Source organism: Pseudomonas sp. P4_D7 (assembly GCF_056401755.1).
Genome location: NZ_JBFUIR010000028.1, coordinates 1 through 56,313 on the forward strand (window position 1 = coordinate 1; position 56,313 = coordinate 56,313).

The 56,313-nt window shown below is 58.8% G+C and carries 53 protein-coding genes and 1 pseudogene (1 of these 54 only partly in view); 29 read left to right on the forward strand and 25 right to left on the reverse strand.

All coding sequences use genetic code 11. The annotated features are described in order from the left end of the window. Positions 1–1,782: phosphate acetyltransferase (pta, locus tag AC1DVF_RS17970; RefSeq protein ID WP_477782901.1), on the reverse strand; the 1,782-nt coding region annotated here is incomplete at its 3' end. 60 nt (positions 1,783–1,842) lie between these two features. Next, positions 1,843–2,169, reverse strand: coding sequence for a DUF3565 domain-containing protein (locus AC1DVF_RS17975; protein WP_093436299.1), 327 nt, complete (start codon positions 2,167–2,169; stop codon positions 1,843–1,845). Here AC1DVF_RS17975 and AC1DVF_RS17980 point away from each other — a divergent pair. The 3 genes from AC1DVF_RS17980 to AC1DVF_RS17990 all read left to right on the forward strand — a co-directional run bounded on the left by AC1DVF_RS17980 (position 2,138) and on the right by AC1DVF_RS17990 (position 4,499). Then, complete coding sequence (locus tag AC1DVF_RS17980; protein WP_008085027.1) at positions 2,138–2,623, forward strand: FKBP-type peptidyl-prolyl cis-trans isomerase; 486 nt, start codon at positions 2,138–2,140, stop codon at positions 2,621–2,623. The genes AC1DVF_RS17975 and AC1DVF_RS17980 overlap by 32 nt on opposite strands. 123 nt (positions 2,624–2,746) lie before the next feature. Further along, on the forward strand, positions 2,747–3,229 hold the full coding sequence (locus AC1DVF_RS17985) for a glutathione peroxidase (protein WP_093436016.1): 483 nt from the start codon (positions 2,747–2,749) through the stop codon (positions 3,227–3,229). Positions 3,230–3,395: 166 nt separating this feature from the next. Further along, complete coding sequence (locus tag AC1DVF_RS17990) at positions 3,396–4,499, forward strand: NADH:flavin oxidoreductase (RefSeq protein WP_093436019.1); 1,104 nt, start codon at positions 3,396–3,398, stop codon at positions 4,497–4,499. 136 nt (positions 4,500–4,635) lie between these two features. On the opposite strand, the gene AC1DVF_RS17995 is transcribed toward AC1DVF_RS17990, so the two are convergent. Both AC1DVF_RS17995 and cysZ read right to left on the reverse strand, forming a co-directional pair. After that, complete coding sequence (locus tag AC1DVF_RS17995; RefSeq protein ID WP_320335776.1) at positions 4,636–5,835, reverse strand: glycosyltransferase family 4 protein; 1,200 nt, start codon at positions 5,833–5,835, stop codon at positions 4,636–4,638. A 54-nt stretch (positions 5,836–5,889) separates the two neighbouring features. Further along, positions 5,890–6,642, reverse strand: coding sequence for a sulfate transporter CysZ (cysZ, locus tag AC1DVF_RS18000; RefSeq protein WP_194933391.1), 753 nt, complete (start codon positions 6,640–6,642; stop codon positions 5,890–5,892). Between the two features lie 311 nt (positions 6,643–6,953). Here cysZ and trxB point away from each other — a divergent pair, with 311 nt between their 5' ends. Continuing rightward, positions 6,954–7,916: a thioredoxin-disulfide reductase gene (gene trxB / locus AC1DVF_RS18005; protein ID WP_007912350.1), complete on the forward strand. Its 963-nt coding sequence runs from the start codon at positions 6,954–6,956 to the stop codon at positions 7,914–7,916. Positions 7,917–8,102: 186 nt separating this feature from the next. On the opposite strand, the gene AC1DVF_RS18010 is transcribed toward trxB, so the two are convergent. The 6 genes from AC1DVF_RS18010 to AC1DVF_RS18035 all read right to left on the reverse strand — a co-directional run bounded on the left by AC1DVF_RS18010 (position 8,103) and on the right by AC1DVF_RS18035 (position 11,194). Continuing rightward, complete coding sequence (locus tag AC1DVF_RS18010) at positions 8,103–8,441, reverse strand: HopJ type III effector protein (protein ID WP_477782902.1); 339 nt, start codon at positions 8,439–8,441, stop codon at positions 8,103–8,105. Continuing rightward, entirely contained in the window at positions 8,434–8,730 is a 297-nt protein-coding gene (locus AC1DVF_RS18015; protein ID WP_034154503.1) for a DUF1244 domain-containing protein, read from the reverse strand. The genes AC1DVF_RS18010 and AC1DVF_RS18015 overlap by 8 nt, the downstream gene beginning before the upstream one ends. A gap of 99 nt (positions 8,731–8,829) precedes the next feature. Beyond that, positions 8,830–9,201 (reverse strand): dihydroneopterin triphosphate 2'-epimerase, encoded by a 372-nt coding sequence (gene folX, locus AC1DVF_RS18020; RefSeq protein ID WP_007914273.1) that lies wholly within the window; start codon positions 9,199–9,201, stop codon positions 8,830–8,832. Then, complete coding sequence (gene folE, locus AC1DVF_RS18025) at positions 9,202–9,762, reverse strand: GTP cyclohydrolase I FolE (RefSeq protein ID WP_093436038.1); 561 nt, start codon at positions 9,760–9,762, stop codon at positions 9,202–9,204. 21 nt (positions 9,763–9,783) lie between these two features. Continuing rightward, a complete protein-coding gene (gene folM / locus AC1DVF_RS18030; protein WP_477782903.1) occupies positions 9,784–10,494 on the reverse strand; it encodes a dihydromonapterin reductase in 711 nt (236 codons plus the stop codon). Between the two features lie 133 nt (positions 10,495–10,627). Next, a complete protein-coding gene (locus tag AC1DVF_RS18035) occupies positions 10,628–11,194 on the reverse strand; it encodes a putative antibiotic biosynthesis monooxygenase (RefSeq protein WP_093436046.1) in 567 nt (188 codons plus the stop codon). A 214-nt stretch (positions 11,195–11,408) separates the two neighbouring features. Between AC1DVF_RS18035 and AC1DVF_RS18040 the strand changes: the two genes are divergently transcribed. Next, entirely contained in the window at positions 11,409–12,368 is a 960-nt protein-coding gene (locus tag AC1DVF_RS18040) for a MerR family transcriptional regulator (protein WP_320335772.1), read from the forward strand. A 3-nt stretch (positions 12,369–12,371) separates the two neighbouring features. Here AC1DVF_RS18040 and AC1DVF_RS18045 read toward each other — a convergent pair whose 3' ends face one another. Together AC1DVF_RS18045 and AC1DVF_RS18050 are read right to left on the reverse strand one after the other, a co-directional pair. Then, positions 12,372–12,977: a hypothetical protein gene (locus AC1DVF_RS18045; RefSeq protein ID WP_016987019.1), complete on the reverse strand. Its 606-nt coding sequence runs from the start codon at positions 12,975–12,977 to the stop codon at positions 12,372–12,374. Between the two features lie 54 nt (positions 12,978–13,031). Next, on the reverse strand, positions 13,032–13,508 hold the full coding sequence (locus tag AC1DVF_RS18050) for a PAS domain-containing protein (RefSeq protein WP_095049774.1): 477 nt from the start codon (positions 13,506–13,508) through the stop codon (positions 13,032–13,034). Positions 13,509–13,661: 153 nt separating this feature from the next. Here AC1DVF_RS18050 and AC1DVF_RS18055 point away from each other — a divergent pair, with 153 nt between their 5' ends. Continuing rightward, positions 13,662–14,117 carry a flavodoxin gene (locus AC1DVF_RS18055; protein ID WP_477782904.1) on the forward strand — a complete coding sequence of 152 codons (456 nt, stop codon included), beginning with the start codon at positions 13,662–13,664 and terminating at the stop codon, positions 14,115–14,117. Here AC1DVF_RS18055 and AC1DVF_RS18060 read toward each other — a convergent pair. After that, positions 14,107–14,994 (reverse strand): LysR family transcriptional regulator, encoded by an 888-nt coding sequence (locus tag AC1DVF_RS18060; protein WP_093436058.1) that lies wholly within the window; start codon positions 14,992–14,994, stop codon positions 14,107–14,109. The genes AC1DVF_RS18055 and AC1DVF_RS18060 overlap by 11 nt on opposite strands. Positions 14,995–15,089: 95 nt before the next feature. Here AC1DVF_RS18060 and AC1DVF_RS18065 point away from each other — a divergent pair, with 95 nt between their 5' ends. The 5 genes from AC1DVF_RS18065 to AC1DVF_RS18085 all read left to right on the forward strand — a co-directional run bounded on the left by AC1DVF_RS18065 (position 15,090) and on the right by AC1DVF_RS18085 (position 19,081). After that, positions 15,090–15,476, forward strand: a complete 387-nt coding sequence (locus AC1DVF_RS18065; protein WP_477782905.1) for a CidA/LrgA family protein — start codon at positions 15,090–15,092, stop codon at positions 15,474–15,476. Next, a complete protein-coding gene (locus AC1DVF_RS18070; RefSeq protein ID WP_093436067.1) occupies positions 15,466–16,152 on the forward strand; it encodes an LrgB family protein in 687 nt (228 codons plus the stop codon). Before AC1DVF_RS18065 ends, AC1DVF_RS18070 begins: the two co-directional genes overlap by 11 nt. 131 nt (positions 16,153–16,283) lie before the next feature. Further along, entirely contained in the window at positions 16,284–17,066 is a 783-nt protein-coding gene (locus AC1DVF_RS18075) for a class II aldolase/adducin family protein (RefSeq protein ID WP_093436071.1), read from the forward strand. Further along, positions 17,066–17,968, forward strand: a complete 903-nt coding sequence (locus tag AC1DVF_RS18080) for an alpha/beta fold hydrolase (protein ID WP_257357021.1) — start codon at positions 17,066–17,068, stop codon at positions 17,966–17,968. Before AC1DVF_RS18075 ends, AC1DVF_RS18080 begins: the two co-directional genes overlap by 1 nt. Positions 17,969–18,169: 201 nt before the next feature. After that, on the forward strand, positions 18,170–19,081 hold the full coding sequence (locus AC1DVF_RS18085; protein WP_099758023.1) for an SDR family oxidoreductase: 912 nt from the start codon (positions 18,170–18,172) through the stop codon (positions 19,079–19,081). Between the two features lie 41 nt (positions 19,082–19,122). Here AC1DVF_RS18085 and AC1DVF_RS18090 read toward each other — a convergent pair whose 3' ends face one another. After that, on the reverse strand, positions 19,123–19,383 hold the full coding sequence (locus AC1DVF_RS18090) for a hypothetical protein (protein WP_007914225.1): 261 nt from the start codon (positions 19,381–19,383) through the stop codon (positions 19,123–19,125). Next, positions 19,383–21,533 carry an S-type pyocin domain-containing protein gene (locus AC1DVF_RS18095; RefSeq protein ID WP_477782906.1) on the reverse strand — a complete coding sequence of 717 codons (2,151 nt, stop codon included), beginning with the start codon at positions 21,531–21,533 and terminating at the stop codon, positions 19,383–19,385. Before AC1DVF_RS18095 ends, AC1DVF_RS18090 begins: the two co-directional genes overlap by 1 nt. 722 nt (positions 21,534–22,255) lie before the next feature. Between AC1DVF_RS18095 and AC1DVF_RS18100 the strand changes: the two genes are divergently transcribed. The 4 genes from AC1DVF_RS18100 to AC1DVF_RS18115 all read left to right on the forward strand — a co-directional run bounded on the left by AC1DVF_RS18100 (position 22,256) and on the right by AC1DVF_RS18115 (position 31,823). Beyond that, on the forward strand, positions 22,256–24,049 hold the full coding sequence (locus AC1DVF_RS18100) for a DUF1302 family protein (protein WP_476336660.1): 1,794 nt from the start codon (positions 22,256–22,258) through the stop codon (positions 24,047–24,049). 23 nt (positions 24,050–24,072) lie between these two features. After that, entirely contained in the window at positions 24,073–25,440 is a 1,368-nt protein-coding gene (locus AC1DVF_RS18105; RefSeq protein WP_477782907.1) for a DUF1329 domain-containing protein, read from the forward strand. A 139-nt stretch (positions 25,441–25,579) separates the two neighbouring features. Then, positions 25,580–28,132 carry a LuxR C-terminal-related transcriptional regulator gene (locus tag AC1DVF_RS18110; protein WP_460089901.1) on the forward strand — a complete coding sequence of 851 codons (2,553 nt, stop codon included), beginning with the start codon at positions 25,580–25,582 and terminating at the stop codon, positions 28,130–28,132. Between the two features lie 175 nt (positions 28,133–28,307). Beyond that, entirely contained in the window at positions 28,308–31,823 is a 3,516-nt protein-coding gene (locus AC1DVF_RS18115) for a dermonecrotic toxin domain-containing protein (protein ID WP_477782908.1), read from the forward strand. Positions 31,824–31,875: 52 nt separating this feature from the next. On the opposite strand, the gene AC1DVF_RS18120 is transcribed toward AC1DVF_RS18115, so the two are convergent. Next, positions 31,876–32,664: an IclR family transcriptional regulator gene (locus AC1DVF_RS18120; protein WP_095125413.1), complete on the reverse strand. Its 789-nt coding sequence runs from the start codon at positions 32,662–32,664 to the stop codon at positions 31,876–31,878. Between the two features lie 164 nt (positions 32,665–32,828). Here AC1DVF_RS18120 and hmgA point away from each other — a divergent pair, with 164 nt between their 5' ends. The 4 genes from hmgA (at position 32,829) to AC1DVF_RS18140 (ending at position 37,608) form a co-directional block, all read left to right on the forward strand. After that, complete coding sequence (hmgA, locus tag AC1DVF_RS18125; RefSeq protein WP_477782909.1) at positions 32,829–34,133, forward strand: homogentisate 1,2-dioxygenase; 1,305 nt, start codon at positions 32,829–32,831, stop codon at positions 34,131–34,133. Between the two features lie 3 nt (positions 34,134–34,136). After that, positions 34,137–35,441, forward strand: coding sequence for a fumarylacetoacetase (gene fahA, locus AC1DVF_RS18130; RefSeq protein ID WP_186625426.1), 1,305 nt, complete (start codon positions 34,137–34,139; stop codon positions 35,439–35,441). Between the two features lie 12 nt (positions 35,442–35,453). Then, positions 35,454–36,089 carry a maleylacetoacetate isomerase gene (gene maiA / locus AC1DVF_RS18135; protein ID WP_093436118.1) on the forward strand — a complete coding sequence of 212 codons (636 nt, stop codon included), beginning with the start codon at positions 35,454–35,456 and terminating at the stop codon, positions 36,087–36,089. A gap of 148 nt (positions 36,090–36,237) precedes the next feature. Beyond that, positions 36,238–37,608, forward strand: coding sequence for an MFS transporter (locus tag AC1DVF_RS18140; protein ID WP_093436123.1), 1,371 nt, complete (start codon positions 36,238–36,240; stop codon positions 37,606–37,608). Positions 37,609–37,773: 165 nt separating this feature from the next. Here the strand turns inward: AC1DVF_RS18140 and AC1DVF_RS18145 are convergent, their stop codons facing one another. Further along, positions 37,774–38,577 (reverse strand): SirB1 family protein, encoded by an 804-nt coding sequence (locus tag AC1DVF_RS18145; protein WP_460089905.1) that lies wholly within the window; start codon positions 38,575–38,577, stop codon positions 37,774–37,776. A gap of 185 nt (positions 38,578–38,762) precedes the next feature. Here AC1DVF_RS18145 and AC1DVF_RS18150 point away from each other — a divergent pair, with 185 nt between their 5' ends. Beyond that, entirely contained in the window at positions 38,763–39,782 is a 1,020-nt protein-coding gene (locus AC1DVF_RS18150) for a Leu/Phe/Val dehydrogenase (RefSeq protein ID WP_093436130.1), read from the forward strand. Positions 39,783–39,927: 145 nt separating this feature from the next. Here the strand turns inward: AC1DVF_RS18150 and AC1DVF_RS18155 are convergent. Next, positions 39,928–40,182 (reverse strand): annotated as a pseudogene (locus AC1DVF_RS18155) (YebG family protein); the annotation flags it as partial. Between the two features lie 337 nt (positions 40,183–40,519). Between AC1DVF_RS18155 and AC1DVF_RS18160 the strand changes: the two are divergent. Further along, a complete protein-coding gene (locus tag AC1DVF_RS18160; RefSeq protein ID WP_026000737.1) occupies positions 40,520–41,020 on the forward strand; it encodes a phosphate-starvation-inducible protein PsiE in 501 nt (166 codons plus the stop codon). Here AC1DVF_RS18160 and AC1DVF_RS18165 read toward each other — a convergent pair. The 3 genes from AC1DVF_RS18165 to AC1DVF_RS18175 all read right to left on the reverse strand — a co-directional run bounded on the left by AC1DVF_RS18165 (position 41,017) and on the right by AC1DVF_RS18175 (position 44,402). Beyond that, positions 41,017–41,334, reverse strand: coding sequence for a DUF3509 domain-containing protein (locus AC1DVF_RS18165; RefSeq protein WP_093436161.1), 318 nt, complete (start codon positions 41,332–41,334; stop codon positions 41,017–41,019). The two genes, AC1DVF_RS18160 and AC1DVF_RS18165, sit on opposite strands and share 4 nt — an antisense overlap. A gap of 303 nt (positions 41,335–41,637) precedes the next feature. After that, positions 41,638–42,939 carry a serine/threonine transporter gene (locus AC1DVF_RS18170; RefSeq protein ID WP_414926656.1) on the reverse strand — a complete coding sequence of 434 codons (1,302 nt, stop codon included), beginning with the start codon at positions 42,937–42,939 and terminating at the stop codon, positions 41,638–41,640. 86 nt (positions 42,940–43,025) lie between these two features. Then, entirely contained in the window at positions 43,026–44,402 is a 1,377-nt protein-coding gene (locus tag AC1DVF_RS18175; RefSeq protein WP_460089907.1) for an L-serine ammonia-lyase, read from the reverse strand. Between the two features lie 135 nt (positions 44,403–44,537). Between AC1DVF_RS18175 and AC1DVF_RS18180 the strand changes: the two genes are divergently transcribed. Both AC1DVF_RS18180 and AC1DVF_RS18185 read left to right on the forward strand, forming a co-directional pair. Further along, the gene (locus AC1DVF_RS18180) at positions 44,538–45,485 is read left to right on the forward strand and encodes a LysR substrate-binding domain-containing protein (protein ID WP_093436172.1); all 948 of its coding nucleotides are present in this window, start codon (positions 44,538–44,540) and stop codon (positions 45,483–45,485) included. 200 nt (positions 45,486–45,685) lie between these two features. Next, the gene (locus AC1DVF_RS18185) at positions 45,686–46,090 is read left to right on the forward strand and encodes an HPF/RaiA family ribosome-associated protein (RefSeq protein ID WP_034154535.1); all 405 of its coding nucleotides are present in this window, start codon (positions 45,686–45,688) and stop codon (positions 46,088–46,090) included. A 388-nt stretch (positions 46,091–46,478) separates the two neighbouring features. Here AC1DVF_RS18185 and AC1DVF_RS18190 read toward each other — a convergent pair whose 3' ends face one another. The 4 genes from AC1DVF_RS18190 to AC1DVF_RS18205 all read right to left on the reverse strand — a co-directional run bounded on the left by AC1DVF_RS18190 (position 46,479) and on the right by AC1DVF_RS18205 (position 50,939). Next, complete coding sequence (locus AC1DVF_RS18190; RefSeq protein ID WP_477782910.1) at positions 46,479–46,847, reverse strand: endonuclease domain-containing protein; 369 nt, start codon at positions 46,845–46,847, stop codon at positions 46,479–46,481. A 250-nt stretch (positions 46,848–47,097) separates the two neighbouring features. Then, positions 47,098–49,431: a TonB-dependent Fe(3+) dicitrate receptor FecA gene (gene fecA, locus AC1DVF_RS18195; RefSeq protein ID WP_477782911.1), complete on the reverse strand. Its 2,334-nt coding sequence runs from the start codon at positions 49,429–49,431 to the stop codon at positions 47,098–47,100. 90 nt (positions 49,432–49,521) lie between these two features. After that, on the reverse strand, positions 49,522–50,454 hold the full coding sequence (locus AC1DVF_RS18200) for a DUF4880 domain-containing protein (RefSeq protein WP_460089910.1): 933 nt from the start codon (positions 50,452–50,454) through the stop codon (positions 49,522–49,524). Continuing rightward, complete coding sequence (locus tag AC1DVF_RS18205; protein ID WP_093436181.1) at positions 50,451–50,939, reverse strand: sigma-70 family RNA polymerase sigma factor; 489 nt, start codon at positions 50,937–50,939, stop codon at positions 50,451–50,453. Before AC1DVF_RS18205 ends, AC1DVF_RS18200 begins: the two co-directional genes overlap by 4 nt. 190 nt (positions 50,940–51,129) lie before the next feature. Here AC1DVF_RS18205 and AC1DVF_RS18210 point away from each other — a divergent pair, with 190 nt between their 5' ends. The 6 genes from AC1DVF_RS18210 to AC1DVF_RS18235 form a co-directional block, all read left to right on the forward strand. Further along, complete coding sequence (locus tag AC1DVF_RS18210; RefSeq protein WP_016986986.1) at positions 51,130–51,435, forward strand: DUF3649 domain-containing protein; 306 nt, start codon at positions 51,130–51,132, stop codon at positions 51,433–51,435. Further along, positions 51,432–53,018, forward strand: a complete 1,587-nt coding sequence (locus AC1DVF_RS18215) for a PepSY-associated TM helix domain-containing protein (RefSeq protein WP_477782912.1) — start codon at positions 51,432–51,434, stop codon at positions 53,016–53,018. The genes AC1DVF_RS18210 and AC1DVF_RS18215 overlap by 4 nt, the downstream gene beginning before the upstream one ends. After that, the gene (locus AC1DVF_RS18220) at positions 53,018–53,344 is read left to right on the forward strand and encodes a DUF3325 domain-containing protein (protein WP_093436188.1); all 327 of its coding nucleotides are present in this window, start codon (positions 53,018–53,020) and stop codon (positions 53,342–53,344) included. Before AC1DVF_RS18215 ends, AC1DVF_RS18220 begins: the two co-directional genes overlap by 1 nt. 1 nt (position 53,345) lies before the next feature. After that, complete coding sequence (locus AC1DVF_RS18225; protein WP_477782913.1) at positions 53,346–53,912, forward strand: RNA polymerase sigma factor; 567 nt, start codon at positions 53,346–53,348, stop codon at positions 53,910–53,912. Further along, the gene (locus AC1DVF_RS18230) at positions 53,909–54,898 is read left to right on the forward strand and encodes a FecR family protein (RefSeq protein WP_477782914.1); all 990 of its coding nucleotides are present in this window, start codon (positions 53,909–53,911) and stop codon (positions 54,896–54,898) included. The genes AC1DVF_RS18225 and AC1DVF_RS18230 overlap by 4 nt, the downstream gene beginning before the upstream one ends. 206 nt (positions 54,899–55,104) lie before the next feature. Then, positions 55,105–56,313, forward strand: partial view of a TonB-dependent siderophore receptor gene (locus tag AC1DVF_RS18235; RefSeq protein ID WP_477782915.1) — the beginning only. 1,221 nt of this gene lie beyond the right edge of the window; the window shows 1,209 of its 2,430 coding nt (coding positions 1–1,209); it begins with the start codon at positions 55,105–55,107; its stop codon lies beyond the right edge, outside the window.

Consider the following 56,313-nt stretch of genomic DNA (forward strand, 5'->3'; position numbering starts at 1 on the left):
GGCGAGGAGGGTGGCCTCGCGGACTTTCTCGACCTCTTCGCCAGTGGCCGATTCGCCGCTGGAGTAACTGATCATCGCCACGCGCGGAATGATGCCGAATGCAGCCGCCGAGTCGGCGCTTTGCAGGGCAATCTCGGCCAGTTCGCTGGCGCTCGGGTGTGGGTTCATCACGCAGTCGCCGTAAACCAGCACTTCCTCTGGGAAGAGCATGAAGAACACCGACGACACCAGCGTGCAGCCCGGCGCAGTCTTGATCAACTGAAGGGCCGGGCGAATGGTGTTGGCAGTGGTGTTGATCACGCCCGAGACCAGGCCGTCGACCTCGTCCAGCGCCAGCATCATGGTGCCGATCACTACGGTGTCTTCCAGTTGCTGTTCGGCCATCGGCGCGTTGAGGCTTTTAGTCTTGCGCAAGGCAACCATCGGCTCGATGTAGCGCTCGCGAATCAGGTCTGGATCAAGAATCTCCAGCCCTGGCGGCAAGGCGATGCCTTGGGCGCGGGCCACTGCTTCGACATCTTCCGGTTTGGCGAGTAACACGCAACGGGCGATCCCGCGTTCCTGGCAGATCGCCGCCGCTTGCACGGTGAACGGCTCGCTGCCTTCAGGCAGGACGATGCGTTTGTTCGCCGCTTGCGCACGCTGGATCAACTGATAGCGGAACACCGCCGGCGACAGGCGCATTTCCCGTGGCGTGCCACAGCGCTGGTGCAGCCATTTGGCGTCGAGATGGCTGGCGACGAAATCGGTGATGATCTCCGCACGCTCGCGGTCATCAATGGGGATTTCTTTGTTCAAACCGTTGAGCAGGTTGGCGGTGTCGTAGGAGCCAGTACTCACCGATAGCACCGGCAAACCGGCCTGCAACGCACCACGGCACAGATCCATGATGCGCGGATCGGGCAGGGTGTCGCTGGTCAGCAACAGGCCCGCCAGCGGCACACCGTTGATCGCGGCGAGGCTGACGGCGAGGATGATGTCGTCGCGATCGCCCGGCGTCACCACCAGCACGCCGGGCTTGAGCAGCTCGACGGTGTTGCGCATGGTTCGCGCGCAGATGATGATTTTGGTCATTCGGCGGGTTTCGTAATCACCGGCATTAAGCACTTGTGCACCCATCAGGTCGGCAACGTCACGGGTACGTGGTGCGTTGAGTTCCGGCTGATAGGGAATGCAGCCGAGCAGGCGGAAATCACCGCTGCGCAGCAACGGCGAATGCTCCTTCAGGCGCGCAGCGAAGGCGTCCATGCTCTCTTCGGTCTTGACCTTGTTGAGGATCACCCCGAGGACTTTCGGGTCTTTCGGGCCGCCGAACAATTGCGCCTGCAATTCGACACGGCCGGAGAGTTCGGCGAGTACTTCGTTTTCTGGCGCCGAGACCAGAATCACCTCGGCATCCAGGCTTTTGGCCAGGTGCAAGTTGACCCGCGCGGCATAACTGGCGCTGCGGGTCGGCACCATGCCTTCGACGACCAGCACGTCTTTGCCGATGGCGGCTTGCTGATATAGCGTGATGATTTCTTCGAGCAGCTCATCGAGCTGACCGTCGCCGAGCATCCGCTCGACGTGCGCCAGGCCCAACGGTTGTGGCGGTTTCAAACCGTGGGTGCGCGCCACCAGTTCGGTGGAACGCTCGGGGCCGGTGTCACCCGGATGCGGCTGGGCAATCGGTTTGAAGAAACCGACTTTCAGCCCGGCTCGCTCAAGCGTGCGCACCAGCCCGAGGCTGATGGAGGTCAGACCCACACCAAAATCGGTGGGCGCGATAAAAAAAGTTTGCATGCGAATTCTCTAAAGTTGCATGGCAATGGCGATCGCCTATAGCTGACGACCTACCGAAATTCAGTCGCCAAGGTTATCGCTAACCGAGCCTTGTGCGCACCAACCGCAGGCAAAGGGTTGGCCTATTTTTTCAATACGTTGCGCCGGGTCCAGCACCCAGGCGCGCGATTGCCAGGGCGGCTGATGGCGCAGGTGCTGGGTGTGGCCACAGGAAAGCTCGACGACCCAGTGACCGTCCTCGTCTTGATGAAAGCCTGCGATCGTCGAAACCCGTTTGTCCGGGTTGTGTTCGCTTTCGCGCGATTGCTTCGCTAAACTTGGCCTTTCTATATTCTTATGCAAAAGGTCTCGCCCCATGCTGATCGCCGCCAATAAGGCTGTCTCCATCGACTATACCCTGACCAACGACGCTGGTGAGGTCATCGACAGCTCCGCCGGCGGCGCTCCGCTGGTCTACCTGCAAGGCGCAGGCAACATCATCCCTGGCCTGGAAAAAGCTCTGGATGGCAAAGCTGTTGGTGACGAGCTGGAGGTTTCCGTTGAGCCGGAAGACGCTTACGGCGAATACGCCGCTGAGCTGGTCAGCACCCTGAGCCGCAGCATGTTCGAAGGCGTTGACGAGCTGGAAGTCGGCATGCAGTTCCACGCTTCGGCGCCGGACGGCCAGATGCAAATCGTCACCATCCGTGACCTCGACGGCGATGACGTGACCGTTGATGGCAACCACCCACTGGCCGGTCAGCGCCTGAACTTCAAAGTGAAGATCGTTGACATCCGTGATGCCAGCCAGGAAGAAATCGCTCATGGCCACGTCCATGGCGAAGGTGGCCATCACCACTGATTTTCTGCGCTAAGCTTCGAGTACTGGAGAGGCGCCTGCGGGCGCCTTTTTAGTCCGCGGCTGTCCTTGGTGACCTCGCCAAGTGGCTGTTTCGAGTAGAACACGGGAATCTTGGAGTTCGTCATGAGTGCTTTTCACGACCTTAAGTTGACAGCCCTGGATGGTCAGGAGCTACCGCTGGCGCCGTTCAAGGGCCAAGTCGTGCTGGTGGTCAACGTCGCCTCCAAATGCGGCTTGACCCCACAGTACGCGGCGCTGGAAAACCTCTATCAGCAATACAAAGGCAAAGGTTTCAGCGTGCTGGGCCTGCCGTGCAACCAGTTTGCCGGCCAGGAACCAGGCAGCGAAAAGGAAATTCAGGATTTCTGCAGCCTCAACTATGGCGTGACATTCCCGTTGTCGAGCAAGCTCGAAGTCAACGGTCATGATCGTCACCAGCTCTACCGTCTGCTGGCGGGCGAGGGGGCGGAGTTTCCTGGGGACATCACCTGGAATTTCGAGAAGTTTCTGCTCGGCAAGGACGGCCGGGTGCTGGCCCGGTTCTCGCCGCGCACGGCGCCGGATGATCCGACCATTGTGCATGCGATTGAAAAAGCGCTGAGCTGAAACAGCAAGATCAAAAGATCGCAGCCTTCGGCAGCTCTTAAAGGGCCTGCCGGTGCTGCGATCTTTTCGTTTCTGATCCTTGATCATTCAAATCAATAGTGCTGTTCAAAGCCTTTGACTGTCCATATTATCGCCGTCATAAAGTCATTCCCTGTGGAGCCTTCCAATGCCGGTTCAAGCCCTGTTCAAACCGTTCCAACTCGGTGCCCTCGAACTGCCGACCCGCGTGGTCATGGCGCCGATGACTCGCTCCTTTTCCCCGGGCGGCGTGCCTAATTCGAAAGTCATTGAGTATTACCGTCGTCGCGCGGCCGCCGGCGTTGGCCTGATCATCACCGAAGGCACTACCGTCGGCCACATTGCCTCCAATGGTTATCCGAACGTGCCGCAGTTCTTTGGCGACGCGCCATTGGCCGGCTGGAAGAAGGTCGTCGATGCGGTTCACGCCGAAGGGGGCAAGATCGTTCCGCAACTGTGGCATGTGGGCAGCGTGCGTCGCATCGGCACCGAGCCGGACGCCAGCGTGCCGGGTTACGGTCCGTCGGAAAAAATCAAGGACGGTCAGGTCGTGGTGCACGGCATGACTAAACAAGACATTCAGGATGTGATCGCAGCCTTCGCCCAAGCGGCCAAAGATGCACAGAGCATCGGCATGGACGGCGTGGAAATCCACGGCGCCCACGGTTACCTGATCGACCAGTTTTTCTGGGAGGGCAGCAACCAGCGCACCGACGAATACGGTGGCAGCCTGGCCAACCGTTCACGTTTCGCCATTGAATTGATTCAAGCCGTGCGTGCGGCGGTCGGTGAAGGCTTCCCGATCATCTTCCGTTTCTCGCAATGGAAACAGCAGGACTACACGGCGCGTCTGGTGCAAACCCCGCAAGCGCTGGGTGAATTCCTCAAGCCGCTGTCTGACGCTGGCGTGGATATTTTCCACTGCTCGACGCGCCGCTTCTGGGAGCCGGAATTTGACGGTTCCGAGCTGAACCTGGCCGGCTGGACCCGCAAACTCACCGGCAAGCCGACCATCACCGTTGGCAGTGTTGGCCTTGATGGCGAGTTCCTGCAATTCATGGTCAACACCGACAAGGTCGCGCAACCGGCCAGTCTGGAGAATCTGCTGGAGCGTCTGAATAAAGAGGAGTTCGATCTGGTGGCGGTGGGGCGTGCGTTGCTGGTCGATCCGGATTGGGCGCAGAAAGTCCGCGAAGGGCGTGAACAGGATATTTTGCCGTTCAGCCGTGAGGCGTTGATGACGCTGGTTTAAGCGGCGCTCTCACTGACCCCTTCGCGAGCAAGCTCGCTCCCACAGGTTTCTCTGCTGTTCACAAAATTTGTGTTCACTGGAGATCCCCTGTGGGAGCGAGCTTGCTCGCGAAGGCGGTTCTAACGTCAGCAGAGAATCAGGGCAATGTCTGCGCATTCGGCACCACTTGCTCCCCTACACAAGCCCCGCGCAAATGCTTTTCAAACTGCTCGATAACCGCCGGCCAGCCCTGGCGACTCGCATGCTGCCGCGCATTCAGGCGCACGCAGCGCAACCTCTCATCCTCTTCCAGCAACCATGCCGCCGCCTCGCAAAAGGCTGGCTCATCACCAGGCATCGCCAGCACGCCGTTGTAGCCATGGCGAATATGCTGCGCCGCCGCAGCCTGATCGTAAGCCACCACACCCAGCCCGGATGCCAGCGCCTCCAGCACCACATTACCGAAGGTTTCGGTCAGACTCGGAAATAGAAACAAATCACCAGACGCATAGTGCGCCGCCAACGCTTCACCGCGCTGCGCGCCGCAGAAAATCGCCTCGGGCACATCCTTTTCCAGCGCTAGCCGCTGCGGCCCGTCGCCGACGACGATCAGTTTCAGATTGCGCTGTGGATAAGTGTCGCGCAGTTTTTCGAAGCAGCGTTTGAGCAGGCCAAGGTTCTTCTCCGGCGCGAGTCGTCCTACGTGAATCACCGCAATGTCCTGCTCGGACAGGCCCCATTGCTCACGCAAGGCGTTCAGCCGTTTGCTCGGATGAAACAACTGGCTGTCGACCCCGCGCGACAACAGCGCCAAGCGCTCGAAATGCCGCCGCTCCAGTTCCAGGCGCTGGCTGACGCTCGGCACCAGCGTCATGGCCGAGCGATTGTGAAACCAGCGCAGATAATGCGTGAGCATCCGCGTCAGCAGACCGAGCCCGTATTGGTTGGTGTATTGCTGAAAATTGGTGTGAAAACCGCTGACCACCGATATCCCCAAACGGCGCGCCGCACGCAGCGCCGACAACCCGAGCGGTCCTTCCGTGGCGATATACAGCACATCGGGACGCTGGCGCTTCCAGCGCCGCAGCAGTTTGTGCATCGACGACTGACCCCATTGCAGCCCCGGATATCCCGGCAACGGCCAACCCCGACACAGTAACAGCGCGTCATCTTCACTGCGCTGCGGATCACCGGCCTGACGCGGGCGCACCAGTTCAACCTGATGCCCACGCGCGCGCAGTCCATCGCACAAGCGGCCAAGGGTATTGGCCACCCCGTTGATTTCCGGTGGGAAGGTTTCGCTGATCAGAGTGATATGTAGAGCTGTCGTCATGACCCCAGTGTCGACTGAGGCCATGTCGTGCTTGTGACGTTCGGATGATGGATTTGTGACGGGCTGTTTGTTGCCGGCCTAGCGTTGAGTCACAAGATTCTCGGCACCGCGCTCACGCACCCAGAACAACGTCGCCCCGGCCACCGCCGCCGGCATCATCAGGATGTTGACCACCGGGATCAGCAGCACCAGATAGACGATCCCGCCAAAGCTCATGCTCTGCCAGCGCTTCTGCCGCAACCAGGCAAGCATTTCGTTCCAGCCCAGTTTGTGGTTATCCGCCGGGTAGTCGATGTACTGGATCGCCATCATCCACACGCCGAATAACAGCCACAGCGGTGCAGCAACGATATTCACCACCGGGATGAACGAGAGAATGAACAGTCCGATCGCCCGTGGCAGGAAGTAGCCGAGTTTGCGCATTTCCCGGGCCAAGGTGCGCGGGACCATCGCGATCAGTTCGCCCCAGCTGAACGCCGGGAAGTCATCAGTGCCGCGTACCACCACTTCGACTTTTTCCGCGAGGAAGCCGTTGAACGGTGCGGCGATTACGTTGGCCAGCATAGTGAAAGTAAAGAACACCATCAGCGCCACTAGCACTACAAACAGTGGCCAGAGGATGTAACTGAGGAAGCTCAGCCATTCGGGCAGCGATGGCATCAGCGTATCGACCCATAGACTGAACTGGTGGCCGGCCAGATAAATCAATCCGACGAACAGCACGAGGTTGATCGCCAGCGGCAACAACACGAACAGGCGCAGGCCGGGGCTGAGAACCAGTTTGAGGCCTTCGCGCAGGTATTGCGGGCCGGACAGAACAGGGGCGGGCATAAGGTGCTCCGAGCAAGGGAAAACGCGCCGACCTTACCGACTTTGCAACGACGGCGAAAGCGCGGTAGAGCAATCGACATTCACTGTAACAAAGACGTCCATCTCGTCAGTGTGTCGGCATAGAGACCACCTATGAGCTGGATTGTTAAACCGTATTTCCTTAATCTTGCCCCCCTCGATACGCTGCACCCAACTTTTTACAGGACTGTCGAGCTCAAGCCTTCCCCAAGGTTTTCCACGGTCCTTTTTTATTCCCGCCGGCAGTCCGGCGATCCGTGCCAGTTTTTCGGCCCGGTCAACAGGAGCAGGTCATGTCTGAAGTCCGTCATTCGCGAGTGATTATTCTCGGTTCCGGCCCAGCCGGTTACAGCGCTGCGGTATACGCGGCCCGCGCCAACCTCAAGCCACTGCTGATCACCGGCATGCAGGCTGGCGGTCAACTGACCACCACTACTGAAGTCGACAACTGGCCGGGCGATGTGCACGGTCTGACCGGTCCAGCCCTGATGGAGCGGATGCGCGAGCACGCCGAGCGTTTTGAAACCGAGATCGTTTTCGATCACATCAACGCCGTGGACTTTGCTGCCAAGCCGTACACCCTGACCGGCGACAGCGCGACCTACACCTGCGACGCCCTGATCATCGCCACCGGCGCCAGCGCGCGCTATCTGGGCCTGCCGTCGGAAGAAGCGTTCATGGGCAAAGGCGTTTCGGCCTGCGCGACCTGCGACGGTTTCTTCTACCGCAACAAGCCTGTTGCAGTGGTCGGCGGCGGCAACACCGCTGTTGAAGAAGCACTGTACCTGGCCAACATCGCCAGCACCGTGACCCTGATCCACCGTCGCGAAACCTTCCGCGCCGAGAAGATCCTGATCGACAAGCTCAACGCTCGCGTGGCTGAAGGCAAGATCATCCTCAAGTTGAACGCCAACCTCGACGAAGTGCTGGGCGACAACATGGGCGTGACCGGTGCGCGTCTGAAGAACAACGATGGCAGCTTCGACGAAATCACCGTCGACGGCGTGTTCATCGCCATCGGCCACACCCCGAACACCTCGCTGTTCGAAGGCCAGTTGACCCTCAAAGACGGTTATCTGGTGGTGCACGGCGGCCGTGAAGGCAATGCTACGGCGACCAGCGTCGAAGGCATCTTCGCCGCCGGTGACGTGGCTGACCACGTTTACCGCCAGGCGATCACCTCGGCCGGCGCCGGCTGCATGGCCGCACTGGACACCGAGCGTTACCTGGACGGTCTGCAGAACGCTTCGTTCTAAATCGCAGACATAAAAAACCGGCCAGATTGGCCGGTTTTTTTGTGCCCGAGAATCACAGTCACCACACATCGAATGTGGGAGCGAGCCTGCTCGCGAATGCGGTGTATCCGTCGACATCAATGTTGAATGTCAGTCCGTATTCGCGAGCAGGCTCGCTCCCACAGGGATTTTGTGTGGATAGAGGAATCAGCGGCGGGTCAGGGGTTGAGCGGTGAATTTGACGCCGGCCAGACCGTGCTGGATCAACGCACGGATATTGCTGTGATCACTGCCCTCAGGCGTCGCCACTACCGAGCGGTAATGCTCGCCGAACGCCAGCAGCGCTTCTTCATCGCTCAGGCCTTCCAGCAGTGCCAGACCCAGGGTCTTGCAAGAACCTTCGTTCTGCCCGGCGGCGTTTTCCACGCCACCGTTGTTGAACGCCTGCGGCTGATAGTCGTAACTGGCGGCGATGAAGGCCAGCGTGTCGGCGAAAGCGTGTTCGCCGCTCTTGAGGCTGGCGCGCAGGGTGTTCAGATCACTCATGGGTTTTTCCTTTGGCGAACGCGGCTTGTTGCTCGGCGTTGGCTTCTTGCTGAAATTGGGCTTTCCACTCGGCGTACGGCATGCCGTAAACCACTTCGCGGGCGTCGTCGAGGCTGACCTCGATCTGGCGCTCGTCGGCTTCGGCCTTGTACCACTTCGACAGGCAGTTGCGGCAGAACCCGGCAAGGTTCATCAGGTCGATGTTCTGCACGTCCTTACGGCTGTCCAGGTGGGCGACCAGCCGGCGGAAGGCGGCGGCTTCGAGTTCGAGGCGTTGTTGCTCGTTCATGGGAGTCTCTGCGAGACAGCTTCAAGCGGCAGGCTTCAAGCTGCAAGGTTGGATCGGGGTCGGCCGTTAGCTTACCGCTTGCAGCTCGAAGCTTGAAGCTCAGCGGCTAGCCGCGAGCGTGATCGATACCGACTCGGCAAAACGCAGCGCGTGCGGCTTGTCGACTTCGACTTCGGCATACAGCACTGAACCGTTGCTCATCACCAGATCGAGCAATTCCTGCGTCAGGCGTTCGAGCAGCGCAAAGCGGTTGCCCTCGACGTGGGCGATGATCGCTTTGGTGATCGTGCGGTAATTCAGCGCGTGGTCGATATCATTGTCACGCACCGCTTCCTGCGCGGCATACAGAATGGTCAGGTTGATCAGCACATCCTGCTTGTTGAGGATTTCGTCCTCGTTGATCCCGATAAAGGTGCGCAAGCGCAGATCCTTGACCCGGATGCGCGCCATTCCCGGCTGAAGTTGTGGCATTTACTTGCTCCGTCCAATCAATTGCAGGAACTCCTGGCGAGTGTTGCTCGACTCGCGGAACGCGCCGAGCATGACCGAGGTGTTCATGGTCGAATTCTGTTTCTCGACACCGCGCATCATCATGCACATGTGTCTGGCCTCAATGACGACCGCGACGCCGGCGGCATCGGTGACCTGTTGCACTGCGTCGGCGATTTGTCGGGTGAGGTTTTCCTGAATCTGCAGGCGTCGGGCGAACATGTCCACCAGTCGCGCGATTTTCGACAGACCCAGCACCTTGCCCGTCGGAATATAAGCCACATGGGCCTTGCCGATGAAGGGCAGCAGGTGATGTTCGCACAAAGAGTACAACTCGATGTCGGCGACGATGATCATCTCGTCACTGTCCGAGGCAAACAGCGCGCCGTTGACGATCTCATCGACGCTTTGCTCGTAACCGTGACACAGGTATTGCATGGCCTTGGCCGCGCGCACCGGGGTGTCTTGCAGTCCTTCGCGGTCGGGATCTTCACCGAGGCCAATGAGGATTTCGCGGTAATTCTCGGGCAGTGAGCGGGTCATGGGCAGCCTCGCAGGCAGGTGTTATTTGACGTGCCTTCCGCCGTTGACGGTCAGGGTCGTACCGGTGACATAAGGGTTGTCGAGCAGATAGCGCAGGCTCTGGTAGATCACTTCGCTGCCGGGTTCGATGCCCAGCGCGGACTTGGCCAGTGCCTTGGCGCGGTACGCCGCGTCGTCGTCGGGATTGAACAATAGCAGGGCCGGGGCGATGCCGTTGACCTTGATGGTCGGCGCATAGCGGGCGGCGAAGGACAGGGTCAGGCTGTCGAGCCCGGCTTTGCTGGCGCAATAGCCAATGTGCTTGCTGCTGCCCTTGCGGGTGACATCGTCGCTGATATGAATGATGTCGGCGGGCGTCGAGTGTTTTAGCAGTTCACCGCAGTGCAGGTTGATCAGGTACGGTGCGAGCATGTGCAGATTGAACATGCGCGTGAAGGCTTCGGCTTCGCTGCCCGGGGTTTCGGCCAGCCACTCGGAGGCGTTGTGCACGATGGCGCGCAAGCTGTCGGTGTGGGTTTTCAGTTCGGCGATGAAAGCGAGAATCGCGGCTTCGCTGGAAAAGTCGGCGAACAGGCCGAGGGCGCCCAGATCGCGCAGCGTTTGCACGCCGGGGCGTTCGCTGCGGTAAGTGAAGATGACGCGACAGCCATCCTCGAGCAGCCGCTGCGCACAATGCAGGCCGACACGCTGGCCGGCACCGGTGATTAGGATCGGGGCTGAGGAATCAGGCATGAACGGCTCGCATCGCGGTTGGAGCAAAAACTATAACAGCGACGAGCCTGAAAAGATCGCAGCCTGCGACAGCACCTACCCTGGTCTGTGTTCAGTCCAGCAGGAGCTGTCGAGTGCAACGAGGCTGCGATCTTTAATGTTTCTGAGGTGTCGCCGAAACAGGCAGTCGTACCGGCGTACTGTTCAGCCAGTTCGCCAGCAATCGGGTCGACAATGGAATAAAGAAGTAAACCATCAACGGCGTCAGGCACGCCGTGCTGATCAACATACGCGGCAACAGGCTCAGTTCTGCGAGCAACGGGCCGAGGACAAAGTTGAACAGCAGTGACACCGGAAAGAACGCCAGCCAGATCGCGACGGCCTGTTTCCACCGTGGAGGACGTTGCCCGGCAGCGCCGAACCAGCCTTCGATGCCACTGACTCGATGTTCTTTCGGGTGGGCAAACAGGTCGCTGCCACGGCTCAGCCACGCGGTACGTGAAACCGAATGTTCCCACGCATGCAACGTCTGCTCATCGACAAAGCGGAAGATGATCTGGAATTCATTATCGCCGGGCGGCGGAGCGAGCACGCCAGAGCCCAGGTAACCGGGGAAATCAGTGGCCAGTTGTTCGCCTTCGCGCAGCCAGGCGATCAAGTCCTGATAACGGCCATCAGCGACGCGACGGGCAACCATCAGCGTGACAGGGGAAGTAGACATTATGTATCTCCGTATTTCATTTGCGTCGCTCCGGGTAGGAGTTTCGCCTGACGCAGGGCCGGGGTAGAGGCCTGCGTTTTTCAACAAGCAAGGATTATTCCGGTTTTTCCCGATTAAACCAGCGACTTTCGTCGCATTTCTGCACTTGATCGCAATCGGGGCATAAGCGTTAGAATGGGATCCAAATCTCTCCGACATGGAAGTTGAACAGCCTATGCCTGTCATCACGGACGCAAAGCCTGCTGCGCAGACATCTTCTGCGCTCGAGCGCGAGGATCTGTTCCCTATCCGTGAGGTCGCACGCCTGACAGGTGTAAACCCGGTGACCTTGCGCGCGTGGGAGCGGCGCTATGGTCTGATTCAGCCCACGCGCACCGAAAGTGGGCATCGGCTCTATTCGATGACCGATATCGAGCGCGTGCGCAGCATCGTCGACTGGATTGATCGCGGGGTCGCCGTGAGCAAGGTCGGCAAGATCCTCGCCAAGACCGAACCGATGAAAGTATTGGCGCACATCATCCCGGATGACTTGGTGCAGGCGGATTACCTGCAATGGCAGGAGCAGATCCAGCAGGCGGTCAGTGCGTTCGACGACCAGCAACTGGACCGCGTCTATGGGCAGATTTTCTCTTCATACTCATTGCCGGTGGTGTTTCAGGACATCCTCATGCCTTTGTGGCTGCAATTGTTGCAGCGCCAGGAGGCTTTCGGGCAAACCAGCGAGTGGTTGTTCTTCGATGGATTCCTGCGGGCGCGGGTATTGCAGCGGATCGTCATGCTGCGTGGTACGCAACCGCGCCGAGTGATCGTCAGCGCGCTGGCCGGGCAATGTCGAGAGCTGGAGTTGTTGGTGGCGGCGCTGTTTCTCAGCGACAGCAATTCCGGTGTTCGGGTGCTGACCACAGGTCAGCCATTCGATGAGCTGACGTTGGTTTGCGAAAAGATCAAACCTGATGCACTCGTGCTGTTTTCCAATCACGCGCCCAGCGCCGAATTGCCTCGGCGTTTGAACCGCTTGGCATTGAGTCTCGATTGTCAGTTGATGCTGGCGGGCGACGCTTCAGATCTGGCACAGGACAGCTTGGCCGGATCCTCTGTTGCTTGCCTGGGCAATGAAGGCGCGAACATGCGTCAGCGCATGCTGCAGTTTCTGGCCGGCAATCTGGATACCTGAAACTCAGGTGTGAAGGGCAGGATGCGTCAGGCGATGTTGCTGCAGGATGAACTGGCGCAGACGCTCGGTTTCATCGGTGTCGGTCTGGCTCAGTTCGTAGGCGTAGAAACCGCTCTCGGTTTCCCGTTCGAAATTGCCGCGCAATGAAATCCGCTCGTAACCCGAAGGGCTGAACCACAGCGCGAAATGCTTGGGCGGTTTGGTCTTGTTGCGCACTTCCAGCAGCACACCTTTGTGCGAAACCTCGTGGACCCACAACGTGCCCGGCTGACCTTTGGCGTTTTCCAGAGCTACCGGCTCTTCGAGAGTCAAACGCCATGGCCGCACCATCGGGCCGTCTTCGTAAATACTCGGTACGCCGAGACGCAGATGCAACGCGTGAAACTCGTCTTCGACCAGATGCAACGGGAAGGTCATCTGCTGATTTTCGAAGTTGGCCTGAATGGTCACTTGCTCGTGAGCGGCCAGGCGCGTGAGCAAATCACGGATTTGCGAACCGCCGTTAACCAGCAGACTCGACGTCGCATCCCGCACGTTCAGTTGCGGGTTGTGCTGCATGGTCTGGATGAAATCCAGCTCATCCTGAGTGAGGAGGGCGTCGCGCTGCATGGCTAACTCGAAAGGTATAGTTACAAAGTCATTGGTGATTGTAGTTAATGACACTTAGTTCGCGATTTTGTTTTGACCGTTTGTCGCTTTCAATGCAGCCAGTTCTGCTTTGAGGGCAACGACCTCAGCTTCTAGTTGAATCACGCGCTGTTGTGCCTTGACCTGAACGGTGACGTCCTTCTGCACGCCAACGAAATACGTCTGCCCGTCTTCGACGTTTTTCACCGTTGAAATCGACAGTTCATTCCAGAACGGCGTACCGTCCTTGCGATAGTTACGCAGGATTTCCCGGCACGAGCCGCCGTTATCCAGCGTCTCGCGAATCAGTTTCAGGCTGTCCTGATCGCGGTCTCCAGACTGCAGAAAGCGGCAGTCCTGATAGAGGATTTCCTCACTGGTGTAGCCGGTCAGTCGTTCAAAGGCCGGGTTCACATAGATCAGGATATCGTTCTGTTCACCTTCTTTCTCCGCGACCACTATCCCGTCATTCGACGCATTGATCACCATTTGCAGCAGGCTGGCGTTGATCATCTTTGAATCCTTTCAGAGTTGTCAGTGGCAGGCATTCTAGAAGAACCGCACGGCCTGTCTACTGGCCATTACCGCCAATTGAGATCCAGTCGCAGCTTTGCGCTTGAGACTGTTACTATCGCGGCTCTTTTTTTCAGTTTCAGGATCAGATTGATGAAAGTCGCCATCCTCTCCGGTTCGGTCTACGGCACCGCCGAAGAAGTCGCCCGTCACGCCCAGAACCTGTTGAAAGCCGCTGGCTTTGAAACCTTCCACAACTCGCGCGCCAGCCTGGCCGACATCCAGGCGTTTGGCCCTGAAGCATTGCTTGCGGTGACCTCGACCACCGGCATGGGCGAATTGCCCGACAACCTGCAACCGCTGTACTCAGCGATTCGCGACCAGTTGCCCGCCGCACTGCTCGGTTTGCCGGGCGCAGTGATTGCCTTGGGCGACGCCAGTTACGGCGACACTTTCTGCGGCGGTGGCGAGCAAATGCGTGAACTGTTCGGCGAGCTCGGTGTGCGCGAAGTGCAAGAGATGCTGCGCATCGACGCCAGCGAAAGCGTCACCCCGGAAACCGACGCCGAGCCTTGGCTGGCGCAGTTGATCGTCACGCTCAAGGGCTGATTCCACGCTCGCGCAACAGCGCCAGCCATGCCTGCGCCGCTTTTGACAGATACGCGCCGCGCCGCCAGATAAACGCGATATCCCAACGCAGATAATCCGGCGCGCGTAAGGTCAGGCGCACCACGCCTGGCCGCACCAGACCGCGTGCAACCACGCTGGGCAACAGCACCACGCCTTGCCCGGCGGCCACCAGCGCCGCAAGGAAATCCGCCTGACCGCTGCGCCCGCCTTCCTTCGGCGTAAAGCCCAGTTGCTGGCACGCCTGCAGCAAGCGGTCGTTGAGCACGAAGCTGCGCTGATAGAGCAGAAAGGGCGTCTCGGCCAATTCCTCCAGACCGATTTCACCTCGATCGGCCAGTGGATGATCCACCGGTAGCAGGGCGTCGAGTTGCTCATCGCAAAACGGCTGACAGTCGAATTGCGGATCCTTGGGCAACAGACTGCCGCCCAACTCCAGTTCACCGCTCAGCACAGCCTGCTCGATATTGCGGCTACCGCCCTCGAGCAACTGGATGCTGATATTCGGATAGCGCCGCCGGTATTCCGCAAACAGTTCGGCGAATAGCGCGTCGCTGCCGAGTAATGGCAGGCCGAGGCGCAACTCTCCGCGTGCCAAATGACTGAGGTCGTCCAGTTCCGCGAGCAGTTCGTTGCGCAAGCGCAGCATGCCTTCGGCCCGTTGCAGCACCACGCTGCCAGCGGCCGTCAGGCGCAATTGCGAACCCAGCCGCTCCAGCAAAGGCGTGCCGAGACTTTGTTCCAGTTGCGCGATCTGTTTGCTCACCGCTGACTGGCTGATGTGCAGGGTTTTTGCGGCTTGGGTAAAACCGCCTTGATGCATCACTTCGACAAAGCTGCGCAGTTGTTTGAATTCCATTGTCCGATTCCATTTTGGAATGGTATTGAGTCTAACAATTCGCTTCGGGGATGGCAGGGCGCTTCGTAAAATAAGCGCCTGCCTGGAGCAAAATCATGAATGCCGTCCCGCTCAAACATCTGTCTCGTCTTCTCGCTGAACTCGCTGTATTGCTCGGCCTCTACTTGCTCGGCTGCCAACTCGCGGCCTGGCTGGCGTGGCCGATTCCCGGTGGTGTGATCGGTATGGCGCTGTTGCTGCTGGCCTTCGCCTTTGGCTGGATAAAACCCGCCGCCCTGCAATTGGGCGCAGGGTTGCTGATGGCCGAGATGTTGTTGTTCTTCATTCCGGCGCTGATGAGCCTGCTCGACTATGGCGCACTGTTGCGCAATGACGGCTGGCGAATCCTGTTGGTGATCGCCGCCAGTACATTGATGGTCATGCTGGTGACGGCTTTCACCGTAGAACTTGCCGTGCGCGTGAGGCGTTCCCGTGAAGCTTGAATGGATGCCGATGTTCTGGCTGGCCTTCACCCTGTTGGCGTATCTGTTCAGCCGCTGGTTGTATCGGCGCACCGGGCGCTACGTCTTGTCACCACTGATTCTGGTGCCGGCGTTGCTGCTGGCGCTCGCCGTGCCCCTGCACACTGCCTATGCCGAATATTCCAGCAACACCCACTGGCTGATGCTGGTGCTCGGTCCCGTCACCGTGGCTTTTGCCGTGCCGATCTGGCAGCAACGCCGTTTGTTGATGCGGCATTGGTCGGCGCTGTTGTTGGGCATGGTTGCCGGCAGTGCGGCGTCGATCGGCACTTCATTCGGGCTGGCCAGGGCGCTGGCGCTCGACAGCTCGGTGACGCTGTCACTGGTGCCGCGTTCGATCACCACACCGTTCGCCATGCCGCTGGCGCAGGACCTCGGCGGCGTGCCGGAGTTGACCGCGGTATTCGTGATGTTCACCGGTGTGTTCGGGGCGATGCTCGGTGGCGTGTTGTTGAAGTGGTTGCCGTTGCGCAGTGCTCTGGCGCGCGGTGCGCTTTTCGGGGTTGGCGCGCATGGTGCCGGTGTCAGTCGGGCCCATGAAGTGGGCGGCGAAGAAGGCTCTGTCGCCGGGCTGGTGATGGTCTTGACCGGGTTGCTCAATCTGTTTGCCGCGCCTTTGTTGGCGTCGTGGCTTTGACATGGATCCAAGGAGTTTGCCTGGCTGACCCGCTCAGTCATCAAGCTGGCTGGCAATGCAACTACGCAATGCTCTGCGCCTGACTAGACTGCTCGTACGTGCAGAACAATAAGAACGCAGAGGTGCATACAGTGAGCGTAGCCCCCGTCCAATCGTCCCTTAATGTCAAAGACCAGGTCAGTGCCGCAGAGTGGCAGACCCGTGTCGATCTCGCCGCTTGTTATCGTCTGGTCGCGCTGCATGGCTGGGACGATCTGATCTTCACCCATATTTCCGCCAAGGTGCCGGGCACCGAAGATTTCCTGATCAACCCGTTTGGTCTGATGTTTCATGAGATCACTGCGTCGAGCCTGGTGAAAGTCGATCAGGCCGGCAACAAACTCATGGACAGCCCTTACGAAATCAACCCCGCCGGCTACACCATCCACAGCGCCGTGCACGAAGTGCGGCACGATGTGGTTTGCGTGCTGCATACCCACACCGCCTCCGGTGTCGCGGTGTCGGCGCAAAAGCAGGGTGTGTTGCCGATCAGCCAGCAGTCGCTGTTCGTGCTTTCAAGCCTGGCTTATCACGGCTACGAAGGCGTGGCGCTGAACCATGAAGAGAAAGCGCGCCTGCAAGCCGATCTTGGCGAAAACAATTTCCTGATGCTGCACAACCACGGTCTGCTGACCTGTGGCGGCACCATCGCCGACACTTTTCTGATGATGTTCACCTTCCAGCGCGCCTGCGACATTCAGGTCATGGCGCAAACCGGTGGCGCTGAACTCATCGCCATCGAACCGCAAATCCTGGCAGGCGCCAAAGCGATGATCGCCGGTGTCACCAAAAGTGCTCAAGGCATGGGTGGCGCGCTGGCATGGCCAGCGTTGCTGCGCAAACTCGATAAACAAGACCCCGGATATAAACTCTAATGCCTCTTGCCGAGATTCCTCTGTGTGTCTGGCGTAAACGCAGCCAGACGTTTGTCTTTCGTGGCCAGCCGATTCGCTACTGGACGGCCGGGCAGGGTGACCCGCTGCTGCTGATCCACGGTTTTCCGACCGCCAGTTGGGATTGGCATTATCTGTGGCAGCCGCTGGCCCAGCGATATCGGGTGATTGCCTGCGACATGCTCGGCTTTGGCGATTCGGCCAAACCGCTCAATCACACCTACAGCCTTTTGGAGCAGGCTGACCTGCAGCAGGCATTGCTCGCGCATCTGCAGGTCGGGCAACCGGTTCACTTGCTTGCTCACGACTACGGCGACAGCGTTGCCCAGGAACTGCTCGCCAGGCACTACGAAGACAAGATCGAGATCGCCAGTTGTGTGTTCCTCAACGGCGGGTTGTTTCCGGAAACCCATCGTCCGGTGCTGATGCAGAAACTGCTGCTCAGCCCGTTGGGCTGGATGATCGGTCGGGCGTTTACCCGTGATGCTCTGGTGAAAAGCTTCCGGCAGATCTTCGGTCCGCAAACCCGGCCGAGCGAAAGCGAACTGGACGACTTCTGGAGCCTGGTCGACAGCAATCGCGGGCCACGGATCATGCACAAATTGATCAGCTACATTCCCGAGCGTCGAGTGCAGCGTGATCGTTGGGTGAGCGCGATGCAGCGTGGCGAGATTCCGTTACGGGTGATTGATGGCGAAGTCGATCCGATTTCCGGGGCGCACATGGTCGAGCGTTACCGTGAATTGATCCCCGACGCCGACACGGTGTTGCTGCCAGGCATCGGCCACTATCCACAGACCGAGGCGCCGGTGCAGGTGCTCAAGCATTATCTGGAGTTTCGCGATCGTTTTGTGCTGCCACCGCGCAAAGTCGCCTGCTCCTGAAAGATCAAAAGATCGCAGCCTGCGGCAGCGCCTACACAAATTCAATGTAGGCGCTGCCGCAGGCTGCGATCTTTTGATCTTTTGACGCCTTCATCATCCCCTAACCTTATCGCACACCATTCAGCCTCAGCCGTATTCGTTGTGACCCAAAGCCCTGTGCCTGACACTCGGACTCAATACTGGCCTGCTGGAGTTGTTGCGATGAATGAGTCTGTGCGTTTCGAAGATAAAGTTGTCATCGTCACCGGAGCCGGTGGTGGCCTCGGACGCGCCCACGCATTGTTGTTTGCCAAACAGGGCGCCAAAGTGCTGGTCAACGACCTCGGCGGCTCGACCCAGGGCGAGGGGGCTAATGCTTCCGCTGCCGACCGCGTCGTCGCCGAAATCCGCGAGGCTGGCGGCATTGCCGAAGCCAACCACGACTCGGTCACCGACGGCGACAAACTGGTGCAAAACGCCCTTGATGTCTTCGGTCGCGTCGACGTCGTGGTGAACAACGCCGGGATCCTGCGCGACAAGACCTTCCACAAAATGGACGACGCCGACTGGGATCTGGTTTACCGCGTCCACGTCGAAGGCGCCTACAAAGTCACCCGCGCCGCGTGGCCACATATGCGCGAGCAAAACTACGGCCGGGTAATCTTCACCGCCTCGACCTCAGGCATCTACGGCAACTTCGGCCAGTCCAACTACGGCATGGCCAAACTGGGTCTTTACGGTTTGACCCGTACGCTGGCCATCGAGGGTCGCAAGAACAACATCCTCGTCAACGCGATCGCGCCTACCGGCGGCACCCGCATGACCGAAGGCTTGATCCCGCCGCAAGTATTCGAGCAATTGAAGCCAGAACTGGTCAGCCCGTTGGTGGTGTATCTGGCCAGTGAGCAATGCCAGGAAACGTCAGGGCTGTTCGAAGTCGGTGGCGGCTGGATGGGCAAGGTGCGTTGGGAGCGCAGCCTCGGTGCCGGGTTTGATCCGCGGGTGGGCTTCTCGCCGGAAGATGTCGCGGCGCACTGGCAGCAGATTTGTGATTTCGAAGGGGCGGCGCATCCGAAGGACAATATTGAGGCGTTGAAGGAAATGATGGCGAATTTGCAGAAGTATTCGCTTTAAATAGTGTGGCCACCAAACTTGGGCTTGGTGGCCACACCCCATTAAGCGTATCGTTTTTCAGTCATGAATTTTGGGGCCTTCCAGTTGGGGCCTTTAATAGCTAAGCCTTTATCCCCGTGTGCCAGTACTCCGGATGCAATGAGTCGTTTGTAGGCATCCTCAAGGGCTCCATATTGACTGATCAAATCTCGGTTGTATTGTCTGATCATCATGTCCAGGTGCGGATTTGGTTTGAACAGTGAAAATACGGTGACGATGTCATCCAATGGTTCATTTTTCACAATTTGCTCAATGGTATTCATTACCACATCTCCTTAAGCAACTTCTGGTACTCACGCTCTTCTTGCCGCCTTGCAGCTTCCAGCGCCTCTGGCGTATATAACAACGTTGGATCATCTTTAAGCTTGTAATCCTCCAGTGTTGCAGTGTGGACGTTGTTCCATACGGAAGAGTCTTTATCGGGCATCTCCGTGTCGCCATATCCCAAGGCTTTAAGCCTTTCGAACTCTCTGATCTCATGAGTGTAGAAGCGTTTGTCGGTATCGGTTACCTCTAGTTCTCCTCGAAAAATTCGTTCTAGACGATCGATCATTATTTTATTTGCATCAGAATCTGGGAACTTTGAAGTGTGTAGCTTCACGATATCAATTCCGTTTTTTGCGATGATCGACGGTACCCAGTCCGAGCTTGTAACCGGTAAACCTGTTTCTTCGGGGTTGAAATCTCGCCCGCTGTGTTCCCCGTCCTCGACACCCCCGTACGGACTGCTGAACACCACATAAAGTGGCGCAATCCCCGAGTCATCGGGGAACACGATGACGAATCGTTCCCAACCTTCGACAAGGATCGGATTGAGGTCCAGCCGTCCTTCAATCGGAACAATAGGAGCGCCGGAATAGGCTGGCGCATCAGTCTCGGCAATGGGCGATACAGTCGAGCTGTTACCCGGCGAGATAGCCGGCGTCCAGGTCAGAAAATCCGTCGGCGAATCTGGTAGCGCTACCTCATAAACATCATTCAGCAAGTCATAGGCCGCATTCAGAACCAGCACACTCGAACGGATATGGAAGTCATCGCTGGTGGCGACGAATACCTCCGTGCCCGCACCCAGTGGCCTCACACCCAAGCCTACGGGCAGCTCCAGTGTGCTTTGCCGATCTGATATTTCGCGCAGTGTTTGTGCAGACTCCGGCGACAATTCGGCCAAGGGAACACTCATGGAAAAGCGCTCGCCGTTGCCCAGGCGCGAAGGCGCGAGCAAAGCAGCGAAACCTACCAGTGCCGGACCGCTGATCAACACAGATCCTGCCGCTTTCAGGGTCTGTAATCCTGCCCGCAGCCCCTTGAGAATTGCGGATGATGTTGCTGGAGAAAGACGAGTGGTGTGTGAGGCAAAGGACAACTCCGGACCGGTTGAAGCCGTTGCGCCTGAAGCCGGGTAAACATGCTGGACTTCTGGTGCCAGGCGCTCCTGCCGTTGTAACGCCTCGATACGCTGCTCCATTTCTGCTTGCAGACGTGCCTGCTCGGCGGCAAACGCACGTTTCGCGGCTTTGGCTTTGGCTATGGCCCTGGCTTTGGCGATCGCCTTGGCTTTGGCCTTTGCCTTTGCTTCGGCCTCCGCGCTCAACAATGCCGCGATTCGTGCTTTTTCCCGTGCTTCATCCTCAGCCTTGATTCGTGCGATTTCGGCTTCCTGACGTTGTTTTTCCGCCAATCCAGCCAGTCGTGTCTGTTCACGTATGCGAATCTGCTCCTGCTCTCGACGTGTTGCTTCTGCAGCTTCTCTGTGTCGTTGCTGTTCGGCTGCGACCCGTGCGTGTTCTGCAGCCAAACGCTGGGTCTCAGCCGCTGCCGCCTGAGCTTGATCCTGAGCCTGCACGGTGGCCAGCCAATTGAGTACGTCGGCCTGTTGCTGGTTGAGAAGCGCCAGTGTCTGGCCAAGCAAACGCGCTTCGTGAGCCGCTCGGAAGGACTCGCTCCACAACGCTCTACTCCTGGCCCCCGCGCCGCTGGTTCGGCGGATAGCGGAAGCCTGATTCAGGTAATCCTGGAAGGTTTTCCCCAGCGGATCGCTGCCAAAAAAGCGGTTTGCGATCGCGGTCTGCCTCTGAAACTCTGCGCTCTTGCGGTGAATCAGCGTATTTCTGACGCCCACTTCGCGGGCCAGTGCAGCTGCGGGCGGAAGAGGATTTGTCGGGCCTTCCAGTCTGATTGCCGCCAGTTCCACTTCGATGGACTGAGGTATTGAGACGGATTTTGCGTTGAACTCTTGTTCAACGGTGGTTTGCGTCTCGAACATCAATTGGCGGGTTTGCGCATTGGCGCCGGCAGGTCCGAACGTTCCACTGTAGGTGTAACCCACATTGCTTTCTTTGAATGGCTCGTAATTATCGGGGGCGGGTGCCTCGATACGTGTTTCGTCCAGTTCTAAGAATGGAGGTCTTTGCATATTCATGTCCTTTTGAATGTGCGTGATAACTCGCTGGCAAGTTAGCGCGGCCGATAGTGACGTCCGTGTCACCAGCGAGGGGTTGAGGTGTTTCAAGTTACATCAGACTTGCGGTTACAGAATCTGAGAAACCCGTAAGTAACAGGGCGTTGTTTCGAGAGGGTTTTCGCAGGCTAATAACAAGGCAGGGAGAATTCTTCTGCGACGCAGGAAAGGTCCTACGTCGTTCTCGGAAGGTGTTTGCAGGCAGTAGGGAATACTTTTTCAACGCCCATAAAAAAGGCCGCTGCAAACGCAGCGGCCAAGGTAAGACGTTGGATCAAGGAGCTACAAATCAACGTCAGTGAACACCGGGGCGATAAACCGAAGTCTTCGATTCATCTGAAATCTGTCAGCAATGGCCTGAGTCGCTCAAAGGCCAGTGCTGCGCGCTTTGCGGAGTGTCCCGTGAAAGCGCGTTCAGAATAAGGTGTTGACCACGTAGGAAAAATACCAATTCCGGACATGCACTGTTGCGGGGCACGTAACAGTCCCATGTGCTGATGTGCACCATGCGCGGCACTGATGATCTTCCATCCAGCCGATCCATGAACGGCGCAAAGCCCCGTCGTTAAAGGCCATTCATCCTTTCGAGCGACAACACGAATACCTCCTTGGTGCGCTTATCGACGCGGTTGCCCGGCAGTAGGGTGGGGCCTTCTGTCACTCACCGGGGAAGACGCATGACAAAAACAACAATGCGCGCCATCTTCACACCGCAGGCGCTGGCCGCCGCGGTGGCTTTGGGTTGCTGCGCCCAGGCGCACGCGGTTGCGTTCAACATTGGCGAGATCGAGGGCACCTTCGACTCGTCGCTGTCGATCGGTGCGAGCTGGGGCATGCGCGATGCCGACAAGTCGCTGGTCGGCACGGTCAATGGCGGGACCGGGCAATCCTCGACCGGTGATGACGGGCGTTTGAATTTCAAGAAGGGCGAGACCTTCTCGAAGATCTTCAAAGGTATTCACGATCTTGAACTCAAGTACGGCGACACCGGTGTCTTCGTGCGTGGCAAGTACTGGTATGACTTCGAGCTGAAGGACGAAGACCGCGAGTTCAAGCCGATCAGCGACAGCGGACGCAAGGAAGGTGCGAAGTCCTCCGGCGCACAAATTCTCGATGCATTCGTCTATCACAACTATTCCATTGCCGATCTGCCGGGCACCGTGCGCGCGGGCAAGCAGGTCGTGAGCTGGGGCGAAAGTACCTTCATCGGTAACTCGATCAACAGCATCAACCCGATCGACGTTTCGGCGTTTCGTCGCCCCGGAGCGGAGATCAAGGAAGGCCTGATTCCGGTCAACATGCTGTTTGGCTCCCAAGGCCTGACCGATCAACTGACCGTCGAAGGGTTCTATCAACTGGAATGGGACCAGACCGTTCTCGACAACTGCGGCACCTTCTTCGGTGTCGATGTGGCGGCGGACGGTTGCAACAACGGCTACACCGTTGGCAACCCGGCAATCGCACCGTTTGTCCCGCTGACCCAGGCTTTTGGCCAAGGCATTCAGGTGACTCGCGAAGGCGTGGTGATCCCCCGTGGCGGCGACCGCGATGCGCGGGATTCCGGGCAGTGGGGCACGGCATTGCGCTGGCTCGGTGACGACACCGAATATGGCCTGTATTTCATGAACTACCACAGCCGCACGCCAACGGTTGGCACTACCACGGCTGGCCTGTCGACGCTGGCGGCATTGCCGGGCATGGTCGGGATCGCCAATGGCCTGGCACCCGGCAGCGGTTCCGGCCTGGCGCAGAGCGTGATGCTCGGGCGCGGTGGTTACTACCTTGAGTACCCGGAAGACATTCGCCTCTACGGCGCGAGTTTCTCCACCACGCTACCCACCGGCACCGCATGGACCGGTGAGATCAGCTATCGGCCCAACGCTCCGGTTCAGGTCAACACCAACGACCTGACGCTAGCGCTGCTCAACCCGATTGCCGGTGGTGCTGCTTCGCCGATCGCTACCACTGCGGGAGCCGACAACAAAGGCTATCGGCGCAAGGAAGTCACGCAGATCCAGAGCACCCTCACGCACTTTTTCGATCAGGTGTTGGGCGCGGAACGCCTGACCGTGGTCGGCGAAGCTGCGGTGGTGCATGTCGGTGGCCTGGAGTCGCGCAGCGAGCTGCGTTATGGCCGCGACTCGGTATACGGCCAATACGGTTTCGGTGGTGATACCGACGGTTTCGTCACCTCGACCTCGTGGGGCTACCGTGCCCGGGCGATCCTCGATTACGCCAACGTGATCGGCGGGGTCAACTTCAAACCCAACCTGTCGTGGTCGCATGACGTCGCCGGTTATGGCCCCAACGGCCTGTTCAACGAAGGTGCGAAAGCGATCAGCGTCGGCGTCGATGCCGACTACCGCAACACCTATACCGCGAGCCTCAGTTACACCGACTTTTTCGGTGGCGACTACAACGTCCTCGAAGACCGTGACTTCGTCGCTCTGAGCTTCGGCGTGAACTTCTGATCTGCCCGAGAAGGATGAATGCAATGCGCAAAATGATTCTGCAATGTGGTGTGCTGGCCCTGAGTCTGCTGGCGGCCAACGTGATGGCTGCGGTGTCGCCGGAGGAGGCCAACAAACTCGGCACCAGCCTCACGCCGCTCGGCGCCGAGAAGGCCGGCAATGCTGACGGTTCGATACCGGCATGGACCGGCGGCATCCCGAAAAACGCCGGGGCGGTGGACAGCAAAGGCTTCCTCGCCGACCCGTTTGCCAATGAAAAACCGCTGTTCACCATCACTGCTTCCAACGTCGACAAGTACAAGGACAAGCTCTCGGACGGGCAGGTGGCGATGTTCAAACGCTACCCGGAAACCTACAAGATCCCGGTCTATCCGGCTCACCGCACGGTCGCCGTGCCAGCGGAAATCTATGAGTCGGCCAAACGCAGCGCGCTCAATGTCACCAGCATTAACGATGGTAATGGCCTGGCCAATTTCACAGGCAACCGCTACTACGCCTTCCCGATTCCGAAGACTGGCGTTGAGGTGTTGTGGAACCACATCACCCGGTATCACGGCGGTAACCTGCGGCGCATCATCACCCAGGTGACCCCGCAGACCAACGGCAGCTACACGCCGATCCGCTTCGAAGAAGAGATCGCCGTGCCGCAACTGATGAAGGATCTCGATCCGGAAAAAGCCGCCAATGTGCTGACTTTCTTCAAACAGTCGGTAACGGCGCCGGCACGTCTGGCCGGTAACGTGCTGCTGGTCCACGAAACCCTCGATCAGGTGAAGGAACCGCGTCTGGCGTGGATCTACAATGCCGGCCAGCGCCGCGTGCGTCGGGCGCCGCAAGTGGCCTATGACGGCCCGGGCACCGCCGCCGATGGCCTGCGCACGTCGGACAACTTCGACATGTTCTCCGGCGCTCCGGATCGCTACGACTGGAAACTGGTCGGCAAGAAGGAAATGTACATCCCGTACAACAGCTACAAACTCGATTCGCCGAAGCTCAAGTACGACGACATCGTCAAGGCCGGGCATATCAATCAGGACCTGACCCGCTACGAACTGCACCGCGTCTGGGAAGTGATCGGCACGGTCAAGCCGAGCGAGCGGCACATCTATGCCAAGCGTCACATGTACATCGATGAAGACAGCTGGCAAGTGGCGCTGGCGGACCACTACGACGGTCGCGGGCAACTGTGGCGTGTCGCCGAAGGTCACGCTCAGTATTACTACGATCACCAGGCGCAGGCCTACACACTGGAAGCGCTCTACGACATCATTGCCGGTCGCTACATTGCCCTTGGAATGAAGAACGAAGAGAAGCACAGTTTCGAGTTCGGCTTCGAAGCCAAGGCTGCCGACTACACGCCAGCGGCCTTGCGCGCAGAGGGCGTGCGGTAACGGTTGTGATACACAAGCGAGGCAAAAGGCGACCGCTCGGTCGCCTTTTTTATGGACACCAATCAGCGCGCTGAATACTCGTCAACAAGTGCAGGGGAGAGGGCTAGGGTGAGGGCACAACGATAAAAAGGCTCACCCGATGACCGCTATGACTGCCTGTCTGGATCGCCCCGGATTCTTGCCCAGACTATCTTCCCATCATCAACTTCGCCCTCGACTGAGTGAGCCGCTACTGACATCGGTGGCGCGGATCAGGTTGATCTGCGCCCCGCCCGGCAGTGGCAAAAGCGCGTTGCTCTCCGAATGCTTGTCACAGGCACCGGCACACTGTGTGGTGCACTGGCTGCCACTGATGGGCGTGTCGTTGAGTACGGAGGAGTTCTGTCAGCGGCTGAGTCTGGCATTGGGGCTGGCAGCAATGGATGAGGCGCAATTGGCGGCGGCACTGGCACGCTGGTCAGCGCCCACCTGGCTGTTTATCGACGACTATTGTCGGCTCCCCGACCCGGCTCTCGATGCATTGTTGGACCGCTTGCTGGCGCTCAGCAGCCCGGCATTGATCTGGTGGATCGGCGCGCGTCGACGCCCCCAGTGCAATTGGCCACGGTTGCTGCTGGACGACGAATTGTTTGAATGCGAAAGCGCGACGCTGGCGCTGACCCCGGAAGAAATCGCCCAGGCGTTAAAACACCTGTCAGCGGAGCAGGCTGCCAGTGTGGCCGCGCGGATTGTTCATCGAACCGGTGGCTGGTGCGCCGGGGTGCGCATGGCGCTGCTGCAAAAATGCGACTGGTCGCAAACCCTTCAGCCGCAGCAAAGGGTGGAAACGCTGCTGGATTATCTGCAGCACGAACTGTTCAGCGGTCTGACGCCGGAGTTGGCCGAGGTCTGGCGGGTACTGGCGAATCTGCCGCGCTTCAATGCTGAGTTGTGTGAGCACTTGTTCGGTGCCGGAGAAGGCGCGGACTACCTGCGCACCCTGCAAACGCTGGGTTGCTTCATCGAACCATGGAATGACTCGTCCCAGTGGTTGCAGATCTTTGCACCTTTGGCTCAAGTGATGCGCGATGAGCGCTGGCCTGCGGCCCGCTCATGGCATCGTCGGGCATGCCAATGGTTCGCCGCTGCCGGGGATTGGCGCTCGGCTTTCGAGCAGGCGCTGCTTGCCGAAGAAGTCGAAACGGCAGTGAGTCTGTTGCAGCACTTCAACTTCGAGCATCTTTTTGAAGAGCAAACGGTGGTGCTGTTGTTGCGCCTGCATGAATCTCAGGGCGAAGGAGTGACCTTGGGATCACCGCAGTTGGTTGGGCTGATTACCGCAGCTCTTTTGTTTGCCGGCCGTTTTGAACAGGCCACGCAGTGCATCGCGCACCTGGCGAGGTTCATGCCGCAACCTTCGGCGGCACTGGAACGACAACTGATTGCACGCTGGCAAGCACAACAAGGCTGGCTGATGCATTTGCAGGGGCGTATGACGCCTGCGCGCGAACTCTTTCAGCAAGCTCTGGAAGCGCTCGATGGCGATGCCTGGGCCACAAGGCTGCTGTGCCTGTCAGGGCTGACTCAACAAGCCTTGCTCTGCGATGAACTCGAACAAGCGCACACCATCAGTCGCGAAGCGTTGTGTCTGGCGCGGGCACAAGGCTCCTTGCTGTTTGAAGGCTTGCTGGAACTTGATCACGCGCAGTTGCTTGAGCAGCGTGGTGCTCCAGCCCGCGCTGACAACCTGCTACTGAGCATTGAGCAGTTACTTGGCCAGCGCGCTGAGCGGCCATCGCCGCTGCTCGGTCGTATCGCCCTGCGTCGTGGTCGATTGGCGTTGGTCATGGGGCTGGAGGAGCAAGCCGCCGTTCTGTTCAAACGTGGCCTGGAGGATTGTCTGCGCAGTCACGATAAACGGGTGTTGTTCGGCTATCTGGGGCTGGCGCAGATAGCGGCCAACCACTGTGAATACACGCAAGCATTCGAGCGCTTGCACGAGGCCGAGCGGTTGATGCAGCAGCGCAGGATTCCAGACACGGTTTACCGTGGTGTGTTGTTACAGGTCAGTAGCCAGATCTGGCTGCAGCAGGGGCGGGCGCAGTTGGCACATGAGGCGTTGAGCCGGGTGCTGCGCCACTATCAACCGCCGAACGCGTTGCAGGCGCCTCCGGCGACGGTTCAACTGATAGCGCGTATCCAGTATTTGCTGATATTGGCCACGGCATCTTTGCAACGCGGTAGTGATCTCCCGGAGCAACTTCAGATGTTGCTGGATAAAGCCCGCAAGTGCGGGGCGCAGACACTTGAGGCGGAGTTGCATTTTGCCCTCGCCGAAGTGGCATTGCTGCACAGCGAGTCGTTACGGGTGGTTGAGCATGTGGAATGCGCGTTGAAGATCGTCCGGCGCTCGGAGGCGCAATTGCTGATACGCCAGGTCACCCTGCGCTCGCCGAACATATTTGATCGGACAAATGTGCTGGAGGAAAAGCAGCAAGTTGTAGCCGAATCTGAAGCTGAAAGTTCACTGAGTCAGCGAGAGTTACAAGTCTTGGTGTTGATTGCGGCAGGTGATTCCAATCAACAAATCGCAGAAAAACTTTTCCTTTCATTGCATACCGTTAAAACTCATGTCCGAAGGATCTATATAAAATTGGGGGTGATGCGTAGAACGCATGCGGTGGCCAGGGCCAGAACATTGGGTTTGATGTAGGTGTGAGGTTGTTAGATGTTTGTAGTTGTGACTTAGGGGGTTGTTGGTGTTGTAATTAAACACTGTTGGAAACAGTGTGGTGGGTATCTTTCTGCTCTGAATCTGAATTAGCTTGATTTGGCGAGGCAAGTTGTAATTGGCCACTTGTCATTATCAAGCTGATAGAGATTCCATTATGGAAATTAATAAAGAAGCCGAAAGCCAAAGTCTGCGTGAAGTGGGGAAAGCCCTGGAAAGTATCTCGCAGGAATTGAAGCGTGTTCCGTCATTTTCAGTGGTGGTGCAGGACACTTTGCGTGAGGCGTTATGGAAGGTATCCGAAGGTGTGCGGCTGAGCAGCCTGTTCGTCAATGTCGTGGCGGGCGCCAAACCGAAAAATAAACAGCCGGTCGGGCGGTTGCTGGATATCGCGCTTGAGTGCCTGCAAAGTGGTCGGCCGCCAAACTATGATGTCAATGATTATGGTGTATTCGATCACCCGAATTTTACCAGCCGTGAAGACATTCTTACGCAAGTCCCGATCTCGGCTATTGAAAAATCAGTAGCAGATTTGCTGAAGAAACTGGCGGTTGATTACACGGCAACTGTGCGGCAGTACTGGGAAAACCCGACCGTTCAAAAAGCAGCTGGGGCTTATCCTCAGTTGTCGCGAAAGTCTGCTTTAGGTGTGCTCGAGGCTAGCCTTTTCGCTCGTGAGTTGGAGGCGCTGACGATTCAAGGGGGCATTACTCAGCAACAAAGCGCGCTGATCAGTACGACCGTACAACCCAGTCTGACCGGTACTTGTTACGGGGTTTTCATTGAAGGTCAGAATGGCAAATACATCGAGCAGAACGCGATGTTTGTATTGCCCCTTACAACCCCTGTCTATGAGCAGTTGATTCCCGGTGAGCAGGGCGCTGTCGTACTCTACTGCGCGAATCGTGGTCTCGAATTGTTTTCTTCCATTTGGAAGCTTGAACAAGCGTTGTTGAGCCGACTGGGCTCCGCGGAAACTCAGGAAGAGTTTCTGCAAACGCTGTCGCTCAGTGAACGCGTTGGGTTCGCCTACGTCCCTGCTATTCGTTTTTTGAAAGTTCGTGCGAATTTGTTTGAGAGATTCGTTGATAAGCGGATTCAGACGATGTACAGCGACATCACTGGGTATCTAGAATCCGTCGGCAAGCCAGACGCGGAGTTTGATAAAATTGTTGTCGCCGTAGAGGCCGCACAATCGTTGCCCGATTTGAATCGTCAGGCCAGAAAACGCCAGGTACAACTGATTAAGCATGTCGAGCGGAATGCTTGGCCGCAATGGTTGAAAAGCACTTCCGATGTCAATCAGGAAGTGTATGTTTCCCTGCAAAAAGAACTGCTTGAAGCCGAAGTCAAACTTCATGAGGTCACTCACGGAGTTGCTTCGCTGAAAGACTACGCGCGGTTGGCCGTAGAGGACTTCATATCGCCGGGTAAAGATGAGCGTATCGACCCGGACACTGTATTCGTGAAAGTCACCCATACCGTGCCTCTGGCGGATGGAAAAAAGGTGGAACTCACCGAGCGCAAAACGCTGACTCAGGCCTTTATGCAAGGTGCTCATGATCTGGCAGGTCAATATCAGATTGTTCCGGAGGTCCCCTCCAGTCTGCCAAAGTTGAGTCCATCGAACATCCTGCGTGCCATCAAGTCGTTGGACGTTCGTGTTGCCTATACCACGGCTCAACGTCTTCTGTATTCGCAAGCCGAAGTTACCGAGTCGCTGCGATTGGTCCTTAGCCGTAAAACAGCGCTGACCCTGTTCGCGGCGATTCTGCAGAAACACGTGGGACCTTCAGCTCATAAATTGGTGATGGGTTATAACCTCGGCGATACGTCCATTGAAACGCTGGGCGTGGCGCTCAAACACTGGTTCAAGCCTTTCAATGGTTTGCTGGTTTATCGCAGGAAAGGTGTGGCAGCCGATCGCAGCGCGCATGTCCTGCATATACCGGGTTCGCCAGCCGGGCAGGAGTGGTTTGAGTTCACCGACCTGAAAAGCCTGCAGCAAAAGTTGGCGCAATGGGCGGCCAAGGCTGAAACCTGGGCGTACTTGCTGAGTCAGGCACATGCCAGCGACAGTGCGCAGATGCAAAGTGATTATCTGAGTCTAAAACCATTTGCGGTACTGAATGAATGGTGGTGGTCGAAGATTAAGTTGGTCGATTTACCCGAAGCGGAGCCTTTGTTCGGAGCCGTTCAAAATCACATCTTGTGGAGTATCGATCAAACCGAGGCTGCCACCCCTCAATGGTACAGAAAGGCCAGCTCGAGCGATCAGCACCTACTCAATCGTCTGAACGCTGATTTCAAGGCTATTCATCATCATTCCCGGGAAATGCTGGCGGTCGAGCCGTTCAAACAGTTTGCCTGCCATTTGGTGAAGAAGGAGCTGAAGCAGTATTTTGCCCGGACAGGTTTATCTGTGGACATTAACCCTGACGAGGTATGGGTCAAATTTCACGCAGACTCGAAGATCAGCCTGACCGATCTGTTTATTCAGTGGCAAAAGTGGCGCAGTGACGTAAGTGCGTTCGAGAAATTTTTCACCTGGGTGAACCCTCAATTGGCCGGTATTGAAAATTTGCGAGAGCAACTCAGACAGGCCACCTTCTGGACGTTTACCGGACAGCCCATTGCCCAACTGAATGCCAGAGTTATCAATGATCTGATCGATCTGAGGCCCGGTGAAAAGTATCTTCAATATCTGAAAGATAAATTCCTCAATGCGTCCGACATTGACTTGAAAGCAAGTCTGTATCGAAAAACAAAACAAAATGAAATGCTCCGGACCGCGTTGATTCAGAAAATCAAAGGCGAGCTCTCCCTCGACCAATTCAGCTGGTTGCAGGGACTCATTAACGGATTTGATCGCGATCTGCCTCGTCAGGGCATCATCACCACGGGTGGGAAGCCGGGCATTGGCGTTTACGAGTTCACTCTCAGGGGACGCGCCCTTGTCGGGGCTTACGTTTTTGGGCGCAAAGTCAGCGGGCGTGATGAGTTTTTTGTCTATATTCCCGATACGCCTGATGGCAAGGATTTCTTCCCTGTCCAGGAACTTGCAGGTCGATTGAAAAGCGTGACCTTCAACAAAAAGGTCTTGAGCCTCGCTCGTCTGGAACATCAGCAGGCGGTGGAAAACCTCCTGGACACCTACTGGGACTCGAACCCGGTAGCGACCAGCACTCCGGAATTGACCAACAGTTATCCAGTACTGGCTTTCAAACAGGAGTACCTGGCTAAAATCGGGCAACTCGTCGCTGATGTGGATTTTCAGACGAGCAGTTATCTGGAAGCGCTGTGGAAGGATGTGAGGGTACTGGCCGAATTTGCCCTGGATGTAGCTTCGATGTTTATTGCGCCACTTGGCCTGGCACTGACCGTACTGCGCATTACTCAGTCGGTTGTGCTGGGCATTGTGGCTTCCAGTCAGGGCTCCGATGAGGCTGCGAACGCACACTTTGCATCGGCGTGGCGAGGGGCGATTCTGTTGTACGTTGGCAAAGTGGCGGCGATCGGCACGCCCGTGAACCCGATTGCTCTGCTATCGAGCGTCAGGGATTTCGCCGATGTGATGGCAGGCGTCACCGGTGTTGAAGTCAGCATCAACTATGTGACAGCAATCACCGCACCTCCTGCGGTCGTGAACAGCACCACTCGTCTGCTCAACTGACAGATGAAACTGCGCGAGTAACGGCCCTCGTTACTCGCTCGATTGGCGCCGTTCAGGCCTGCAGAGGTTCATAACCCATCCGCCAACTCACGGCCCGCGTCGCCGCCAGCAACCGCTGCGCCGCCGGGCCGTTTTCGTCGGCGTGGAACAATGAAGTGGGGCCAACGATGGTCAACACGGCGGCGACCTGGCCGACGGCGTTGAACACCGGGGCGGACAACGCATCCACACCCGGCATCAGCAGGCCATGCACATGATGCAGACCGCGTTCGCGGATCTGTTCGCACAGGGTTGCGTAGGTTTTTTCATCCTTCAATGGATGATCCACAGCGGCAATTTCCTGCTCGCGCAACTCATCGGTTTCCCGATGGGGCAAGTAGGCGCTGAACACCAGTCCAGTCGATGAACTGAGCAGTGGCAACACTGAACCCAGTTGCGTCACCACCGTCACCGCGCGCACCGCCGGTTCGATATGCACCACGGTCGCGCCCTGATTGCCCCACACCGCCAGAAAGCAGGTTTCGTTGAGTTCGTCGCGCAGTTCGGCCAACGGCAGGGCGGCGACTTTCAGCACGTCCATACTGTTGAGTGCGGCCAGGCCTACACGCAAGGCTTCGCGGCCGAGCCCGTAATGGTTGGTTGCGGTGTTCTGCTCGGCGAATCCTGAAGCAATCAACGCTTGCAGATAGCGATGAACCTTGCTCGCTGGCATCTGCACATGTTCGGCCAGACGCGACAACGAAGTGGACGGCGACAGCTCGGCCAGAGCCTTGAGGATGTCGGTGCCGACTTCGGCGGAGCGGACTTTCTGTTTGCCGTTGCTGTCGCTGGTTTTTTCCATGGTGCGGCCGGGTTCCGAAACGAATGGGCGTCTTTATAGCTTGACGCTGGATAGCGAGCAAATTACGTTATGCGTAATCTAATTACGATAATAACAACCCCGGCGTGCCGAAACCTCTGAGCCAGAGCGATGGGCCACTGCCGACTCCCTGTTCAGGAGGCTCCATGAACCTCGATTCAACCGCCCTGGCGCTGGCGTATCAGTCCGGTTTCGGCAACGAATTCAGCTCTGAAGCGTTGCCCGGTGCGCTGCCCGTTGGCCAGAACTCCCCGCAAAAAGCCCCCTACGGCCTCTACACCGAATTGTTTTCCGGTACAGCATTCACCATGACCCGCAGTGAAGCGCGGCGCACCTGGATGTACCGGATTCAGCCGTCGGCCAATCACCCGGCCTTCGTCAAACTGGAGCGGCAACTGGCCGGTGGCCCGTTGGGTGAAGTGACGCCCAATCGCCTGCGCTGGAACCCGCTGGAGATCCCGGCCGAGCCGACCGATTTCATCGATGGACTGGTGAGCATGGCCGCTAACGCGGGTGCAGAGAAACCGGCCGGCATCAGCATCTACAACTATGTTGCCAACCGCTCGATGGAGCGGGTGTTCTTCAACGCCGACGGCGAATTGCTGCTGGTGCCGCAACTCGGTCGTCTGCGCATCGCCACCGAATTGGGTGTGCTGGAAGTCGCGCCGCTGGAAATCGCCGTGCTGCCGCGCGGCCTGAAATTCCGGGTTGAATTGCTCRACCCACAAGCGCGCGGCTATGTCGCCGAGAACCACGGCGCGCCGCTGCGTCTGCCGGATCTGGGGCCGATCGGTAGCAACGGTCTGGCCAATCCGCGTGACTTCCTGACCCCGGTCGCCGCTTACGAAAATCTGCAGCAACCGACCACGCTGGTACAGAAGTTCCTCGGTCAGTTGTGGGCCACCGAGCTCAATCACTCGCCGCTGAACGTGGTCGCCTGGCACGGCAATAACGTGCCGTACAAATATGACCTGCGCCGTTTCAACACCATCGGCACCGTCAGCTTCGATCACCCGGACCCGTCAATCTTCACCGTGCTGACTTCGCCGACCAGCGTGCACGGTCTGGCCAACCTCGACTTCGTGATCTTCCCGCCGCGCTGGATGGTCGCCGAGAACACCTTCCGTCCGCCGTGGTTTCACCGCAACCTGATGAACGAATTCATGGGCCTGATCCAGGGCGAGTACGACGCCAAGGCCGAAGGCTTCGTGCCCGGCGGTGCGTCGTTGCACAGCTGTATGAGCGCCCACGGCCCTGATGGCGAGACTTGCACCAAAGCAATCAACGCCGAACTCAAACCGGCGAAGATCGACAACACCATGGCCTTCATGTTCGAGACCAGTCAGGTGCTGCGCCCAAGCCGCTTCGCCCTCGACTGTCCGCAACTGCAAACCACTTATGACGCCTGCTGGGCCACTTTGCCCGCCACGTTCGACCCGACCCGGAGATAACCCATGACGCAGAATTCCATCACCCGCAGCTGGGTTGCCTCGGCCAACGGCCACGCTGATTTCCCGCTGCAGAACCTGCCGCTGGGTGTGTTCAGCAGTAACGGTGCGATGCCGCGCGCTGGCGTGGCGATTGGCGACCATATCTTCGATCTGCAAGTAGCACTGGAAGCCGGGCTGTTCGACGGTGTCGCGCGCAGCGCTGTCGAAGCCATGCACGGCGGCCAGTTGAACGCATTCTTCGAACTCGGTCGTGAGGGGCGTGTGGCACTGCGCACCCGTCTGCTGGAACTGTTCAGCGAAGGCAGCACGCACCGCGGCAACATCGAAGCCCAAGGCGCGAAACTGCTGCCCCTGGCCGCCGATTGCCAGCTGCATCTGCCGGCACGCATCAGCGATTACACCGATTTCTACGTCGGCATCGAGCACGCGCAGAACGTCGGCAAACTGTTCCGCCCGGATAACCCGCTGCTGCCGAACTACAAGCATGTGCCGATCGGTTATCACGGTCGCGCCTCCACCGTGCGTGCTTCCGGTACCGACGTGCGTCGCCCTAAGGGCCAGACGCTACCGGCCGGTCAGACCGAGCCTGTGTTTGGCCCGTGCGCGCGCCTGGACTATGAGCTGGAACTGGGCATCTGGATCGGTCAAGGCAACGAGATGGGTGACTCGATCGCCATCGGTGACGCGGCTGATCACATTGCCGGTTTCTGCCTGCTCAACGACTGGTCAGCGCGCGATATCCAGGCCTGGGAATACCAGCCACTGGGGCCGTTCCTGTCGAAGAGTTTCATCACCAGCGTCTCGCCGTGGGTGGTCACCGCCGAAGCGCTGGAACCGTTCCGCACCGCGCAGCCGAAGCGTCCTGAAGGTGATCCGCAGCCGCTGCCGTACCTGTTCGATAAACGCGATCAGGACGGCGGTGCCTTCGACATCGAACTGGAAGTTTTGCTGCTCACCGAAGCCATGCGCGAGCAGAACCTGCCGGCCCATCGCCTGACCCTGAGCAACACCCGCTACATGTACTGGACCGTCGCGCAAATGGTCGCGCACCACAGCGTCAACGGTTGCCAATTGCAGGCCGGCGATCTGTTCGGTTCGGGCACCTTGTCCGGCCCTGAAAACGGTCAGTTCGGCAGCCTGCTGGAAATCACCGAGGGCGGTAAAAAGCCAATCGAGCTGGCTTCCGGAGAAGTGCGTAAGTTCCTTGAAGATGGCGACGAAATCATCCTGCGTGCGCGTTGTGCCCGTGACGGTTTTGCTTCGATCGGCTTCGGCGAATGCCGCGGCAAAGTGCTGGCGGCGCGCTGACAGGAGCGGGTTATGGATCTCTATACCTATTACCGTTCGACCTCGTCATACCGCGTGCGAATCGCGCTGGCGCTGAAGGGCCTCGACTATCAGGCGCTGCCGGTCAATCTGATCGCGCCACCCGGTGGCGAGCATCGGCAAGCGGCGTATCTGGCGATCAATCCACAGGGGCGGGTGCCGGCCCTGCGCACTGATGAAGGCGGTTTGCTGATTCAATCGCCGGCCATCATCGAGTACCTGGAAGAACGTTATCCACAGGTGCCGTTGCTGCCGGAAGATTTGTTCGCCCGCGCGCAGGTGCGCGGTGTGGCGGCGGTGATCGGTTGCGATGTGCATCCGCTGCACAACGTCAGCGTGCTCAATCGCCTGCGCCAGTCAGGGCACGACGAGCCGCAGGTGGTCGAGTGGATCAGTCACTGGATCAGCCAGGGGCTGGCGACGGTGGAGCAATTGATTGGCGACGAGGGCTTCTGTTTCGGCGAGTGGCCGTGCGTGGCCGATGTGTACCTGATTCCGCAGTTGTATGCAGCGGAGCGGTTCAATGTCTCGTTGGATGCCTACCCGAAAGTCCGCCGCGTTGCCGCACTGGCGGCTGAACATCCGGCGTTCATCAAGGCGCATCCTGCCAACCAACCCGATACCCCGTAATTCCCCTGTGGGAGCGAGCCTGCTCGCGAAGGCTGAGTGTCAGTCACCATTCATTTTGCTGACACAGCGCATTCGCGAGCAGGCTCGCTCCCACAGGGTTCGGCGTTGAACTACCCCAAAATCATAAAAACAAAACAGGTACCTTGCGATGCACAACCAGATTGCCAGCTTCCGGGCGGCACTCGACGCCCGTCCTGTGTCCCGTTATCAATGGTTACTGTTGATCCTGCTCGCGCTGTTGCTGGTCACCGACGGCTACGACGCCCAAGTGCTCGGTTACGTGGTACCTGCTTTGGCGCAGGATTGGGGGCTGGAAAAATCGGCGTTCGGCCCGGTATTCAGTGCCAACCTGCTTGGCCTCACCCTCGGTTCCCTGGCCGTCACACCGCTGGCTGACCGCTTTGGCGTACGACGGATTCTGCTCGCTTGCGTACTGATCTACGCCACGCTGACCGTGCTGATGGTCTTCGCAGACTCGCTCAATACGCTGATGATCGCGCGCTTTATCTGCGGCATCGGCATGGGCGGGGCGATGCCCAGTGCCATGGCGTTGATGTCGGAATATTCGCCACCGCGCCTGCGCACCTTGATGGTGACGCTGGCGGCCTGTGGCTTCTCGTTCGGTGGCGCAGCCGGTGGTTTCGTCGCGGCAGGCTTCATCGACCAATTCGGTTGGCAAGCGGTGTTCCTCGCCGGTGGCGTCACGCCGTTGCTGCTGTTTCCGTTTCTCTGGTGGATGCTGCCGGAGTCGTTGCCGCGTTTGCTGCGTGATGCGCCACCGTATGCGCGACTGCGCAAAGTCACCGCGCGGATGTTGCCGGATTGGCAACCGCCCGTTGCCAGCCTCGAACAGAACGAGCGGGAGCAGGGCAGCAAACTGACGGTGGTCGAGTTGTTCCGTAATGGCTACGCGCGACCGACATTGCTGATCTGGGCAACGTTTTTCGTCAGCCTGATTCTGTTGTATTTCATGATCAGCTGGCTGCCGACGCTGCTCCTGGAAAGCGGCCTGAAACTCAACGAAGCCAATCTGGTGACGTCGATGTTCCTGTTCGCCGGCACCATGGGCGCGATCTGCATGGCCTGGTTCGCTGACCGCTTGAAGCGCAAGGTGCGGTTGTTGTCAGCGGTGTTGGCAGGGGCGGCGCTGTGCACGATCCTGCTGGGGCTTAATCACGACAATCCGCGATATCTGGTCGCCTGCGTGTTCGCCGCCGGGTTCTGCATCATTGGCGGGCAACTGACTCTGAATGCGTTTGCCAGTAATTTCTACCCGGCGCATGTGCGTGCGACCGGCACCGGTTGGGCATTGGGCGTGGGGCGTTTCGGTTCGATTCTCGGGCCGCTGTTCGGCAGCCTGTTGTTGGCGATGCATATTCCAGTGGCGCAGATTTTCTTCTTCTGTGCGATTCCGGCGGTCATCGCCGCGTTGCTGATTATTCAGGTGCGTTCGCCCACCGACACAGTGCAATCTCCTGTGGGAGCTAGCCTGCTAGCGAAGAACGATAACGCGGTTTAACTGAAAGACCGAGCCGCCTGCTTCGCGAGCAAGCTCGCTCCCACAGTGATGTGTGCCGAGCCGATAATTTAGGTCCACACCAAACCTGTGGGAGCGAGCTTGCTCGCGAAGGCCGTGTTTCTGTCACTACATTAGTTGCCTGACACACAGCCATCGCGAGCGTATTCAGTGGACGACGGAGTTGGGCGGCAGGTGACTGAGGCGTTCAGTCAGGCGCAGGCGCTGAATCGGGTCGTCGCTGAGCATCAGCGCATGCTCCAGATCAAAGCGCTCGGCATTCGGACAGTCGAGCCGCTGATAAAGACTGGCCCGTGCCAGGTAATCGACGGCGCCAGCGTCACCCAGTTCGAGCACGCGTTCGGCGTCGATCAGCGCGGCGATAAAATCATCATGAGTCAGGTGCAGCTGGCGCAGGTTGCGCGACAGGCGCTGGAGCATCTGCTTGGGGCTGGCGGTCAGCAGATGCTCGGCGGTCAGCTTCATGTTCGGCCCGTACTGGCGCTGCAACAGTTCGCGACAATCGTTTGGGTACAAACGCCGGCCGCCGCACGGATCCAGCAAGTGATCAGCGCCGGGCACCCGCAACAGGAAGTGTCCGGGGAAGTTGACCCCGACCAGCGGAATCTCCAGGCCACGCGCCAGCTCCAGGGCAATCAGCGCCAGTGCCAACGGCTGGCCGCGACGGGTCTGCAACACTTTGTGCAACAGCGCCGCTTGCGGGCGCAGCGGCAGGAAGTGGTCCTGGGCAAAGCCCAGATCAGTCATGCGGCGCAACAGGGGCTGCGCCAGTTCACTGACCGGCAACATCGGCAAGCCGTAACTGACTCGTTGTTGCAGGTCTTTGAATTCTTGTAACAACGCGTCGGGATCGACCGCTTTTTCATGCTCGGCCGCCATCCACAGCGCGGCTTCGAACAGCGCGGGCGGTGAACGGTACAGGCATTCGAAAAAACGTTGACGCGCACTCATCGAAATCTCCGGGGAATGCCTCGTTTTAGCCCCGCCCGCAAGATTCGTCCAGTCCCCTGCTGCGCAGGTGTCGGGTTATGCCGCAAAACCGTTGTCGGCGCGGGCGCTTATTCCGGCGCGCTCCAGCAATTTTCAGGCGCAGGCCTATACTGGCGTTCTACAAGAAGTGATTCGGGAGCCCAACGATGTTTGCGCTCATGCAAAGCACTCGCCTGGAATCGCTGCACCTTAGCGTTGATCCGGTCACCGGGTTGAAGGCGGTCATTGCCATCCATAACAGTCGCCTCGGGCCAGCCTTGGGCGGATGTCGTTATCTCGCCTATCCCAATGACGAATCCGCCGTCGAAGATGCCATTCGCCTCGCTCAGGGCATGAGCTACAAGGCTGCGCTGGCGGGGCTGCCGCAGGGCGGAGGCGTGGCAGTGATCGTGCGCCCGGCTCATGTGGAAAATCGTGGCTCGCTGTTCGAAGCTTTTGGTCGTTGCATCGAACAGCTCGACGGTCGCTACATCACCGCCATCGACAGCGGCACCTCGGTGGCGGATATGGATTGCATCGCCCAACAGACTCAGCACGTCACCAGCACCACCTCGGCCGGCGACCCCGCTCCGCATGCCGCGATGGGTGTATTTGCCGGCATTCGGTCAACGGCCATGGCGCGGCTGGGCAGCGACAACCTCGAAGGCTTGCGCATCGCGATTCAGGGCCTGGGCAATGTCGGCTTTGCTTTGGCCGAACAACTCCATGCCGCCGGGGCTGAGTTGCTGGTCAGCGATATCGATCACGGCAAGGTGCAACTGGCGATGGAACAACTCAACGCTCACCCGATCGCCAACGACGCGTTGCTCAGTACGCCGTGTGACATCCTCGCGCCGTGCGGTCTGGGCGGGGTTTTGAACAGCCATACCGTCACGCAATTACGCTGTTCGGCAGTGGCAGGCTCTGCCAATAACCAGCTGACACATCTGGATGTGGCCGATCAACTGGAACGGCGCGGGATTCTGTATGCGCCAGACTACGTGATCAATGCCGGTGGCTTGATCTACGTCTCGCTGAAACATCGTGGTGAAGAGTTGTCGACGATTACCGCGCATCTTTCGAAAATCAGCTCGCGGCTGACTGAAGTCTTCGCCCATGCGCAGGCGGAAAAGCGTTCGCCGGCGCGGGTGGCGGATGAGTTGGCGGAGAAAGTTTTGTATCGCTGAGTTTCACAGGCATGAAAAAGGCCCTGAGCCATTCGACTCAGGGCCTATTCAATTCGGTCATTGCTTACTTAGCCGCTTTTGCCGCTTTGGCTGGCTTCGCCGGCGTTTCCGCAGGTTCTGCAGCTTCGGCATTATCGACCGGTTCGGCCGGTGCATTGAGCAGTTCGGACAGTGCATCCGGCTGGCTCTTGAACGCCCGGGCGAACACATCGCGATTCTTCGCCATGTAGATCCCGGCTTCTTCCACTTGCTGTTCAGTCAGGGACGGAACGGCTTTTTGCAGGACATCGGCCAGATATTCGGCCAGTTCGAGCATTYTGTCATGACGGTCAGCTTCGGCTTTATCCATGAACAAGCGCTCCAGATCTCGGCTGCTGCGGTATACCACTTCGACGGCCATTCACCACCTCACATGCCTTCACATTAAGTTGTCTTGACGACTACTGTATCCATATACAGCGAAAAGGATAAGCGAATCCCTGCGCCATGGGTAGTGGCTTTTCAATGTAGACCGGATTTCGGGTTTGTCAGTTGGATCGTGTGAGGCCATTCGCGAGCAAGCTCGCTCCCACAGGTTCTGCGCCAGCCTGACACCTGCGACCAAACGCCACGGCGCGGGTTTGGCGGCGGCTCGCCATGATGGCGTGGCCTCTTTTCTGCATGAAAACCGTTACGTGCAGAAAACCGTCACGTCCAACACGCATCATCCGCTCGCATTCGAGCTAAGGAACATCATCGTGAAAATCAACTGGGCCGAGAAACTGCGGCAAAACGTGCATCAACTGGCCGAGTCCCTGGGCAACCTGTTCGTCGAAACCTTCCACTATCTGGCGTTGTTCGCCATCGGTGCGGTGACGGCATGGGCGGCGGTGATGGAATTTCTCGGGATGCTCGAGGAAGGCCATATCAAGATCGATGACATTCTGCTGCTGTTCATCTATCTCGAATTGGGGGCAATGGTCGGGATCTACTTCAAGACCAACCACATGCCGGTGCGCTTCCTGATCTACGTGGCGATCACCGCGCTGACCCGTTTGCTGATCTCCAACGTCTCGCACCACAATCCGCCGGACATGGGCATCATCTACCTGTGCGGCGGCATTCTGTTGCTGGCGTTCTCGATTCTGGTGGTGCGTTACGCCTCGTCACAATTTCCTTCGGTGAAGATCGAGAAACCGCAGCGCAAACTTGGTGCCGGTTCCAGCGAGCATCCGGAAGTCGAGAAGGGCGAGCTTTAAAGCCCGGCTGCTTGCCCGGGCTGGCCGATGACGCGTGGCGGTGGCGGGGTCAGCCCGTCGCCGCTGGTCATCGCTTCGAGGATTGCCATGGCGCTGTGGCCTTGCTCGATGGCAATGCCGAACTGGATGCTTTGCACCAGGCGCTTGAGGCGCGCGGGGTCGTTGCGCTGCTCGGCGCTGATCATGCGCTTGGCCACGATCCGGCCGCTGTTGGACAGGGTCAGCATGATGCTGCCGTCCAGGCCTTGAATGCTCAGGTTGATCTGATAGTCCGGCGCGAAGGCATCGGTAATGATCTGAAAAGGATTGTCCATGATGCGTCACCGCCTGATTGAACGTGCAGTTGTTGACCGGCCGTGATCGGGTTGGTTCGCCCAACCGGATCATCGGCCATTCCGTGGCCTGTATTTGTTGCTTCATGTAGAGCTGTCGAGTGAAACGAGGCTGCGATCTTTTGATCTTCGGTGTTTTGATTTCGATCATGAAGATCAAAAGATCGCAGCCTGCGACAGCTCCCACAGGGGAGTAGCAAGGGCTGTGCCGGGAAAATTGTCGAACAATGAACACGGGGATAAAAAAGGCGAGCCAAGCGGCTCGCCTTTTTTAATGGCCCGTTTTCAGGGCAGAACCGAGTAGATGATCGCTGACAGTGCAATCAGGCCGATCAGCACCACAAACACGTTGGACACCTGCCCCGAATACTGGCGCAAGGCCGGCACGCGGCGGATGGCGTACATCGGCATCAGGAACAACAGGCAGGCAATCACCGGCCCGCCGAGGGTTTCGATCATGCCAAGGATGCTCGGGTTGAACGTTGCCACGGCCCAGCAACTGAGGATCATGAACACGGCGGTCGCACGGTTCAGCCAGCTCGCTGACATCACCCGGCCACGGCTGCGCAGGCTTTTCACGATCATGCCCTGGAAGCCTTCACTGGCGCCGATGTAGTGGCCGAGGAAGGATTTGGTGATCGCCACCAGCGCAATCAGCGGCGCGGCGTAAGCAATGACCGGGGTCTGAAAGTGGTTGGCCAGGTACGACAGGATCGAAATGTTCTGCGCCTTGGCCGCTGCCAGATCCGCCGGCGACAGCGCCAGCACACAGCTGAAGCAGAAGAACATCACCGTGACGACCATCATGCCGTGAGCCATAGCGAGGATGCCGCTGCTTTTGCGTTCTGCCTGCTCGCCGTAACGTTGTTTCTGCTCAACCGCGAACGCGGAAATGATCGGCGAATGGTTGAACGAAAACACCATCACCGGAATCGCCAGCCACATTGTCTTGAAGAAAGCGGACATTGGCATGGCTTCTTGGGCACTGGCAAAAAACGCACCGTTCCAGTTTGGAATCAGGCTGAGCGCCAGTAGCAGCAATGCGGCAACAAATGGATAAACCAGCACGCTCATGGCTTTGACGATGACGCTTTGACCACAGCGCACAATCGTCATCAGACCGAGGATCAACACCAGCGAGAGGATCGCCCGTGGTGGCGGAGCGATGTGCAATTGGTGTTCGAGGAAACTGCTCAGGGTGTTGGTCAGCGCCACGCTGTACACCAGCAGAATCGGGAAGATTGCAAAGAAATACAGGAGCGTGATCAGCTTGCCGGCACCGATGCCGAAGTGTTCTTCGACCACTTCGGTGATGTCCCCGGAGCGCCCGGACAACACGAAACGGGTCAGCCCACGGTGGGCAAAAAACGTCATCGGGAAAGCCAGTACGGCGAGAATCAGCAAAGGCCAGAAACCGCCGACACCGGCATTGATCGGCAGGAACAAGGTGCCAGCACCGATCGCAGTGCCGTACAGACCGAGCATCCAGGTGGTGTCGAATTTGTTCCAGCCCTTGTGGGCCGTTTCTGCATTGCGTGTGCGGTCTACAGCGGGATTTTCGGCAGCAGGTGTACGTACATCGGTCATCGGTATCGCCTCGTTATTATTTTTGCTCGGGCTCACGGTTGGCAGGCGGCTTCGTGCGGCCTGCCGGGGCGGTCAGGGAATGGGCCTCAGCATTCCACCCAGTTCACAGCCAGGCCGCCCCGTGAAGTCTCTTTGTATTTGTCGTGCATGTCGGCGCCGGTATCGCGCATGGTGCGGATCACCCGGTCGAGGGAAATGAAGTGTTTGCCGTCGCCGCGCAGGGCCATTTGCGTGGCGTTGATCGCTTTCACGGCGGCGATGGCATTGCGCTCGATGCACGGCACCTGCACGAGGCCGCCGACCGGGTCGCAGGTCAGGCCAAGGTTGTGTTCCAGGCCGATTTCGGCGGCGTTCTCCAGTTGTTCCGGGGTGGCACCGAGCACGTCGGCCAAGCCAGCAGCGGCCATCGCACAGGCCGAACCGACTTCGCCCTGGCAGCCCACTTCAGCGCCGGAGATCGAAGCATTTTTCTTACACAAAATGCCGACAGCCGCCGCGCCCAGAAAGAAAGCGACGACATCATCGTCAGACGCGTCCGGATTGAATTTCATGTAGTAGTGCAGAACGGCCGGGATGATTCCGGCTGCACCGTTGGTCGGTGCGGTGACCATGCGCCCGCCGGCGGCGTTCTCTTCGTTGACGGCGAGGGCGAACAGGTTGACCCACTCCATTGCCGACAGCGTCGAACTGATCACGTTCGGCTTGCCGATCTCCAACAGGCTGCGATGCAATTTCGCGGCGCGGCGCGGCACGTTCAGACCACCGGGCAGAATCCCCTCGTGGCGCAGGCCTTGTTCGACGCATTCGCGCATCACCGACCAGATGTGCAGCAGGCCCTGGCGGATTTCCGCGTCAGTGCGCCACGCGCGTTCGTTGGCCATCATCAGTTCGGACACGCGCAGGTTGTGCTGTTTGCACAGCGATAGCAGTTCGGCGGCGCTGGAGAAATCGTACGGCAACACCACTTCACTCGCCGGGGCGACACCGGACTCGGCTTCTTCCGCTTCGATGATGAAACCGCCGCCAACCGAGTAATAGGTCTGCTCGAACAGCTCGGCCGTTTCGCCAAAGGCCGTCAGCGACATGGCGTTGGGGTGGTAGGGCAGGCTCTCGTCCAGCAGCAGGAGATCACGTTGCCAGTCGAAGGCAATTTCTCTCTGACCGGCGAGGGACAGTTGGCCTGTCTCGCGCAGTTGCTGGATACGTGGATCGATGGTCGCCGGATCGATGCTGTCCGGCCATTCGCCCATCAGGCCCATCACCGTTGCGCGGTCGGTGGCGTGCCCGACGCCGGTGGCCGAGAGTGAGCCGTATAAACGGATTTCCACACGACGCACATCGTTCAACAAACGTTGATCAATCAGCGCCTGAGCGAAGGTCGCGGCGGCGCGCATCGGGCCTACGGTGTGGGAACTGGACGGGCCGATGCCGACTTTGAATAGATCGAAAACACTGATAGCCATGCTAAACCCTTACAAGCAATGGAGTAGGAATCGCTGCCATTTTTTGTAGGACAAGCGCAATGTCGGCGATACTGCCTACCTCGGTCCAACGTGACTAACGAAACTTCCTAAGTAAGCCTTTAGCAGGACTAAACGATGAGCCGTCAATTGCATGCCCAGACCTATGTCTGGCTGCAGGTGTTTTCCTGTGCCGCGCGGCACCTGTCGTTCACCCGTTGCGCCGAAGAACTGCACATCACCCCGGGGGCGGTCAGTCAGCAAATTCGTCAACTTGAAGAACGACTTGGTTTCCGTTTGTTTCATCGGCGGGCGCGTGGTGTGGAGCTGAGTGCGGAGGGGCAGCGGCTGGCTATCACGGTCAACGAGGCGTATGGCAGCATTGATGCCGAACTACGTCGACTGGACGCCGGGATGATCAGCGGGATTTTGCGTGTGCGCTCGATTCCGTCGTTTCTCAGCAAGTGGCTGACGCCGCGCTTGCCGCGCCTGCAGCAACGCTATCCGGACATTCAGTTGCGCTTGGTGGCAGAGGACAGCAGCGTGCCCTTGCACGAAGGCGATTTTGATCTGGCGATCGATTTGAACGACGGCAGCTACCCGGGATTGTTATCCACAGCCTTGCTCGACGAGCAGATTTTCCCGGTGTGCGCACCGAGCCTGTTGCGCGGGCGACCACCGTTGCACGGACCGGCGGATCTGGTGCATTTCCCGGTACTGCACGACATCACCGCCTGGCGTGGCAGTTATGAATACGCGGAATGGGAATTCTATTTGAACGCGATTGGTTTTGAGGGCGCCGACGTACGGCGTGGGCATACCTTCAATCGCAATCATCTGACCATCGAAGCGGCGATTGCCGGCATGGGCGTGGCGATTGCCCGCCGCACCTTGCTTAACGATGAATTGGAGCGAGGGACGTTGATTGTGCCGTTTGGCCTGTCGGTGCCTAATCACAAACGCTATGTGTTGCTCTATGCACCGGGGGCTTTAAGCCATCCGGGTGTGCGTGCGGTGCATGATTGGCTGGTCGAGGAGGCGGGGATATTTCGCAGTTTGCACCCGTTGAACGACGGGCAGTTGTGAGCAAATTTTGCAACATTGCCAAGCGACCCAACTCCCGACCTTACCAGTGCTTTGCCCGGTTGTCCGGCTTTTTTTGCGAATGAATATTTATCTTTTTTCAGGGGTTGAAATGTTCGGCAGTCGGGCCGATTGTTGTAACCAGGAGGTCAGGAAATTCAACTCAAGGCCTCTCACGAGCTAGCTGAAATAAGGGATGAACTATGCAAATCCAAGTCAACAGCGATAACCATATTCAAAGTAGTCAACGACTGGAGGAGTGGGTACGTACAACCATTGAGAGCACGCTCGAACGTTATGAAGAAGACCTGACCCGTGTCGAAGTCCACCTGAGCGACGAGAACGGTGACAAACCAGGTCCCCATGACTTGCGCTGCCAACTGGAAGCGCGGCCAAAAGGCCATCAACCGATTTCCGTGACCCACAAGGCCGATTCGCTGGAACAGGCAATCGACGGCGCTGCCGAAAAACTCGAGCACGCCCTGGAGCATCTTTTCGGCAAACTGCGAGGTAAACCACGTGCCGCTGTGGTGCCATTTAGCAAGGCGAATGACGCTCTGCTGGAGGAAGAATTTCTTGAGAACGAACAGGCAGCGATCAACAGTTGATGCGCTGATTTCATAAGCCACCCAATGAGAACGGGCCTGCGAATGCAGGCCCGTTTTTGTTTGTGGCGAATTTTTGCGCAAGGCACAAGAGCGCGGCCCCTCACCCCAGCCCTCTCCCTCCGGGAGAGGGGGCCGACCGAGGTGTGTTGCGGGTTACATCGACCTGAAAGACAGCGTCGACTATGGATTCGGCAAAGCACTTCAGGTTGATGTATTTCTGAAGCATCCCGCAATCAGTCCCCCCTCTCTCCGGGAGAGGGCCGACCGAGGTGTCTGAAGAGGTACGTCGACCTGAAAGACCGAGTGATTATGGATTCGGCAAAGCAGAATCAGGTCGGCGTAGCTCGCAAGCATCCCCCGGTCAGTCCCCTCTCCCTCTGGGAGAGGGTTAGGGTGAGGGCATTTTTCGATTCGCCGCAATTCTTATGATCTGCTCCAGCACATCGTCCATCTGCTGGATCACCTCGAGATTACTGAAGCGCACGACTTCAATACCCTTTTGATTCAGATAGCGCGTCCGACGCTGGTCATGAATCAGTCCCGACGTTTCGTAATGCTGACCGCCATCCAGCTCAATCGCCAATTTCAACTCCGCACAGTAAAAATCCAGCACGTAAGGCGGACAGGGAAACTGCCGATGAAATTTCAGATTGGCGATCTGGCGGGAGCGGAGTTTTTGCCAGAGCAGGTGTTCACAGTCGGTTTGGTTAACGCGTAACTGGCGGGCGAATTGGGCGAGGCTGGGGCGAGTTTGCATGCTTCACGATCCTTGTGAAGTTGGTTTGATATTTCACTGTAGCCCATTCCCCTCACCCCAGCCCTCTCCCGGAGGGAGAGGGGGCCGACCGAGTTGTGTTACGTGATACATCGACCTGAAATGCCGAGTCGATTATGGATTCTGCACAGCACTTTCAGGTCGGTGTATTTCTCAAGAATTCCCCGATCAGTTCCCTCTCCCTCAGGGAGAGGGCTAGGCGGGCGGCGTTCCGATGAGGGCTTCTCAATCCTCAGAACGCCACAGAAGTCTGCACATAAACCGTACGCGGCTCACCCACATACTTGCCCTTGTTGTTGTCATCAAACGAGCGCGTGAAGTACTGCGTGTTGAAAATGTTCTTCACGCCCACCGCCACATTCAAGTCCGACAACTGCGGACCGAAGTCATACCCGGCGCGGCTGCTGAACAGCATGTAACCGGGGATCTTGCCGGTGCTGCCATCGGCGCTTTCCTTCGAGGTGTTGGCGTTGTCGGCGAACTGGTCGCTCTGGAAGCTGCTGTCCAGATTCAACTTCCACGGCCCTTCGGTGTAACCGACGCCAATCGTGCCTTTGTGTTTCGACGAGAACGGCACGCGGTTGCCCTTGTTCGGTCCATCTTCGCGGATAGTCGCGTCAACATAAGCGTAAGTGGCGTAGACATCGAAACCGGCCAGCGCCGGGCTCAAGTCATCCAGCGCGTAATTGACGCTGGTTTCGATCCCTTGATGGCGGGTTTCGCCTCGGGCAATTACCGAGTCGTTGGTCTGGTTGCTTTCGTACTGGTTGTCGAAGTTGATCAGGAACGCGCCGATCTCCGCGCGCAACGCGCCGTTGTCATAGCGCGTGCCGAGTTCCCAGGTGCGGGCCTTCTCCGGTTTTACTTCGCCGCTGGTCACCCGGTTGGGCATCTGGCTGTATTGCACACTGCCGAAGGAGCCTTCGGTGTTGGCGTAGAGGTTCCAGCTGTCGGTCAGGTGATAGAGCACGTTCAACGCTGGCAGTGCGGTGTTGTAGTCGCCCTTGTATTTGACGTTGGTCAGGTTGTTGGTCTGCTGCGATTCGATCATTTCGTAGCGCACGCCCGGGGTGATCGTCCATTTGCCGATGTCGATGCGGTCGTCGACGAAGAACGCATTGGCCTCGGTGCCGCCACGGGTGTCGCGGTCGTTGCGGCTGGCGGTGGTCGGGTATTGGTTGCTGCTGATCGGTGTGCGATAGCGCAGTTCGTGACCGGCCTCGTTGATGTAGCGATAGCCGACGCCGACTTCATGGCTGGTCGGGCCGAGGTCGAAACCTTGGGCGAATCGGGTTTCCAGGCCACGCACCCAATACTCGCGCGGTGACAGCGAGAGGAAGGAGCCCTGATCGAGATAACCGCTGCGCAAGGTCTTGGTGAAAAACGTGTTGGCGGTGAATTCGCGGCGATCTTCCTGATAGCGATAGCCGAAATTGAACATCGTGCGGCGGCCCCAGAACTGGTCCTTCGGGCGCGTCGATTGATAGGGATCGGCGTCGTAGTCGGCCACGTTCAGACCGCCGGGCATGTCAGCCTTGCCTTCGTAATACTGGGCCATGGCGTTGAAGCTATTGGCTTCGTCGAGCTGGTATTTGCCCTTGAGGATCAGGTCGTCGATTTCAGTGTCGCTGTGTTCGCGCCAGTCGCCGCCGCGCGTCCCGGAGTAGAGCAACGCACCGCCGAGGCCATTGGCGTTAGTGCCGCCGGCCAGCAGGTTGGCGCTGGTCTTGAAGCCGTCGTGGCTCGACGATGGGCTGGTTTCCGTCTGGAAGCCACCCTTGACCGTTGGCTCGTCAGGAATCGCCCGGGTAACGAAGTTGACCACGCCGCCGACGTTCTGCGGACCATAACGCACGGCGCCACCGCCGCGCACGACGTCCACGGCATCCATATTGCCCATGCTGATCGGCGCGAACGACAGTTGTGGCTGACCGTAAGGCGCGAACGGCACCGGGATACCATCCATCAACACGGTCGAGCGGGCAGCCAGTCGCGGATTCAAACCGCGAATGCCGARGTTCAGCGCCATGTCATGGCTGCCGGTGCCGTTGTTTTCCGGGGCGTTGACGCCGGGGATGCGGTTGAGCACATCGCGCGCCTGCGTCGCGCCCTGACGCTCGAACTCTTCGCGGCGGATCACATCGCGCGCACCGGGATGTTCGAACACATTGATCTGCGCAGCATCGCCGAGCCAGTCGCCGACGACAGTCGAGGTGTCCAGCTCTAGCGCGGCATCCGCCACCGGTTGCAGGCTGAACGCATTGTTGCCCTCGGCGCGTGCTTGCAGACCGCTGCCTTCGAGCAATGCGTTCAAACCTTGTTCTGCGGTGTAACTGCCTTCCAGGCCACGGCTTTGCACGCCGCTGGTGACTTGCGAACCAAACGAAATCAGCACGCCCGCTTCACGGCCAAACTGGTTGAGGGCGTTTTCCAGCGACGACGGCGCGATGTGATAAGCCTTGGCTTCAGCGGCCAGTGCGGCGGGCAGGGCGCTGAAACTCAGACTGGCGCCGAGGACGAGATTGCGCAGGCTGCGGGCCAGTGGCGTGAGGCGGGTGGGGTGCATGGTGGATGATCCTGAGAAGGTTGAATCAAGGGGGCTTTCCTTCTCTGTCACGCCAGATCTGAAAAACGGCTCATTTATTTTTGAGTTTTTTCAAACCCGCGCTTCGACGGTCACCCAGTAGCGGGTAAAGCGCCTCACCTTCACCGGCAAACTGATTTCCAGCAGATCAAGAATCCGCTCGCTGTCGTCCAGCGGGTAAGTTCCGGAAATCAACAGGTCGGCAACGTTCCGGTCGCAATTGAGCTGGCCGCGACGATAGCGGCCGAGCTCATCGAGGAAATCGCCCAAGCGCATGTGCGCCGCTACCAGCATGCCGTCGGCCCAGGCGCCGCTGTTGGCTTCCAGCGGTTTGGCCTCGCTGACCGATGCCGAGGTGAAACTGAGCTGACGCGCGACCGGCAGCAACATCGGCGCGCGTCCATTACCGCTCAGTTCGACGCGACCTTCGAACAGCGCAATCTGCGTGCGATCAGCAAACTGACGCACATTGAGGCGCGCGCCTTGGGTTTTCAGAAGGCCCTGAGCCGTGCGCACTTCGAAAGATTGCGCGGCCGTCAGGAGGATTTCGCCTTGGAGCAAGCGGATCAATCGCTGCGCACCGTCGACGTCCACGGCACTGGCGGTATTGAGTTGCAACTTATCACCGCCACCCAGGGAAATTTTGCGTCGCTGCCCCAGCGGGCTGCGGTAATCAGCGAGCAGCGACGGCACAGGATTGTGCTCGCGCATGCCCCACGTGACGGCTGAACCCGCGCCAAGAATCAGCAAGAGTTTCAGTGCCTGACGACGACTGCCGGGCTTCGGCCCGTTCAACGCCGCGTGTGCCAGCGGCGACGACACACCGCGCAGACGCTGATTGACCCGCTGAATATGCTCCCACGCCCGGCGGTGTTCGCTGTGTGCCTCCAGCCATTGTTGCCAGGCCTGTTGCTGGCGCGGGGAGAGCGTGCCCTGCTGCAGTTCCATCAGCCAATGCACGGCCTGTTCAGCCACTTGGGAGGAGAAATCCGGCACGCGGTTCATAAGGCGAAGTAGCAGCGCATGGCAGCTTTGTTCAGGTGACGTTTGACCGTGGCCACAGAGATGTCGAGTTCAGCGGCGATCTGTGGATACGTCAGGCCATCGACCTGCGCCAGCAAAAAGGCGCGTTTGACCTGACGCGGCAAACCGTCGAGCAATTCATCCAGCTCCATCAGGGTTTGCAAGATGATCGCCTTGTCTTCTTCCGACGGCGCGACCATGTCCGGCATCTGCGCCAAGGTGTCGAGGTAAGCGCGTTCGACATCCTGACGGCGGTAATGATTGAACAGAACGCGCTTGGCCAACGTCGTCAGAAAGGCGCGTGGCTCGATGATCATCGGCGGTTCGCGGGCGGTCAGCACCTTGATAAACGTGTCCTGCGCCAGATCCGCTGCGCTGTCCGGGCAGCCGAGTCTGCGCCGCAGCCAGCCGGTGAGCCAGCCGTGATGGGCCTGATAGAGCGATTCGACGGGATGGGCGGACGACAACGGTATTACTCCGGGCGCTTGGTGGCGCGGTAGAGAGTATGCGTTAGAGAACAAGAACTGTTCGCATTGTAAGGGGCGAAACGCTCAACCGGCAATCAGATGCTTTTGCGTATGAGAATATTTATCATTAATATTGCTCGCCTGTAGGTTCGGCTGATCGGCCGGACGTTTTTCGTTTCAGGGTCGAAACATGAAAGGCAAACTCGCCACACTTCCCATGTCTTATCGTCTGGCCGTCACCTCACGGGTGTTGGCGGCGGTGTTTGGCGGCTATCTCGTCGCGGCGCTGGCCAGTGTCACCCTGACGCTGTGGCTGCCGTTGAGCCGCGCCGAAGCGGTGGTGACCGGCATGACCATTTCCTTTCTGGTCTATCTGGTGGCGGTGCTCTGGTGTTTCGCCTGTCGTACGGCGTGGTCGGCCTGGGTCGGTTTGCTGGTGCCAAGCGTGATTCTGGCGACCATCTCTGGCGCAGCACGTGGATTGGGCCTGGCATGAAAGAGGGCTTTCGTCAGGCGATGGCCTGGCTGCACACCTGGGCCGGGCTGGTGTTCGGCTGGTTGCTGTTCGCGATTTTCCTGACCGGGACGCTGGCCTATTTCAAAGATGAGATCAGCCACTGGATGCAGCCGGAAATCTCCGCGCGATCGGTGAGTGCCGAGACGAGCCTGACGCTGGCCCAGGATTATCTGCAGCAACACGCGGCCGGCGCCTCACGCTGGCTGATCGATTTGCCTGATGCCCGAGATCCCGGCCTGACCGTGCGCTGGCAGCCAGTGCCGGCCAATCCCGGTGAGCGCGGGCGCTTCGAGTCGAAATCCCTCGACGCGCAAACCGGCGCCGAAGTGCAGGGCCGCGACAGCATGGGCGGCGAGTTCTTCTATCGCTTTCACTTCCAGTTGCAAATGCCCTATCCGTGGGGCCGCTGGCTGGCGACGATTGCCGCGATGGTGATGTTCGTTACGCTGATCACCGGGATCATCACCCACAAGAAAATCTTCAAGGACTTCTTCACCTTCCGCCCGCGCAAGGGGCAGCGCTCCTGGCTCGACGGGCATAACGCGGTGGGTGTGCTGGTGTTGCCGTTTCATTTGATGATCACCTACAGCAGCCTGGTGATTTTCATGTCGATGGTCATGCCGGCGAGCATCGTCGCGTCGTACGGCAGTGACGTGCGCACGTTTTATGATGAAGTGTTCCCCGCGTCGAAAACCCCGGAGCGCGCCAACATCGCGGCACCGTTGGCGGCCATGGCGCCGCTGTTGAGCAAGGCCAGCGAGCAGTGGTCGGGCGGCCACACGGCGCGTCTGTCAGTGAGCAATCCGGGGGATGCCAATGCCACGGTGGTGCTGTCCCGTGCGGGCGACCGTGTGGTGCATGATTTCGGCCGCGCCGTGACCTTCAACGGGGTGACCGGGCAAATGCTCGGCAGCACACCGGAGCAGCCAATGGCGATGGCGGTGGGTGGTGCGTTCTATGGCTTGCACATGGGCCACTTCGCCGGGCCGCTCCTGCGTTGGCTGTATTTCCTTTGCGGATTGGCCGGCACGGCGATGATCGGCACCGGGCTGGTGATCTGGTTGGGCAAGCGTCAACTCAAACACGCCAAGAGCGGCCTGATGCCGTTCGAGCTGCGGTTGGTTGAAGTGCTGAACATCGCCAGCATGGCCGGCTTGGTTGCGGCGGTGGCTGTATTCTTCCTGGCCAATCGTCTGTTGTCAGTGAGCCTCGCCGAGCGCGCAGATTGGGAAGTGAATGCGTTCTTTATCGCTTGGGCTGTGAGTGTGCTGCACGCGCTGCTGCGTCCGGGACGAAAGGCCTGGGTTGAGCAACTCACCCTGAGCGCCGCCCTGTTTGTCGCGGTGCCGCTGGTCAATGCACTGAACACCCCGTGGAATCTCGCCGTCAGCCTGATGCAGGGTGATTGGGCGTTAGCCGGGTTTGATCTGACGTGCCTCGCAACCGGTTTCTTCCTGGCTTGGGCCGCGTGGAAAATGCAGCGTGCCGGCAGCACCGTCAGCATTAAAAAGCCCCGCCGCGAACAGGCCCGGCCGATCACCCTTGAACAAGGGGCGAACTGATGCTCTTGCCCTTGTTGCTCACCTACACCGGATTCACCGCGTTGTGCCTGTCGATGCCTCGCCACCACGATGAATTGCTCGGTCACAAACCGTCCACGCGTCGCCGTCAGGGCCTGAAAGTCGGCGGATGGTTATTGCTGTGTTTGTCGCTTTGGGCGGCGGTGAAGGCCAACGGCTGGAGCTTCGGCCTGGTCGACTGGTTCGCCGTGCTGATGCTCAGCGCCTTGGCGTTGGTCTTGTTGCTGCCGTATCGCCCGCGTTTCGTATTGGCGCTGGCCGGGGTCAGTCTGCTGGCCAGCCCGGTCGCCGCATGGGCGCAGTGCTGAAGTGCTGATCGGTCTGCCGCCGGAATCCCGCGACGACGAGCCGCGGGGCGCGCGTGCGCATTTTCTTCAGGTGTTCCTGTCCCAGCGTTCGCAAATGGAAGCGCTGGTGAACCGGCGCGTCGGTTGTCGGGCGACGGCGGCGGACCTGGTGCAGGATCTGTTTCTGCGTTTCTGGCGGCGGCCGCTGGTGCAGGTCGAAGAGCTCAGTACCTATCTGTTGCGCTGCGCCGGCAACATCGCCATCGATCATCTGCGCAGCGAAGGCACGCGCACGCGGGTCAACGAGGGTTGGCAACCGGACGCGCCGCACAGCCACGGCAGCGAACCGCAAGCAGCGCTGGAAGCGGGCAATGATCTGAAGTATGTCGAAGCGGCGTTGCGCGCCTTGCCCGAGCGCACCCGGCAAATCTTTTTGCTCAATCGCATTCACGGCCGCAAGTATGCGGAAATCGCCAAAGCCATGGGCCTGTCCCAAAGTGCCGTGGAAAAACATATGATGCGCGCCCTCGAGGCCTGCAAGGCCAGCCTGCGCGAACCCGCGCCACGCCTGCCAGGGAAAGCACCGTGAAGCCCGCCGATTCCGTTATCCCCACGCCCGCGCAAGAGCAGGCCGCGTTTGCCTGGTTGAGCCTGCTGCATGATCGGCCGAGTGCCGGCGATCAACTGACCTTCAGCCAATGGCTGCGGGCCGATCCGGCGCACGCCGAAGCTTACGCACAGGCTCAGGTTGTGTGGGAGTTGAGTGAAGGCCCGGCGCGAACATTGGCCGATGAAGAAGCCTTCGCGTTGCAGGGTTACCTTCATGCGATGGACCGCCCGCGTCGTTTGCCCGTTTTGCGCTGGTCGGGCGCGCTGGCGATGGCCGCGTGTCTGTTGCTGATGGTCAGCCTTGGCACCCGTTGGCAGCCGCAGCGCTGGATTGATGATCTGGGCGCCGATTATGTCTCGGCACCCGGTGAGATCCGCACGGTGACACTGGCCGATCAATCGCAAGTGACGCTGGATGGCGACAGTGCGATTGCCGTGGATTTCAGTCATGGCGAGCGGCATGTGCAATTGCGTCGCGGTGCCGGTTTCTTCAGCGTCACGCATACGGGGGATCCGTTTGTGGTCGCGGCGGAGAAGGGCGAGGCGCGGGTGCTTGGCACGCAGTTCGAAGTGCGCCTGCAACCGCATGGCGCGCAGGTTACGGTGTTGTCGGGGCGTGTTGGTGTGACGGCGGATCGCGAGGGTGAACAACAGATACTCATCGCTGGCCAGCAGGTTGCTTACTGCGAAGGCACAGCGCAAAAGCTTCACTCGGTGGACAGCGACGCGCAGTTGGCCTGGCGTCAGGGCTGGCTGACTTATTACAAGTCGACACTGGCTGATGTGGTGGAGGATTTGCGCCGTTATTACCCCGGGCGGATTGTGTTGCTCAACGATGAGCTGGCGGCGCGCAAGGTCAGTGGCAGTTTTCCGAGCAAGGATCCGCAGGCCGTGTTGAGTTCGCTGCAAGGGGTGATGGGGTTTGAGCAGCATCAGGTGTTGGGTCATCTGATTATTTTGCGTTGAGGCTGCTGGCCTCTTCGCGAGCAGGCTCGCTCCCACAGGGGAACGCATTCCAAATGTAGGAGTGAGCCTGCTCGCGATGGAACCCGATCGAACACCACAAAAAATAATTTTCAAATGTTGGTGAGGTAAACCTCAGCCCCATCCGTGTAGTGACTGAAACTGCGAGTCATTCGCATCCGTTGCGGTTCTACACAGGTCATTGAGCAATGAAGTCCAGGGCAAAATCGGGTTCGGTCAAACAATGGTTAGGCGTTTCGGCACTGAGCTTTTCGGCATTGGCGCTGTTGCCGCTGAGCGTCGCGCTCGCCGCTGAAACCATCAGCAGCCAGGCGCAAAAGCAGTTCAACTTTTCCCTGGTCGCCAAACCGCTGCCGCAAGCCTTGAGCGACTTCAGCCGCGTCACCGGGCAAAGCGTGGTCTACACCGACGAAGCGCCCTACGGCCTGACAGCTCCTGCCGTCAATGGCCAGATGAGTGCCGAGCAGGCACTGCAACGCTTGCTCAGTGGCTCTGGCCTCAACTTCCGCCGCACCGATAGCCACACGCTGGCGCTGGAGCCTCAGCCTACTGAAGGTGCGCTGAATCTCGGCGCCACGACCATCACCTCGACCCGCGATGAATCGATGAGCTACCAGCCACCGGAGACCAGTTCGGTGATGCGCTCCTCAGCTTCGCTTCAGGAAGTCCCGCAAACCGTCAATGTCATCCCGGCGCAAGTCATCCGCGATCAGGCGCCGCGCAATCTGGATGACGCACTGGCCAACGTCAGTGGCATCACCCAGGGCAATACTTTGGGTAGCACTCAGGATTCGGTGATGACGCGCGGTTTCGGTGACAACCGTAATGGCTCGATCATGCGCGACGGCATGCCGATCGTGCAGGGCCGTGGCATGAACGCCACGGTCGATCGGGTTGAAGTGCTCAAAGGCCCGGCCTCGTTGCTCTACGGGATTCAAGACCCGGGTGGCGTGGTCAACCTGGTCAGCAAGAAGCCTGAACTTACTCAATACAATGCGCTGACCTTGCGCGGTTCGACTTACGGTGACGGCAAGAACGGCAGCGGTGGCACCTTCGACAGCACCGGCCCGTTGGGCGATTCCGGGCTGGCCTATCGCATGGTGCTCGACCACGAAGACGAAGATTACTGGCGCAACTTCGGCACCCACCGTGAAACCCTGATCGCCCCGTCGCTGGCTTGGTTCGGCGAGAGCACCAAGCTGTTGTTCGCCTACGAACACCGCGAATTTCTCACGCCGTTCGACCGTGGCACGCTGATCGATCCGCGCACCAATCATCCGCTGGACATCTCGCGCAAAGAACGCCTCGACGAACCGTTCAACAACATGGAAGGCCGTTCGGACCTGTATCACTTTGAAGCCGATCACGAGCTCAACGACGACTGGAAAGCCCACTTC

What these genes read in the sequence shown, in the direction of transcription:
- AC1DVF_RS17985 (WP_093436016.1), top strand. Translation starts at nt 2,747, where the DNA reads ATGAGTGCTTTTCACGACCTTAAGTTGACAGCCCTGGATGGTCAGGAG.
- AC1DVF_RS18085 (WP_099758023.1), top strand. Translation starts at nt 18,170, where the DNA reads ATGAATGAGTCTGTGCGTTTCGAAGATAAAGTTGTCATCGTCACCGGA.
- AC1DVF_RS18095 (WP_477782906.1), bottom strand. Translation starts at nt 21,533, where the DNA reads ATGCAAAGACCTCCATTCTTAGAACTGGACGAAACACGTATCGAGGCA.
- AC1DVF_RS18120 (WP_095125413.1), bottom strand. Translation starts at nt 32,664, where the DNA reads ATGGAAAAAACCAGCGACAGCAACGGCAAACAGAAAGTCCGCTCCGCC.
- AC1DVF_RS18060 (WP_093436058.1), bottom strand. Translation starts at nt 14,994, where the DNA reads ATGGAATTCAAACAACTGCGCAGCTTTGTCGAAGTGATGCATCAAGGC.
- folM (WP_477782903.1), bottom strand. Translation starts at nt 10,494, where the DNA reads ATGCCTGATTCCTCAGCCCCGATCCTAATCACCGGTGCCGGCCAGCGT.
- folE (WP_093436038.1), bottom strand. Translation starts at nt 9,762, where the DNA reads ATGACCCGCTCACTGCCCGAGAATTACCGCGAAATCCTCATTGGCCTC.
- AC1DVF_RS18200 (WP_460089910.1), bottom strand. Translation starts at nt 50,454, where the DNA reads ATGAACCGCGTGCCGGATTTCTCCTCCCAAGTGGCTGAACAGGCCGTG.
- AC1DVF_RS18190 (WP_477782910.1), bottom strand. Translation starts at nt 46,847, where the DNA reads ATGCAAACTCGCCCCAGCCTCGCCCAATTCGCCCGCCAGTTACGCGTT.
- fahA (WP_186625426.1), top strand. Translation starts at nt 34,137, where the DNA reads ATGACGCAGAATTCCATCACCCGCAGCTGGGTTGCCTCGGCCAACGGC.
- AC1DVF_RS18115 (WP_477782908.1), top strand. Translation starts at nt 28,308, where the DNA reads ATGGAAATTAATAAAGAAGCCGAAAGCCAAAGTCTGCGTGAAGTGGGG.
- AC1DVF_RS17980 (WP_008085027.1), top strand. Translation starts at nt 2,138, where the DNA reads ATGCTGATCGCCGCCAATAAGGCTGTCTCCATCGACTATACCCTGACC.
- AC1DVF_RS18145 (WP_460089905.1), bottom strand. Translation starts at nt 38,577, where the DNA reads ATGAGTGCGCGTCAACGTTTTTTCGAATGCCTGTACCGTTCACCGCCC.
- AC1DVF_RS18100 (WP_476336660.1), top strand. Translation starts at nt 22,256, where the DNA reads ATGACAAAAACAACAATGCGCGCCATCTTCACACCGCAGGCGCTGGCC.
- AC1DVF_RS18040 (WP_320335772.1), top strand. Translation starts at nt 11,409, where the DNA reads ATGCCTGTCATCACGGACGCAAAGCCTGCTGCGCAGACATCTTCTGCG.
- trxB (WP_007912350.1), top strand. Translation starts at nt 6,954, where the DNA reads ATGTCTGAAGTCCGTCATTCGCGAGTGATTATTCTCGGTTCCGGCCCA.
- AC1DVF_RS18210 (WP_016986986.1), top strand. Translation starts at nt 51,130, where the DNA reads ATGAAAGGCAAACTCGCCACACTTCCCATGTCTTATCGTCTGGCCGTC.
- maiA (WP_093436118.1), top strand. Translation starts at nt 35,454, where the DNA reads ATGGATCTCTATACCTATTACCGTTCGACCTCGTCATACCGCGTGCGA.
- AC1DVF_RS18215 (WP_477782912.1), top strand. Translation starts at nt 51,432, where the DNA reads ATGAAAGAGGGCTTTCGTCAGGCGATGGCCTGGCTGCACACCTGGGCC.
- AC1DVF_RS18110 (WP_460089901.1), top strand. Translation starts at nt 25,580, where the DNA reads ATGACCGCTATGACTGCCTGTCTGGATCGCCCCGGATTCTTGCCCAGA.
- AC1DVF_RS18150 (WP_093436130.1), top strand. Translation starts at nt 38,763, where the DNA reads ATGTTTGCGCTCATGCAAAGCACTCGCCTGGAATCGCTGCACCTTAGC.
- AC1DVF_RS18165 (WP_093436161.1), bottom strand. Translation starts at nt 41,334, where the DNA reads ATGGACAATCCTTTTCAGATCATTACCGATGCCTTCGCGCCGGACTAT.
- AC1DVF_RS17975 (WP_093436299.1), bottom strand. Translation starts at nt 2,169, where the DNA reads ATGGAGACAGCCTTATTGGCGGCGATCAGCATGGGGCGAGACCTTTTG.
- AC1DVF_RS18015 (WP_034154503.1), bottom strand. Translation starts at nt 8,730, where the DNA reads ATGAACGAGCAACAACGCCTCGAACTCGAAGCCGCCGCCTTCCGCCGG.
- AC1DVF_RS18045 (WP_016987019.1), bottom strand. Translation starts at nt 12,977, where the DNA reads ATGCAGCGCGACGCCCTCCTCACTCAGGATGAGCTGGATTTCATCCAG.
- AC1DVF_RS18050 (WP_095049774.1), bottom strand. Translation starts at nt 13,508, where the DNA reads ATGATCAACGCCAGCCTGCTGCAAATGGTGATCAATGCGTCGAATGAC.
- AC1DVF_RS18090 (WP_007914225.1), bottom strand. Translation starts at nt 19,383, where the DNA reads ATGAATACCATTGAGCAAATTGTGAAAAATGAACCATTGGATGACATC.
- AC1DVF_RS18220 (WP_093436188.1), top strand. Translation starts at nt 53,018, where the DNA reads ATGCTCTTGCCCTTGTTGCTCACCTACACCGGATTCACCGCGTTGTGC.
- AC1DVF_RS18180 (WP_093436172.1), top strand. Translation starts at nt 44,538, where the DNA reads ATGAGCCGTCAATTGCATGCCCAGACCTATGTCTGGCTGCAGGTGTTT.
- AC1DVF_RS18065 (WP_477782905.1), top strand. Translation starts at nt 15,090, where the DNA reads ATGAATGCCGTCCCGCTCAAACATCTGTCTCGTCTTCTCGCTGAACTC.
- cysZ (WP_194933391.1), bottom strand. Translation starts at nt 6,642, where the DNA reads ATGCCCGCCCCTGTTCTGTCCGGCCCGCAATACCTGCGCGAAGGCCTC.
- AC1DVF_RS18035 (WP_093436046.1), bottom strand. Translation starts at nt 11,194, where the DNA reads ATGTCTACTTCCCCTGTCACGCTGATGGTTGCCCGTCGCGTCGCTGAT.
- folX (WP_007914273.1), bottom strand. Translation starts at nt 9,201, where the DNA reads ATGCCACAACTTCAGCCGGGAATGGCGCGCATCCGGGTCAAGGATCTG.
- AC1DVF_RS17995 (WP_320335776.1), bottom strand. Translation starts at nt 5,835, where the DNA reads ATGGCCTCAGTCGACACTGGGGTCATGACGACAGCTCTACATATCACT.
- AC1DVF_RS18010 (WP_477782902.1), bottom strand. Translation starts at nt 8,441, where the DNA reads ATGAGTGATCTGAACACCCTGCGCGCCAGCCTCAAGAGCGGCGAACAC.
- AC1DVF_RS18170 (WP_414926656.1), bottom strand. Translation starts at nt 42,939, where the DNA reads ATGACCGATGTACGTACACCTGCTGCCGAAAATCCCGCTGTAGACCGC.
- AC1DVF_RS18105 (WP_477782907.1), top strand. Translation starts at nt 24,073, where the DNA reads ATGCGCAAAATGATTCTGCAATGTGGTGTGCTGGCCCTGAGTCTGCTG.
- AC1DVF_RS18175 (WP_460089907.1), bottom strand. Translation starts at nt 44,402, where the DNA reads ATGGCTATCAGTGTTTTCGATCTATTCAAAGTCGGCATCGGCCCGTCC.
- AC1DVF_RS18140 (WP_093436123.1), top strand. Translation starts at nt 36,238, where the DNA reads ATGCACAACCAGATTGCCAGCTTCCGGGCGGCACTCGACGCCCGTCCT.
- AC1DVF_RS18055 (WP_477782904.1), top strand. Translation starts at nt 13,662, where the DNA reads ATGAAAGTCGCCATCCTCTCCGGTTCGGTCTACGGCACCGCCGAAGAA.
- AC1DVF_RS18080 (WP_257357021.1), top strand. Translation starts at nt 17,066, where the DNA reads ATGCCTCTTGCCGAGATTCCTCTGTGTGTCTGGCGTAAACGCAGCCAG.
- AC1DVF_RS17990 (WP_093436019.1), top strand. Translation starts at nt 3,396, where the DNA reads ATGCCGGTTCAAGCCCTGTTCAAACCGTTCCAACTCGGTGCCCTCGAA.
- AC1DVF_RS18185 (WP_034154535.1), top strand. Translation starts at nt 45,686, where the DNA reads ATGCAAATCCAAGTCAACAGCGATAACCATATTCAAAGTAGTCAACGA.